Annotated in this window: 48 protein-coding genes and 3 pseudogenes (1 of these 51 running past the window's edge); 21 read left to right on the forward strand and 30 right to left on the reverse strand. The window is 58.7% G+C overall.

The window, feature by feature from the left end; translation table 11 throughout:
- Positions 1-43: 43 nt before the first annotated feature.
- The 4 genes from ABID26_RS30815 to ABID26_RS30830 are packed head-to-tail and all read right to left on the reverse strand — an operon-like array spanning position 44 to position 4,267.
- Entirely contained in the window at positions 44-454 is a 411-nt protein-coding gene (locus tag ABID26_RS30815; RefSeq protein WP_354417379.1) for a cupin domain-containing protein, read from the reverse strand.
- Positions 451-1,803: a SidA/IucD/PvdA family monooxygenase gene (locus tag ABID26_RS30820; protein ID WP_354417381.1), complete on the reverse strand. Its 1,353-nt coding sequence runs from the start codon at positions 1,801-1,803 to the stop codon at positions 451-453. The genes ABID26_RS30815 and ABID26_RS30820 overlap by 4 nt, the downstream gene beginning before the upstream one ends.
- Positions 1,694-2,971, reverse strand: a complete 1,278-nt coding sequence (locus ABID26_RS30825; RefSeq protein WP_354417383.1) for a saccharopine dehydrogenase C-terminal domain-containing protein — start codon at positions 2,969-2,971, stop codon at positions 1,694-1,696. The genes ABID26_RS30820 and ABID26_RS30825 overlap by 110 nt, the downstream gene beginning before the upstream one ends.
- A gap of 6 nt (positions 2,972-2,977) precedes the next feature.
- On the reverse strand, positions 2,978-4,267 hold the full coding sequence (locus ABID26_RS30830; RefSeq protein ID WP_354417385.1) for an MFS transporter: 1,290 nt from the start codon (positions 4,265-4,267) through the stop codon (positions 2,978-2,980).
- Positions 4,268-5,010: 743 nt separating this feature from the next.
- Between ABID26_RS30830 and ABID26_RS30835 the strand changes: the two genes are divergently transcribed.
- Positions 5,011-5,187, forward strand: a complete 177-nt coding sequence (locus ABID26_RS30835) for a hypothetical protein (RefSeq protein WP_354417387.1) — start codon at positions 5,011-5,013, stop codon at positions 5,185-5,187.
- Positions 5,188-5,291: 104 nt separating this feature from the next.
- Here ABID26_RS30835 and ABID26_RS30840 read toward each other — a convergent pair whose 3' ends face one another.
- The 5 genes from ABID26_RS30840 to ABID26_RS30860 form a co-directional block, all read right to left on the reverse strand.
- The gene (locus ABID26_RS30840; RefSeq protein WP_354417388.1) at positions 5,292-6,041 is read right to left on the reverse strand and encodes a carbonic anhydrase; all 750 of its coding nucleotides are present in this window, start codon (positions 6,039-6,041) and stop codon (positions 5,292-5,294) included.
- A gap of 180 nt (positions 6,042-6,221) precedes the next feature.
- Positions 6,222-8,159 carry an acyltransferase family protein gene (locus tag ABID26_RS30845; RefSeq protein ID WP_354417390.1) on the reverse strand — a complete coding sequence of 646 codons (1,938 nt, stop codon included), beginning with the start codon at positions 8,157-8,159 and terminating at the stop codon, positions 6,222-6,224.
- A gap of 643 nt (positions 8,160-8,802) precedes the next feature.
- Positions 8,803-9,834 (reverse strand): LacI family DNA-binding transcriptional regulator, encoded by a 1,032-nt coding sequence (locus ABID26_RS30850; RefSeq protein WP_354417392.1) that lies wholly within the window; start codon positions 9,832-9,834, stop codon positions 8,803-8,805.
- A gap of 404 nt (positions 9,835-10,238) precedes the next feature.
- On the reverse strand, positions 10,239-11,612 hold the full coding sequence (locus tag ABID26_RS30855) for a sigma-54-dependent transcriptional regulator (protein ID WP_354417394.1): 1,374 nt from the start codon (positions 11,610-11,612) through the stop codon (positions 10,239-10,241).
- Positions 11,609-13,447, reverse strand: a complete 1,839-nt coding sequence (locus ABID26_RS30860) for a sensor histidine kinase (protein WP_354417396.1) — start codon at positions 13,445-13,447, stop codon at positions 11,609-11,611. Before ABID26_RS30860 ends, ABID26_RS30855 begins: the two co-directional genes overlap by 4 nt.
- Before the next feature lie 271 nt (positions 13,448-13,718).
- Between ABID26_RS30860 and ABID26_RS30865 the strand changes: the two genes are divergently transcribed.
- From ABID26_RS30865 to ABID26_RS30875, 3 genes are all read left to right on the forward strand, one after another.
- A complete protein-coding gene (locus ABID26_RS30865; RefSeq protein ID WP_354417398.1) occupies positions 13,719-15,149 on the forward strand; it encodes a dicarboxylate/amino acid:cation symporter in 1,431 nt (476 codons plus the stop codon).
- A 559-nt stretch (positions 15,150-15,708) separates the two neighbouring features.
- Positions 15,709-16,803, forward strand: a complete 1,095-nt coding sequence (gene hisC / locus ABID26_RS30870) for a histidinol-phosphate transaminase (protein WP_354417400.1) — start codon at positions 15,709-15,711, stop codon at positions 16,801-16,803.
- A 139-nt stretch (positions 16,804-16,942) separates the two neighbouring features.
- The gene (locus tag ABID26_RS30875; RefSeq protein ID WP_354417402.1) at positions 16,943-17,968 is read left to right on the forward strand and encodes an LLM class flavin-dependent oxidoreductase; all 1,026 of its coding nucleotides are present in this window, start codon (positions 16,943-16,945) and stop codon (positions 17,966-17,968) included.
- A 232-nt stretch (positions 17,969-18,200) separates the two neighbouring features.
- Here the strand turns inward: ABID26_RS30875 and ABID26_RS30880 are convergent, their stop codons facing one another.
- Positions 18,201-18,503 carry a DUF982 domain-containing protein gene (locus tag ABID26_RS30880; RefSeq protein ID WP_354417404.1) on the reverse strand — a complete coding sequence of 101 codons (303 nt, stop codon included), beginning with the start codon at positions 18,501-18,503 and terminating at the stop codon, positions 18,201-18,203.
- A 316-nt stretch (positions 18,504-18,819) separates the two neighbouring features.
- The gene (locus ABID26_RS30885) at positions 18,820-19,506 is read right to left on the reverse strand and encodes a transposase (protein ID WP_354417406.1); all 687 of its coding nucleotides are present in this window, start codon (positions 19,504-19,506) and stop codon (positions 18,820-18,822) included.
- Positions 19,507-20,041: 535 nt separating this feature from the next.
- Between ABID26_RS30885 and ABID26_RS30890 the strand changes: the two genes are divergently transcribed.
- Positions 20,042-21,670, forward strand: coding sequence for an MFS transporter (locus ABID26_RS30890; RefSeq protein WP_354417408.1), 1,629 nt, complete (start codon positions 20,042-20,044; stop codon positions 21,668-21,670).
- A gap of 367 nt (positions 21,671-22,037) precedes the next feature.
- On the opposite strand, the gene ABID26_RS30895 is transcribed toward ABID26_RS30890, so the two are convergent.
- The 7 genes from ABID26_RS30895 to nifB form a co-directional block, all read right to left on the reverse strand.
- Positions 22,038-23,996, reverse strand: coding sequence for an ABC transporter ATP-binding protein (locus tag ABID26_RS30895; RefSeq protein WP_354417410.1), 1,959 nt, complete (start codon positions 23,994-23,996; stop codon positions 22,038-22,040).
- Positions 23,996-25,849: an ABC transporter ATP-binding protein gene (locus tag ABID26_RS30900; protein WP_354417539.1), complete on the reverse strand. Its 1,854-nt coding sequence runs from the start codon at positions 25,847-25,849 to the stop codon at positions 23,996-23,998. Before ABID26_RS30900 ends, ABID26_RS30895 begins: the two co-directional genes overlap by 1 nt.
- Positions 25,850-25,959: 110 nt before the next feature.
- Complete coding sequence (locus tag ABID26_RS30905) at positions 25,960-26,844, reverse strand: SIR2 family protein (RefSeq protein WP_354417412.1); 885 nt, start codon at positions 26,842-26,844, stop codon at positions 25,960-25,962.
- 42 nt (positions 26,845-26,886) lie between these two features.
- On the reverse strand, positions 26,887-27,099 hold the full coding sequence (gene nifT / locus ABID26_RS30910) for a putative nitrogen fixation protein NifT (protein WP_040971429.1): 213 nt from the start codon (positions 27,097-27,099) through the stop codon (positions 26,887-26,889).
- 15 nt (positions 27,100-27,114) lie between these two features.
- A complete protein-coding gene (locus tag ABID26_RS30915; RefSeq protein WP_354417413.1) occupies positions 27,115-27,420 on the reverse strand; it encodes a nitrogen fixation protein NifZ in 306 nt (101 codons plus the stop codon).
- Positions 27,421-27,517: 97 nt separating this feature from the next.
- Positions 27,518-27,712: a 4Fe-4S binding protein gene (locus tag ABID26_RS30920; RefSeq protein WP_040985349.1), complete on the reverse strand. Its 195-nt coding sequence runs from the start codon at positions 27,710-27,712 to the stop codon at positions 27,518-27,520.
- A 33-nt stretch (positions 27,713-27,745) separates the two neighbouring features.
- The gene (gene nifB, locus ABID26_RS30925; RefSeq protein ID WP_354417541.1) at positions 27,746-29,170 is read right to left on the reverse strand and encodes a nitrogenase cofactor biosynthesis protein NifB; all 1,425 of its coding nucleotides are present in this window, start codon (positions 29,168-29,170) and stop codon (positions 27,746-27,748) included.
- Here nifB and ABID26_RS30930 point away from each other — a divergent pair.
- Complete coding sequence (locus ABID26_RS30930; protein WP_354417554.1) at positions 29,073-29,375, forward strand: hypothetical protein; 303 nt, start codon at positions 29,073-29,075, stop codon at positions 29,373-29,375. The two genes, nifB and ABID26_RS30930, sit on opposite strands and share 98 nt — an antisense overlap.
- A gap of 422 nt (positions 29,376-29,797) precedes the next feature.
- Here the strand turns inward: ABID26_RS30930 and ABID26_RS30935 are convergent, their stop codons facing one another.
- A complete protein-coding gene (locus ABID26_RS30935) occupies positions 29,798-30,811 on the reverse strand; it encodes a Fic family protein (RefSeq protein WP_354417416.1) in 1,014 nt (337 codons plus the stop codon).
- A gap of 137 nt (positions 30,812-30,948) precedes the next feature.
- Here ABID26_RS30935 and ABID26_RS30940 point away from each other — a divergent pair.
- Positions 30,949-31,239, forward strand: a pseudogene (locus ABID26_RS30940) (zinc-binding dehydrogenase); the annotation flags it as partial.
- A 1-nt stretch (position 31,240) separates the two neighbouring features.
- Here the strand turns inward: ABID26_RS30940 and ABID26_RS30945 are convergent.
- The 10 genes and pseudogenes from ABID26_RS30945 to ABID26_RS30990 form a co-directional block, all read right to left on the reverse strand.
- Positions 31,241-31,750, reverse strand: a pseudogene (locus ABID26_RS30945) (alcohol dehydrogenase catalytic domain-containing protein); the annotation flags it as partial.
- 183 nt (positions 31,751-31,933) lie between these two features.
- Positions 31,934-33,625: a nif-specific transcriptional activator NifA gene (nifA, locus tag ABID26_RS30950; protein WP_435528625.1), complete on the reverse strand. Its 1,692-nt coding sequence runs from the start codon at positions 33,623-33,625 to the stop codon at positions 31,934-31,936.
- 228 nt (positions 33,626-33,853) lie between these two features.
- A complete protein-coding gene (locus ABID26_RS30955; RefSeq protein ID WP_354417419.1) occupies positions 33,854-34,147 on the reverse strand; it encodes a ferredoxin family protein in 294 nt (97 codons plus the stop codon).
- 10 nt (positions 34,148-34,157) lie between these two features.
- Positions 34,158-35,465, reverse strand: coding sequence for an FAD-dependent oxidoreductase (locus ABID26_RS30960; RefSeq protein WP_354417421.1), 1,308 nt, complete (start codon positions 35,463-35,465; stop codon positions 34,158-34,160).
- Positions 35,466-35,475: 10 nt separating this feature from the next.
- Positions 35,476-36,585 carry an electron transfer flavoprotein subunit alpha/FixB family protein gene (locus tag ABID26_RS30965; protein WP_354417424.1) on the reverse strand — a complete coding sequence of 370 codons (1,110 nt, stop codon included), beginning with the start codon at positions 36,583-36,585 and terminating at the stop codon, positions 35,476-35,478.
- Between the two features lie 15 nt (positions 36,586-36,600).
- Entirely contained in the window at positions 36,601-37,452 is an 852-nt protein-coding gene (locus ABID26_RS30970; RefSeq protein ID WP_354417426.1) for an electron transfer flavoprotein subunit beta/FixA family protein, read from the reverse strand.
- Between the two features lie 178 nt (positions 37,453-37,630).
- Complete coding sequence (gene nifW, locus ABID26_RS30975) at positions 37,631-38,011, reverse strand: nitrogenase stabilizing/protective protein NifW (protein WP_354417428.1); 381 nt, start codon at positions 38,009-38,011, stop codon at positions 37,631-37,633.
- Positions 38,008-39,216: a homocitrate synthase gene (gene nifV, locus ABID26_RS30980; RefSeq protein ID WP_354417430.1), complete on the reverse strand. Its 1,209-nt coding sequence runs from the start codon at positions 39,214-39,216 to the stop codon at positions 38,008-38,010. The genes nifW and nifV overlap by 4 nt, the downstream gene beginning before the upstream one ends.
- Positions 39,213-40,430 (reverse strand): cysteine desulfurase NifS, encoded by a 1,218-nt coding sequence (nifS, locus tag ABID26_RS30985; protein WP_354417432.1) that lies wholly within the window; start codon positions 40,428-40,430, stop codon positions 39,213-39,215. Before nifS ends, nifV begins: the two co-directional genes overlap by 4 nt.
- 16 nt (positions 40,431-40,446) lie before the next feature.
- Positions 40,447-40,767 (reverse strand): HesB/IscA family protein, encoded by a 321-nt coding sequence (locus tag ABID26_RS30990; protein ID WP_041003345.1) that lies wholly within the window; start codon positions 40,765-40,767, stop codon positions 40,447-40,449.
- 603 nt (positions 40,768-41,370) lie between these two features.
- Between ABID26_RS30990 and ABID26_RS30995 the strand changes: the two genes are divergently transcribed.
- Together ABID26_RS30995 and ABID26_RS31000 are read left to right on the forward strand one after the other, a co-directional pair.
- Positions 41,371-42,432, forward strand: coding sequence for a hemin-degrading factor (locus tag ABID26_RS30995; protein ID WP_354417434.1), 1,062 nt, complete (start codon positions 41,371-41,373; stop codon positions 42,430-42,432).
- Positions 42,433-43,344: 912 nt separating this feature from the next.
- A complete protein-coding gene (locus ABID26_RS31000) occupies positions 43,345-44,142 on the forward strand; it encodes a calcium-binding protein (protein WP_354417436.1) in 798 nt (265 codons plus the stop codon).
- A 220-nt stretch (positions 44,143-44,362) separates the two neighbouring features.
- On the opposite strand, the pseudogene ABID26_RS37105 reads toward ABID26_RS31000, so the two are convergent.
- Positions 44,363-45,015, reverse strand: a pseudogene (locus tag ABID26_RS37105) (transposase); the annotation flags it as partial.
- A gap of 579 nt (positions 45,016-45,594) precedes the next feature.
- Here ABID26_RS37105 and ABID26_RS31010 point away from each other — a divergent pair.
- The 12 genes from ABID26_RS31010 to ABID26_RS31065 all read left to right on the forward strand — a co-directional run.
- Entirely contained in the window at positions 45,595-46,812 is a 1,218-nt protein-coding gene (locus tag ABID26_RS31010) for a cytochrome P450 (protein ID WP_354417440.1), read from the forward strand.
- Between the two features lie 47 nt (positions 46,813-46,859).
- Positions 46,860-47,069, forward strand: a complete 210-nt coding sequence (locus ABID26_RS31015) for a ferredoxin (protein WP_354417442.1) — start codon at positions 46,860-46,862, stop codon at positions 47,067-47,069.
- Between the two features lie 212 nt (positions 47,070-47,281).
- Positions 47,282-47,923, forward strand: coding sequence for a nuclear transport factor 2 family protein (locus ABID26_RS31020; protein ID WP_354417444.1), 642 nt, complete (start codon positions 47,282-47,284; stop codon positions 47,921-47,923).
- A 311-nt stretch (positions 47,924-48,234) separates the two neighbouring features.
- The gene (locus ABID26_RS31025; protein WP_354417446.1) at positions 48,235-49,833 is read left to right on the forward strand and encodes an SDR family oxidoreductase; all 1,599 of its coding nucleotides are present in this window, start codon (positions 48,235-48,237) and stop codon (positions 49,831-49,833) included.
- Positions 49,834-50,111: 278 nt separating this feature from the next.
- Positions 50,112-51,164, forward strand: coding sequence for an LLM class flavin-dependent oxidoreductase (locus tag ABID26_RS31030; RefSeq protein WP_354417448.1), 1,053 nt, complete (start codon positions 50,112-50,114; stop codon positions 51,162-51,164).
- A 27-nt stretch (positions 51,165-51,191) separates the two neighbouring features.
- A complete protein-coding gene (locus tag ABID26_RS31035) occupies positions 51,192-51,806 on the forward strand; it encodes a nitrogen fixation protein NifQ (protein ID WP_354417450.1) in 615 nt (204 codons plus the stop codon).
- A 907-nt stretch (positions 51,807-52,713) separates the two neighbouring features.
- Complete coding sequence (locus tag ABID26_RS31040) at positions 52,714-53,304, forward strand: hypothetical protein (RefSeq protein ID WP_354417452.1); 591 nt, start codon at positions 52,714-52,716, stop codon at positions 53,302-53,304.
- 2 nt (positions 53,305-53,306) lie between these two features.
- The gene (locus ABID26_RS31045) at positions 53,307-53,945 is read left to right on the forward strand and encodes an RES family NAD+ phosphorylase (protein ID WP_354417542.1); all 639 of its coding nucleotides are present in this window, start codon (positions 53,307-53,309) and stop codon (positions 53,943-53,945) included.
- Between the two features lie 530 nt (positions 53,946-54,475).
- Entirely contained in the window at positions 54,476-55,039 is a 564-nt protein-coding gene (locus ABID26_RS31050; protein ID WP_354417454.1) for a cold-shock protein, read from the forward strand.
- 467 nt (positions 55,040-55,506) lie between these two features.
- Positions 55,507-55,962: a Ros/MucR family transcriptional regulator gene (locus ABID26_RS31055; RefSeq protein WP_354417455.1), complete on the forward strand. Its 456-nt coding sequence runs from the start codon at positions 55,507-55,509 to the stop codon at positions 55,960-55,962.
- 1,088 nt (positions 55,963-57,050) lie between these two features.
- On the forward strand, positions 57,051-57,263 hold the full coding sequence (locus tag ABID26_RS31060) for a nitrogen fixation protein NifQ (RefSeq protein WP_354417457.1): 213 nt from the start codon (positions 57,051-57,053) through the stop codon (positions 57,261-57,263).
- Positions 57,264-57,553: 290 nt separating this feature from the next.
- Positions 57,554-57,671, forward strand: partial view of a cytochrome-c peroxidase gene (locus ABID26_RS31065; RefSeq protein ID WP_354417459.1) — the start only. It continues 965 nt past the right edge of the window; the window shows 118 of its 1,083 coding nt (coding positions 1-118); its start codon is at positions 57,554-57,556; its stop codon lies beyond the right edge, outside the window.

Consider the following 57,671-nt stretch of genomic DNA (forward strand, 5'->3'; position numbering starts at 1 on the left):
ATCGCGTCCCCCCATCGAAAGCTTGACCCAAGCACGGCGGTGCTCAGGTGCTCACGGCCGGATACGCACTCCTGCGGTCTTCACCGGATGGGTACCTGGAAATCGCCTCTTCGAACGCTGCGCGGCTGTGCCACCACACCGTCTGCATGACTGCACCGCTGTCCAAAGCCTCAATTCTATGCCTGCGCAGCGGGTCGATCCTAATGCTCTCTCCGCCAAGCAGCAGGAAGGCCTTTTCATCCAGGTGAATTCGAACGCCGCCAGAGATCACTGTCCAAAATTCGACTTCCCCGTGGTTGTGACGGCAAGTGGTTGCGCCCGAACTGAACTTCAACAGACGTACCGAAACGTTACCCCCTTGTGGGAAGGGATCATGCCTGACGATGCCGCCATCAATCGAGATAGGGACCGCACGTGCTTCATTTTTGAGATCTATTATTTGCGGATAGATCATTTCGTTCCACTCTCGATTTTCGGGGGGCATTCAGCTGGCAACATATCTGGGCGGTCCGCAGGGGGTTGAAAGCACGCGCCGTTCTGCAGCGCCTTCGCCACGACCGCCGCGCGCTCGGCCAGGCCGCCGAGCGTGTGCTCCGTTGGGCCCCGAAGGCCAAAAGAGTGGTTGATGAGGAAAACGCGAGGTCGCGGACCGGAGCGGCACAATGCCGTCTGACCGAGATCCACTTCAAAGGACTCGTCGATAACGAGGGCGGCGTCTTCGATGAGCGGTTGCAGCGGTTGGAGGAAGGATAAATGGCGACGGTTTGAAAAGCCCGTCGCGCAAACCAGAAGGTCGATTTCAAGCGTTGTCAGGTCTTGCCTGCTTCCGATTCCGCGAAGGTGAAGACGAAAGCTATCCTCAACACGCTCCGCCGCCGTGATTTCCGTATACGGGAACAATCTGAGCCTATCGCGTCCACACACTTGGTCTTCGAAGCGAAGATCGTAGATGCTTTTGAGGACGTCCTTGGTGACGGTGGAGAAGTTCGTGTTCCTCGTGTCGGTAAGAAACCTATTGCGATCTTCGGGTGGCAGCTTCGCGAGCTTTAGCGAGTGTGGATAGGTGTAGAAGTCATTTACAAACGGGTTGTCATCGGTCTGTTCAAAGAGGTGGCGCCGGCCAACGACGATAACTTCCGATACTTCCCGATGCTGAAGCAGGAATCTGACTATCTCGCCGGCGCTTTGCCCGGACCCGACGACTGCAACGCGAGCGTTCGCGTTGATCATTCCCTCGTTCGCATGGGACAGGAAGAAGTTTGAATGCACCACGCGGCCGGGATCGACGGCCAGTTCTTCGGGAAGGTATGGTTCATGCCCAAGGCTCACGACCACGTCGTCAGCTTCGGTTTCCGAAACGTCCCCGCTCGACACATCCCGGACCGTGACGACAAGGGTTGGGGTTCCCGATGGCTTCTCGCGAAACCTGACTTCCACCGCCTCCTTGCCGAAACAAATCTTATCCGCAAAAAACCCGCTTACCCAGACCAGATAGTCGGAGAACAGCTTCCTTGAAGGATATAGTTCGTTCGTATGAATAAAGTGATAGAGAAGATCCCTGTCGTGCAAGAACGAGAAAAAAGTGAATGGGCTTGCCGGATTCCTCAGGAACGCCAGGTCCTTGAACAAGGAGACTTGGAGCCTTGAATCCTCGAAAGCAATGCCTGGGTGCCATTCTGCACTGTCGCGGCGCTCAAGGACTTCCAGCGAATCCAGAACTGAGGAACCCCATTCTTTCAGGCACGTCAGCAGTGCAAGGTTTGCTGGTCCGCTGCCCACGAGCAGTGTTTTCCGCCTTTGCATGACCGGCTCCAAAAATCGTGTTTGTTTCCAACAGCCCAGTTGCGCGCTCGGCTAAGACAGCCATCCGGCTTCCCCTCATTTTCCCGAGGGCCATCGAGGCGACTTCGGCGAGGGTGGCTTCACCGGGGTGTACGGCACCCCGCAACTGTTTGCGCGTGACGCATTCCACGGCTGCGGCCACTGGTACCGCGGTCGCGATAGCCATGCTTGAGAAGCCTCGTTCCTGAAGTGCGGAGCGAAGGATGCACGTCCAGCGGCCAGGTTTGCGATGGCGATCCTCAATGGCCACATCAAGGATGACCTGGTCGCCATGTTCCTTTGGGCTCCGGCGAGTTAAAAGCGCTTCCGTGACGTGCTTGACCCGCAGGCGGGCGCTCCCGATCTCAACCTCCTCGTCGGACAGCAGCCCGAGGCGATGCAACATCCGAACGCCATCCGCAAAGCCCGGCCATCGCACAGTCAATTGTCTGATGGTCGGAATGCTGAGATGAGTGCTTGCGGCAGTCGACGGAACCATCGCGTCATCGTATGCCTCAAGAAGTCCGACCCCCTCCACGAACAGCGAAGACACGCTTTCGAATCGATTTCGTGTTACGGTTCGCCCATTGACTCGAGCCAACGCGGGCCTCTGCTCTATGGGCAGCCGACGTCCAAAGGCGAGAGCATAGTTCAGTGGAGGTTCCGGAATTTTGGGAATCCCTCCGCAATGAGTTACGATGCTCTCTAAGCCGCCTAGTTCAGCTGCTGCCAGTGAGATTAACGATTCAACCAATCCTGGTTCGAGACCCGCTCCCAAGACTACCGGCGGACCGTTAGGCGGCATCCGGGCGATGTCAGGATCCTCGGGGTCCGGCCTGCCGACGCAAATAATAGGGGTGTGTAGACCTGCCTCGTGCATTTGGTGCGCGAGTTTGCCGACCAGATTTCGGCAGTCATTCCAAGACGTCGCCATGATCAGCGATCGTGCTTGAATTGAGAGAGCGCATGGACCTAATGACACGTCGAAGCGGACGTTTTTGAGGTCGCCCAGAAGGCCTTGCGCCGCAGCAAGCACAGAATGGCTCCTGTCAATCAGGACAACCAACGTGTCCGGCTGGCCCGCAAGTTGCAGGGCCACCGCCCGACCGACTGGCCCGGCTCCGATGACGACGTGGGACCTCCCGCACATCGTGCTTTAGCCTTTGTTGCTGGCCACGGTCGAGTCCGGCTTGCGCCGGGTCGTGCGATAGCCAAGAAGAGCAATAGCCGTTTGCAGCAGAGCCAAGCCGGCAATTAACAACGTCAGTGTATTGTACCCCAAGTGAACTGAGACGATGCCGGCAGCGAAAGGGAAGAAATACAAGCCAAGGAAATAGGAAAGACTGAAGATGATCTGTACCAAGGTTCGGGACTGCGGCGCAGTCACGCGGACAGCTTCTGCCTGCATCAGGGGATACGATAGCCCGTAGGTTATGCCGGTCGCCAGCGATCCCACCGCGTAAATAACAGGATGGCCCGGAGAGTAGTGGAAACCGAGAAGCGAAATAACCATCCCGCCCAGGAGTAGCGGCAAGATCCGGTCGGCCGCACCGCGGCTCACGCGCGGACCAATTGCAAACCTGGAGCCGACTACTGCTATCGCCCAAGAGCCAAAAAATATTTCATACCGAAGACCGGAATTATTCGCAAATGGAGCTTGGAAGTTTATCAACGTGGTGTAAATGCTTGCCGACAGCAGTACGAGTACAAAAAACATTGCGGAATTGCTGAAGAGGAGAGTGAAAAGCTCGCGTGCAAGCGAGGCGTGGTTGGGAATATCGGCGTCGCGGATGTTCGCCGCACGCTGCGCTGCCCACGATGACAATGCGGAAGCTGCCGTTGCCGCAAGCATTGCCAGAATGAACATGTCCAGCGTGGCCAAGCCGGTGAACCGGGTAAGCAGGCTGCTTAGGAGAGGTCCGCAGGTTACCCCTAAGGTTGAGAATGCAGAGTAGGCCATGAAGCTCGATGGCCGGTCCGCATCGCTTGAGAGGGCGGCAATGCAAATCGAGCCCACGGTGAAGTGCAGCGCCCACCCACCCGATTGCAGCATGTAGCTCAGGAAGTAGGGGAGGGTCGCGCGCACCCCCGAAAACTCGTTTACGAGGATGGTCGCGCACCCGGCTGCATAGAGAAGCCCGCCGATAGGTGCAAGCCTTCGCACGCTAAACTGCCGGGTGAGCGAAGGACTGATCAAGACTATTAAGATGGCGGTCGCCATGCCTGCTGCCGAGATCGAGCCAAAAAAGATCTCGTCTCGCCCAATCGACAACAGGTAAACTGGAAGTAGCGCAAAGATGCCCATCGCGAAGGAAATCAGGCATCTTTCTGCGATGAAAATACGCCTATACCATATAATACGGGTGCTGTCGTTTGAAATAGTGGCGGCGTTCATTTCTGTTTCCATGAAATTGTTTGCTGCCTTCGCGCGGAGCGTTGTATTCAAGGCTATTCGGCCGTTCCGTGCACACAAGTTGCCTCGCTAAGAGCAACGCGTGCGCAACCCAAGAGTATCGCTCTACGCCAGCCCTCCATCTTGGCTGCCCGTGACATGAACCACGACAGTCAGCTGCTGCCCGCCCTGATAACGGAGACGCTCAAGATTCATGCCAGTTTGATCGATTGAGCCGAAGAAGGAGTTTTGTGTTTTATTTTCAGCCGATTAGCCTGAAGAAGAGCTAGAGATCGGCTAAAGAGGCCCTTATCGTGAACTCGACAAACCCGACAGAAGATGTCGGGCGGCGCCGTTTGAGACGGTTATGCCTGGCTTCGGTGAGTCACAACTATCCTACAGGAGTTGAGAGACGGGGAGGGGCTCAGGCTGGCCGCCGCGAGGTGCGCTACGACACGATGCCGATGCTGCCGCGCGGAACGCGCCTGAGACCACGCATTATGCCGGTGGGGCGCAATAGCGATCGAACTTCCGAGGCTAAAAGCGGTCGGACGATACGCGCGCCTCGACGGCCGATCCAGAAGGGCGGGCCTCCACCGAAAAGCCAACGGCGCTGAGACTGGGCGCTGCCGCATTTGAGATGGGTGGTGGAGATCTGTAGCAGTTGGTCGATCCCGACCCGGTTTTATTAGCCGGGGCTCCTATCGCGGAGTGGGGTGCCCTTAACTAATAGAGCCTCGCCCTGTCTATCGGCAGGAGATCATGCCGAGCCGGAAGTCTGCGGTCCGGAAATTTTTATGGACGAAATGCGCTCGGTGCCGATGACAAATCGCTGGCGCATTAACGAAGCCGGCCTGCATTGCCGTTATCTCGGCCGCAATGATCCGGCCGCTTTCGTCTTCATCGGATGGGCAACAAAGGCGGTCACCTTTCGCGTTCTGCGGCCGCCTCCTCTGCCGGCGAACGCGCAATGATCCGGCCGCTTTCGTCTTCATCGGATGGGCAACAAAGGCGGTCACCTTTCGCGTTCTGCGGCCGCCTCCCCTGCCGGCGAACGTTTCTGCCGCATTCTAACGCCTCAGTTGATGTCTAGGATGAAGCGCCGATTAGGTGAACGGATAGGCCGTGCGTTGTGGGGATAGAGGGAGACAAATCGAGCAATATCCGCAGCGTCGACCTCCACCGGTTCTTTTGCCAACATCCATTGAACGTTCTCGGTGCAGGGCGGTGTCGTCAATGATCCCTCATAGGTCCAGTAGCTGAGCGAGGCCGGGAGAAGCCCTTTGGGATCGATATCGGCGGCCATTGACGCGCCTGGCCACGCAGGGAAGACTGCTGCCAGGCTTGCAAAGCTGGCATTTGTCGCGCCTGGTCTCAAAAAGACTCCCAGGACGCCAAAGCTGTCGCTCTTTGTGTCCTTGTGGACAAAATGCGCTTCCATCGGGAAACTCTTGCCAGCTATGCGATGCTCGCTTGGCGCATGAAAATGGAATTGGATCAATTCGAAAGTACGATCCCCGCGGGTCAGCGTGCTGCCTCCCGGCGTATTGATTTGAATGGTATGCCCGTTATTCACCAACTTGCAGCGGCCCTTGTGCCAATCTACTGAGATACGCGGCATGTCGGCCTTGACGGCGTCGGTAATATCAACAGGTGACTGCTGCGTACCCGCCGAACAGACGAAATTCTTCCTTTCCAGATCGGCCCAGTGCTCGGGCCCCACCTGACCAGTGTATCCCCAATGGGCCTCATCCGCACGCGCGGCCGCGGCACAGATGAGGCAAGCGCCGTGTGCAACGAACCCTTTGATCAGGTGACGACGGTGCATATTGCTTTCCCTTCCTTACGCGAATTGATGCTGTTCCAATTGAAAAAAGGGCCGTAGCGAGGACAGGCGCACGATCCAGCGAGTTGATCGGGTCCCGACATTGGGCCAGCTAACCAAGCTTCACCCTCCAGCTTTCGAACCACGGGACGAATCTGGCTGCTTCAAACCATCTCATCAGCTCTAACGAGCAGCCGCAACCAGCCTCTCGGCAAGTCTTGTCCGGCGAGCGATTATCTCTGATCCTTCATAGGAAAGGTGACCGCTGTCCCGGTAAAGGAATTTGCCATCGATCTCCGTCTTGCATGCTGTACCGTCGCACAGAAAGTCGTGATAAGAAATGACCTCTACACCAGCCTTCAAGGACACTTTATTCAAGAGCTCGAGAGTGCTGGACTGACTTTGGCGATATTGTGCGACGGATATTTTACAGTCACTGTAACGCCCGACAATAACAATTCCACGTGCCTTCCTCTCAAGACAATCACCGATGTCGATGTTCCCAACCGGTGGAGGAGCAAGGACGACCACTCGCTTGCCCAAGGCTCGAACGGCTTCGACGAGAGCCTTGATACCATCAACGGCCTCATCAATAGAAAGATTGACCTCGGTGAAAGTACCTTTGGTCCTCTTAAGCAGCATGAATTGATCCGGCGCCGCGACGCCAAACGGGCTTGAAATGACAACGGTCTTTATTTCTGGTCGCGTTTTCAAGATACGCAAAACGCTGTCATTGAAGCGAATACAGCTCTCGCCGAAGGCGCGGGAATAGGGCGACGCTGTCGGCAGCTTCGAGAAACCAGCTATTCCGACAGCAGGAAGGCACGCGCTCATCGTGAGCTGAGCCAGTCCCGTTTCTCCGATTGTTTTGGCCAAGCCCGGAACCACCGCCATGGCAAACGAATCACCCCAGACCAGCAACTCGGGCTTGTCGGTCGTTTGGCAGTTCCGAGGGATTTCCTGAGGAGGCGATCCGGGCCTGAAATCACACGCTGGTCCCAAACCCTCGTTGATCCGTCGGATATGGGCAAAGTCGATGTTGCTATGGGTCGCCCCAATGGCGAGCGAGGGCGTCAAGCCGAGCAGTACCGATACAGCTAGGAGACCCGAAGACAGCGGCACACGGGACGTCGCATACCCGCGCCGGAACGGCTCCTCCACGAAACGGTGAAGAACCCAGCTCGCGACAAATGAGAAGGCAACTGCCGCATAGATCGCAAGGGCGGGTGTATCTGCAAGCCAAGCGGCCCGTACAAAGACGAGCACCGGCCAATGGATCAGATAGAGCGAATACGAGACGTCTCCCATCCTCGCCATGCCTCGAACCGCCACATTATCTCTACTGGGCGCAAGCAGGAGGACCAGCGTTGCGAGACAAACCACAGCCGCATCCACGACCGGATGAGCGGAGCCAGTGGGGACAACGGCAATAAAGAGAAGCAGTGTGAGCGCCTGGAGGCGCAGCTTCGAAAGCTTGGCAGCCACGTTGGGGCTGATGGGAAGCAAGGCACCGAATGAACCCAGGGCCATTTCCCAAAATCGGGTCGGCAAAAGAAAAAATGCGGCGGATGGATCGCGGGAGGTTAAATAAAGACATAGCGAGAAGCTGGCAACGAGGAGCACGCCTACTCCTGTCAGCCACCATCTCCTCGGAGCCAAGGCCAAGAAGGCAGGGAGCAGCAAATAAAACTGCTCCTCGATAGCGAGCGACCAGAAATGCAGGAGGGGCTTCGTTTCGGCGGCGCCACCGAAGTAATCGGACTGAAACCAGAGAACGATATTGCCGGTGAATGTGAGGGCCCCGAGAACCTGGTTTTGGAACCCTTTCAGCTCCACCTCCGACAGGAAGAAAGGCGCAGCGATCGTCGTGAGCGCGATGACGACATAGGCAGCCGGCAACAGGCGTTTGGCACGCCGGTAGTAGAACTCACAAAAACTGAACCGTGATTGCTCAACATGCGTCCTGACGAGGCCCGTGATCAGGAACCCCGAAATGACGAAAAAAATGTCAACGCCGAGATAACCTGCGGCACCCGGCCCAAGACGGGCGTGATAAAGAACAACCAGAAGAATGGCCAAGCCTCGCAAGGCCTGGATATCGGTTCGCAAATATCGCGGCATGGACTACCTGATATAGAGGTGACTTTGCTGAAGTGAGAGCGCCACGGCAGTGACTAAGACGACCGTGGTTTTATCCTATCGGTTGAGTTCCTCGCGTCACCGAGTTCCCAAGTCTGGACGTCACTTCCATGCTTACGAGCGCCATTTGCATACGTGTGCTCGACGTGCTTTGAAACCAGTCAGATCCAGATTTGCCCCATTTCAGAAAATTCTAAAAATCAATTGTTTCGATGGAACTCATCCACACCGTGGATCGTGGGGTGGCTGCATAACGATTGAAGGGCAACTTTTTCTCTCACCATTACAGAAGTGATTGCCTTGGCTGTTGCACATTCAATCGTCTATTGTTGTATGCATTCGACCACCCACCCGCCGAACCGCGGATTGAGGATCGTCTTTCTGATTTCCAGACAATCATATGGTCGTGGGGCGTCTTTGTGGGTCAGCTCCTCACATCAGCCTGATGATGGCGTCTGGTAGCGCAGTTATGCGGCTCTCCAGTTTCATCTCGCAGAGGCCATGTTCGAGATCCGTCGAGAAGAACACGGGAACAGAGTCTGATGAACGTTTTCCGGTGATAAGATATGGTGGAATTTGTTATGCTCTGTCGTGAGCGAACCGCTCAAAGAGAGCGAATCTCGCCTCAAATGTTTTCCGGCAGATAAATCTCAAACGGCAAAAACGTCTGCCATGGCGTCTCTGCGGTGCCTGTCTCGATTGCCCTGGTCATCAGCGTCATCAACTCCTGGCAAAGCAGGCGCAGGGGCGTGGCAACCGCCATCGTAATGATGTCGTCCGCGAGTGCTGCCCGCGACTCTGGCGTGATCTCGTTGACGATCGCGAGGAGATCCCGACCATCACCCTCTTCCCGGAGCGCAGCGATGGCGCCCTCCGTGCCGCCGCCGGCGACATACAAGCCGACAAGTTCGGATTCGCGTTGTATGACATCGCGAGTGGCCTCGTAGGTGGTTTGCCGCGTATCGAGGTTCACGCGCGTGTCCAGCACCTCGAACATCGGCGCTTTCTCACGAAAGTATGAGCGAAAGCCGGTTTCTCGCAATTCGGGACCCTGAAAACGATGGCTGACGACCAAGACCGCCACCTTGCCCGGCCTTTTTGCAACCTTGGAAAACATCCAGGCAGCCGTACGTCCAACCTTGCGGTTGTTGAGGCCCAGATAGCCCTCGCGCACGCCGGCGGCAAAATCGGAAAGCAGCGAAAAAACCGGGGTTCCGTTCGATTTGAGTTCTTCGACAGCTGCCGTGACTGTTGGATGATCCGGTGCCATCATCGCGACCGCGTGGCAGCGTTCACCCATGTCCTCGAGCAGCTCGACCAGATCGCCAGGCCTATGCGATGGCGCGAATTCAACGACTGGAACGCCCCGGAAGGACTGTGCCGCGCTGACAGCAGCTTTGATCTCTCGCGCGAAATCCTGATAGAAATGCTCGGCCGGCATTCTGAGAATAAAGCCTAATCGGTACTCCGGCAAAATCCGCTGCGCGCGCTGCTGCATCAGACCAGCTGCGTTGTAGCCGATGGCGCGAGCCGCCTCGCAGACCCGTCGTGCGGTCTGTTCCCTCACAAGTCGACGGCCGTTCAAAACCCGATCGACGGTCGCTACGCTAACCCCGGCTTCGCGGGCGAGATCTACAATTGTGGGGCGTTTGGTCATGATTCGAGTCTAAACAGGAAGTCATGGGGAACATAGAGCACGGCTCACGGAATTTGACAGAATGTGTCAGTCTGTCTGCGTTGATGCCGGCGATGTCGCAGTAGATCCCTTCTTCGCCGGGTTCGGCGATTATGATGCGTGCTCGTTGGCAGTTCGACGCAACTGCTGATCACGCATCGACCGAAAGAACAGATATGCGGCACGAGGTCTTTCCGGTCTCGGAGCCAAAAAGGATTGATCCCAAACTGCCCGATCATCAGGCGCCCCCCTCTCACGAGACGATCCGCACACCGCCAGAGCGCGGCCCTGACGTATCCGCACCGGTGAAGTGTATTGTTGGGCGCAAGCAGCTTCACTTTCCCGGCGCCCATATGCCCATAGCAGCCTTTCGGCGACGGGCGAGTTCAAGAAGATTTCGAACAATCGCGGCTGCTTCGATACACGCCCGGAATTATTCCATAGCGTTTCAGCTTGTCGTAGAAGGTTTTGCGGGGCACCTGCAGAAACCCGGTCGTCCTCCTCACGTCGCCATCGCATTCCCGCAATGCGTTGCGGATAACGGTCGCCTCATAAAGACTAACCTTTTCGGAAAGAGAGAGATTTAATTCAGCGCCTATTTTTCCAGGGAGCGAATTCGGCGCCCCTTCAAGTCCCAATGCAACCCGATCCGCGAAATGCGCAAGTTCGCGGACATTGCCGGGCCAATCATGGCCCATGAGATGATTACGCACGGCCGCGGTTATCTCCCACACTGGCTTGCCGAAGCGTTTGCACGCTCGTTCCAGGAAATGCGCAAAGAGGATCGGGATGTCCTCGCGCCGCTCGCGAAGAGGCGGAATATTGACCGTCACGACGTTCAGACGAAAATATAGATCTTCCCTGAAGTCACCGCGGGCGGCCGGATCGCTCAGATCGACCTTTGTCGCAGCTACGACACGAACATTGATGCTGCGGATTTCGTTGGTTCCGAGTGGCGTGACCTGGCGGGTCTCGAGTACCCTTAGGAGTTTTATCTGGAGTGCAGGCGGCATCGACTCAATTTCGTCGAGGAATAGCGTGCCGCCATTCGCGTATTCGAGGCGACCGATCCTGCGCCTGTGCGCACCGGTAAACGCGCCTGCTTCGTGGCCGAAAAGTTCGCTTTCGATGACACTTTCGGGCAGCGCCCCGCAGTTCAAGGCCACGAACGGCTTGGTACTTCGTCTGCTCCAGCGGTGAAGCAGATCCGCGACCACCTCCTTACCCGTGCCGGTTTCACCCTCCACAAGGACGTCCACATCCGTATCGGCGATCTGTCGAATCGTTTCTCGCAGCCATGTCATACTCGGCGCGTTCCCTAGGAGAGGCATATCGCCCGCGGATCGGACGACCGCATCCCTGAGGCGCCTGTTTTCCAGGACCAGGTGCCGGTTTTCGGAAGCGCGATTCAGCGTCACCAAAAGCCGTTCGGTGTCATATGGCTTGGAGATGAAATCGTAAGCGCCGTCCTTGATGGCCGCAACGGCGAGTTCGACGTCGCCATGCCCAGTGATAAGGACAAAAGGAATGTCCGGATCGATTGCTTTCACCCGGTCAAAGAGCTGAAGCCCGTTCATTCTGGGCATGCGGATGTCGCTGACGACGGGACCATTGAAGTTCTCGTCGATTCTGGCGAGTGCGGCCTCGGCGGAATTGACGACGATAGGGCTAAAGCCGGCAAGTTCCAGCATCTGCCCTGCAGCGGGCAGCAGATCATCGTCATCGTCAACGAAGATGACAGGCCCTTTTTCGCCACTCATTCGGCACGCCTCAATTCGATGGTGAAGGAAGTCCCCCTCTCGTCGCTGGCATCGAGTCGCAACGAGCCGCCGAGCTCGCGGGCGATTTCCTCTGAAATAAGCAGGCCAAGGCCGAGCCCCTTTTCCTTGCTTGTGGTAAATGGAATGAAGAGGCTCTTGCGAATTTCAGGGGCGAGGCCGGCACCGTTGTCTCGAACCGAAATGGTGACTGTTTCCTTGTTCTGGGCAAGTGCTATCTCGATCCGCGGCTCCGGCAGGCCCTTCAGGGCATCGAGCGAATTCTGCAAGAGATTGACCAGGATTTGCTCGAGCCGAACGCAACTTGCCATCACCGTCGGAGACGGATCTGTCCGTTGCCGTTCGATCGTCACGCCAGATTCGCGGATGCGGCCCGAAAGGAGCGAAAGCGCCCCGTCGATCGCCTCCTCCGCCGATATTGGCTCCACGGAACCCGTTGCGCGGCGTGAGAACGACCGCAGCGTTTCGGTGATCGCCCCGATACGTCCCGTAATAGCGATGATCGATTTCAAATTCCTGGCGGTTTCTTTCGGCCTGTCGCCTTGGAGAAGACGTGAAGCATTTTCGGCATAGGTGCGAATTGCTGTGACCGGCTGGTTAATCTCGTGAGCAACTCCGGCTGCGATCTGTCCAAGAATTGAGAGGCGATTCGCCTGAGAGAGTTCTTCACATAACCGGCGCACCCTTGCCTCGGCATTCTCGCGCTCGGCTATCTGAGCTGCGAGCGCTTCGTTCGAGCGGCGGAGCTCTGCCGTACGCAAGTTGACGCGATGTTCCAGTTCCGCGTTCATGTGCGCAAGCGCGTCCTGCCGTTGTCGGATCGCCCGGCGCCGTCGAACAATAACGGAAACCGCAAATGCCACGAGCACGAGGGCAAGCAGTGCTATCGCGCGGGCTGTCATCATCGCCGCGGAAATCTCTGCATCGGCAGGAATGAGCAGTGACAGCCGCCAACCTGGGACCACTTTGCCGAGATCCTGCGAAACCGTGACAAAGCCGGCTGCCTTGTCTGCGGTACTTGCGGTGACCAGGCTGCCGCCGCGGTGCGAAAGCGGAACGGGCTCAAACGCCGCGCCAGGCAGCTGCAGATGATCGCGGGCGATTTTTGCCTCTTTTTTGGAAAGCGGGGAGAGAGCGCCAAAACGCCATTGAGGCACGCTGGTCGAAAGGACGACGCCGCGCTCGTCGCTCGTGAAGACCACGAAACCGCTCTCGCGCCAGCTCGACTCCACACGGTCGAGCTCGACCTTCACCACGACGACACCGAGTGGCCCCTCCGGTCCATCGATCCGGCTCGACAAGAAGAGGCCGGGGCGCTTGCTAACGGTACCAAGTGCGTATTGCGTGGCCATGCCGCTCGCCATCGCTTCAACGAAGTAGTGACGGAAACGGTAATCGCGGCCGACAAAACTGGTGGGCTCGCCAGCATTGCTCGCAGCAACCGTCGTTCCCTCACTGTTGATGACGTAGATGACTGAAGAGGCGGCGTCGCGCGCGATGGCTCGAAGCTTTTCATCCAGCGCAGCTTCCCCACCGGTGCCCGGACTGCGAAGCATCTCCTGGATCGCACCATCACGAGCCAAGACGCGCGGAATCAATCGCTGCTTCTCGACATCTCCTTTCAAAGTGTCGGCTGCAAGTGGGCGCGCGGCAAGAGCACGATCGCGTAGGTCTGACTCAGCTTTGTTGCCGGCAATACGGCCGGCTGCAAAAACAAAAAAACCGAGCCCGGGACCAAGAAGGGCAAACAAAACCGCAAGCCAGAGAAATCTGCCGGCGCCCAATCTGCCAGGGAAGTTGAACGGGGCCTTATGCAAGCCACCCTCGCTGATGCCGTCGTTTACTACCGCGTTCTCCAGACTCGACCTTAGTGCCGGATTTCGCCAAAGGGAACCACCGAGTGCGGAAATTCACACACGTGCGTGGCGCAACCTCCCTGAAAACATCCGAAATTGCGCGATCCGCTCGGCCCATCCGTTTGGCATATGCCTTGCGAGGAACAGCGCAGCAGCGTTCGACCGGAGCGCAGCGGTCGGGAATAACCCGGGGAGAGAGGCAGTGCCGAGATCCGGTCTGGGAGAGAGATTTATGTTGACCCCAAAAGGCCCCAACGCAAATGTCGCGCCTCGCAAGCCTTTCTACGCACGGCTTTATGTGCAGGTGATTGCCGCCATCGCCCTGGGCGTCGCGCTCGGTCATTTCAACCCCGAAATCGGCGAAAACATGAAGCCGCTTGGTGACGCCTTCATCAAGCTCGTCAAGATGATCATCGCACCGGTGATCTTTTTGACCGTCGCGACCGGCATCGCGGGCATGCACAGCCTTCAAAAGGTCGGCCGGGTAGCCAGCAAGGCGATGGTCTATTTCCTCACCTTCTCGACGCTGGCACTGATCGTCGGCCTCATCGTGTCCAACGTCGTTCAACCAGGCGCCGGCCTCAACATTGATCCGGCCTCGCTCGATATCCAAGCCGTCAATCCCTATGCCGCAAAGGCCCACGAGCAGTCCGTGACGGGCTTTCTGATGAACATCATTCCGACCACGATTGTGGCCGCCTTTGCAGACGGCGACATCCTTCAGGTCCTTTTCTTCTCGGTCCTGTTTGGCATTGCGCTTGCGATGGTTGGAGAGATGGGCAAGCCGATCACTTCCTTGCTCCAGGCGCTCACCGTGCCGATCTTTGCACTCGTTGGCATCCTGATGAAGGCTGCCCCGATCGGCGCGTTCGGCGCCATGGCCTTCACAATCGGCAGGTACGGCATCGGCTCCGTCGTCAATCTCGCAATGCTGGTCGGGACGTTCTACCTCACGGCCTTTCTCTTCGTGTTTATCGTTCTCGGCGCGGTCTGCCGTTTCAATGGCTTCTCGATCGTTTCTCTCATCCGGTACATCAAGGAAGAGTTGCTATTGGTTCTTGGAACGTCCTCCTCGGAGGCCGCGCTGCCCACTCTCATGGAGAAGATGGAGAAGGCTGGCGCCAAGCGTTCAGTCGTGGGCCTGGTCATTCCGACGGGATATTCCTTCAATCTGGACGGCACCAACATCTATATGACGCTCGCGGCCCTCTTTATCGCCCAGGCGACGAATACGGATCTCTCGATCGGCGATCAGATCCTATTGCTACTCGTTGCTATGCTTTCCTCTAAGGGGGCGGCGGGGGTCACCGGCGCCGGATTCGTCACACTGGCCGCTACTCTTTCTGCGGTGCCATCCGTTCCGGTGGCTGGCATGGCATTGATCCTCGGTATCGACCGTTTCATGTCCGAGTGCCGGGCCCTTACGAACATCATCGGCAATGCCGTAGCAACGCTCGTGGTCGCCCGTTGGGAAGGCGAATTGGATCAGGCACGGTTGGAAGCCGCGTTTGCAGGGCATCATCTTGCCGAGACATTGGCCGGCCAGCCACCCGTCCCGCAGCCGCCAAGTGAGGCCGCCTCGTTGCGACTCGTCCCTTCGCCGGATCGCTCACCACCACAGCACGGGCGAGCCGCAGACACCAAGCGAGGACTCGCGGATTGATGAAAACAAACGCGCCGACAGCAGCCCAATCGCGCTTGAGCAAACAACGTTCATCAATATGCGCCGGGTTTTTGCCTGGAGCGCTGTTCACCGGCACCGTGTCGGCCATAGAGATTGAAACGAGTCGACCCCGAGAAATCCAGTACGAGGATCGGAAGGTCCTGGCAGACTATTGACGCCAGCGGTAGAAATACTGTGGCGCCTCATTAGCCGTGGCGAAAAGCAATCTGGCCCAGATCAACGCCTGTTCGCACCAGCCTCCAATATATCGATGAACAAACGGCGAGGCATGCATAAGCGAAGCATAGCCTTAGAAATAGACGGTATCATATTGCCCCCTTTAAAACCATCACGCGGCGGCAGATGAAGCCCGATGATCCAATGTTGTTAGCAATAGAAACAATAACTTTTCTTAGAATAGAGCCAATCTGAGTTTGAAAAAACCTCAGATAAAGGATGATATTCTAACTTATACATCAGATGTAGCGAAATTGGCGGGGAGCTAAACATGAGCAAGTTGAGGGTGGATGATTAAACCCTCATGTCAACTGGAGAGGATATGTCAGGAACAAAACTAAAAAGCGTGCTTTCGTCGTTTTCGCAGGTGCCAAGGGAACTAAAGCCTTTGCCTTCCGATCGCCATTCGCTGGACGATAGCTGCGTCCGGTTGAATACGAACGAGAATCCATTTCCGATGCCGGAAGTCGTAATGCAAAGTGCAATTGCCGCCCTTGAGCAGCAGTATCTATATCCAGAACACGACAACATCGGCTTGAGAGAAGCGGCGGCTGATGCCTACGGCCTCACCAAGGATCAAGTGATTGCCGGAAACGGATCCTCCGAACTGCTGGGACTCATCTACAGAGCCTTCCTCGCCCCTGGCGACAGGGTGGCGATGCTATCGCCAGGCTTTTCGTTCAACCGCAAACTCGCCATGTTGCAGGGGGCTCAATTTCTTGAAATCGAATGCGGTCAATCTGGTGTCCTGCCGGTAGAAGAATTGCTCTCTGGTCCCGCAGAAGGCGCCAAGTTCATTCTTCTAGCTAATCCGAACAATCCAACTGGAACATTCGTTTCGGTGGCCGAGATCGAACGCCTCGCGGCGCAGTCGGATCGCCTGATTGTTCTGGATGAGGCCTATGTCGACTTCGCCCCGGATAATGGCCTGCGCCTTATCGATCATTATCCCAATATTCTGGTCCTACGGACATTTTCAAAAAGCTACGCCGCCGCCGGTATCCGTATCGGCTTTGGATTTGGTCATCCCGAAATCATTGGAAGGTTGCGCAACATCCAAAATGTTTTCAACATGAACGTGATCGGCCAAGCGGTTGGCGTCAGCATCCTTGCCCATCGCGACGCCTATGAAGAGAACCACAGACACATCAAGCAGGAACGGGAGCGCGTGTCCTTCGCGCTCTCGCAACTGGGATTTTCCGTAACGCCTTCGCATGCAAATTTCTTGCTAGCCCGCGTTCCGGCAGGACAAGACGGTAGGTGGTGGCAAAAAGCGATGAAGCGGCGTAAAGTACTGGTCGCCGCGTTTTCAGAGTCATTTTTGAAAAAACATATAAGAGTAAGCATAGGCACAAGAGAACAAATGGACATACTGTTGTCTGAGGCTTCTGAAATACTAGGAAAGCCGAAGAAGTAACTAGAATCCAGCCGCCTGTAAAAATCATTTTTATATCCCGCGGAAAGCGGTTGCTTCGCAGAAATATATCGTTGCTCTGATCGCTTCGAGCCCCGTTCGAAGCAAGGGCCTTCTGCGTCAAAACTCCGGAGACAATAGAGTGAACAACGTCTTGCCTTCGAAGCCGACCTTCGGAATCTTCGATCACTTGGATGAGGACGGTCGCGACATCGGCCTACAATACGCCGATCGCCTCAAGCTGGCGGAGGCCTGCGATCACCTCGGCTTTTATGCATATCATCTCGCAGAGCACCACTGCACCCCCCATGGGAGAGGTGCGTCGCCAAATCTCTTCTTATCGAGCGTCGCACAGCGCACCCGCCAACTGCGTATGGGTCCGCTGGTGATGCTCCTTACCCTTTACCATCCGCTTCGGGCGTTCGAAGAGATCTGTATGCTCGACCAGTTGAGCGGTGGTAGGGTGGAGCTCGGCATAGGGCGAGGCTCACTCGCAGCCGAATTGGGTTATTTTGGGATTGGCGCGGACGCAGTGCCAGGCCGTTATTTGGAAGCCAGCGAAATCGTAATCGCCGCCATGAAAGGCGGGAAGTTATCTTATCGAGGCCGCCACTTTGAGCTGAATAGCGTTCCCTTGACGCTGAGACCCCGTCAGCGCCCGCGTCCTCCGACATGGGTCGCCACCAATCGAGCCGAGTCGGCAGGTTGGGCCGCCGCGAATGGCGCAAATCTCGCGTGCGTGGGACATAGCTCCTCCGTCCGCAAAGTTACCGACGCCTTCCGCGCTAAGCGGGAGGAAACCACTGCCAAAGGTAATCCGCCGTTGCTAGGATTGCTGCGCATGATCGTGATTGGGCGTTCTGACACGCATGCCTATTCGATCGCGGCACCCGCTTATGAAACATGGCTCAAGAGCTTCAAGTTTCTTTACGACCTCAATGGCATTCCGACTCCACCAAACCTGCCGCTGACCTTCGAAGCGGCGATTGAAAGTGAACTGTGCATAGCGGGAACGGCAGCTTTTGTGCGGGACGCTCTTCTTGGTCAGTTGGAAGTTGCTGGGGCCAACTATCTTCTTTGCCAGCTCGCGTTTGGGGATTTGCCATTGGAAGCGTCTCTATACACTGCAGTGACGATTCATTCTGAAATCATGACCCGATTTGACTGACCATGAACCCGTGGCGTAGGGCGGCTCGAAGGAGTCGCCCGCGGCATCTACCAGCAACTAGCCCGCTGCCCGACCATAGCCTTGCGGCGCGTGGCCGACGTGGGATTCCATCGCTATGCCTGCCTAGGTCGGACGCCGTTTCCGGACGATGATTAGAACTGGTTTTCGGGGACGCGATACTGCACGGGACCACATTGCCCCACGTTACAGCCCCCTCGCTCAACGTCGCTGTTCACACAGACCGTTTGCCACCGCCCGTCTTGCAGGCGCCAATCCACTGCATCGCCGAGGTTGGATCTTCCAATATGGCGGCCCGTTTCGCAAAGCCGTAAAAGGCAGCGCGGGCTGCGCTTAAGGGCTTGTTCCCATCATAAGCGTCACAACATGCTTTAAGGGCAGTCTCGTGGATCAGGTCCCTGCGATCTTCGGGCCATTCATCGAGAAAATCGATGGCGTCCTCGAGGTTCGCAATCTCTTGCACGACATAGGCGGCACGCTTCACGAAAATAGGACTGCCGAAGGCCAGCGCCTTCATTTCGTTTCCTCCCGATCTTTGAACAGCCGACTTGCGAGGCGAGCCTCATCGAACCCGCCGACCATTGCAGAATGTGTTGTCAGCCTGATGACGCTTCAAGAGGAAAAGGCGGCAATTCATCCTCGGGAGGAACTGGATCGATCACCAATCTACTGCCGCAAAAATTGGCCACGTCGACAATGTCGTTTCGTTCTGGCGGCCGCCGATGAACGGTGAACCCAGTCGCCCAAACCGGTCGTTCACCGCAACGAAGCGAAAGACAGCACGACATCGCCTGGCAGCGCGCCGATATGGAAGCCGCAAGCTCAGGGCTGGATTAATCCAGCCCAAGCCTTTTCTTCAGTTCCGCATTTTCCTTGCGCAGACGATCCGCAAGCAGGCTCTTCAGCCGCTTGTTTTCTTCCTCGAGCGCGACGAGATCCTTCAGCTCGTCGCTGTCCGCTGCAGGCTTCGCCGCTTTCTTCCAAAGATAATATGTCTGTTCCGAGATGCCGGCATGCTTCACCGCGCTCTTGAGAGTGGTGCCGCCGCCGATCGACGTCTCGATCTGAGCGAGCTTCAGGGCGCGCTCCCTTACGGAGTAGACCTTGCGGCCTGTCCGTGCCGATGGCGGTGCTTCAGTGGTCGCGGATGTCGGCTTGGCGCCGTTCTTGCGGCCAGGCGCGCTCGGCTCAGCCTTTGGCTTTCTCGACCGCGGTGTTCTCGCCCTCGATTTTGACGTCTCCGCTTCGGCTGCCTGTTCGGTAGGAATTACTGCTGTTTCGGTTTCCAGGCGATTTGCCATGAAATTCTCCATTTGCGGTTTGTGCAAAGGTTCAGCATCAATGGCCACTACCGTAGAGTCAATAAGCTGACGATTTGACGGTTGAATCTTCTGGAGTTCCTCTGAAGTTTCGCCCATCGCCGCGGCGATGTCGAAATCGCCCCAGATGGAACGGGCGGTTTTTTGGTAACGGCGCTTCTGTTTGACTTCCACGGTGAATGGTCGCGTTTGCCGCCTCATAGTTCCTTCCTGATGAGAAACGAATAATGGAATGAAGTCGCCGCTCGTAACTCCTGGCGCTTCCTGGTTCGCGCGGAGCTTTATCGTAAAAGTCCCTCGACGAGCAAGTGACACCGGTCACGCCAGTGTTCGCAAGCGGGCCGAGCGCAGGCGTTCGCGCGAGGAGAAATGCCTGCAACGCTGCGGAGTGGTGCATTCGGGTCGGAAACCCTTGAGCGTCCGAAAGGTGCAGTATCGGATCAAATGTCGCATCTTGCCGTCGGGCGATCCGTTTCCCAGCCATTCAGCGCTGCCCTCTCCGGTGCCTCGGGAACACTTCTTGAAATTGAAAACTGCTGCATCTCGTGTTCAGCGTGCATGAAGAACTCGCCAGCAGATGATAACGCCGGACCTCGCCAGCGGTTTAGCGTCTGCCCACAACTATCTGCCTGGGTTAGCAGGCGCGCTCGCTGTGGCAGCTTGGCTTGAGCCGCGAGGCCGTGGTTGAGTGAGGTGAAGAGATCCAGCCTCGCGGCCGATTCCGAAGCTTTCCACAATGGTGAAGACAACATCTCCACTCGTACCGTTTCAGCACAAGACATTCCGTTCTCTGTGGTCGGCGGCTCTTGTTTCGAATCTTGGGACGCTAGTTGAAGGTGTGGCGGCTGCGTGGCTGATGACGAGTATTGCCAGCTCCCATGGAATGGTGGCGCTCGTACAGGCATCGACCACCTTGCCCTACATGATCTTCTCGCTCGCATCCGGAGCGCTCGCGGATAACTTTGACCGTCGCCGGATCATGCTAATGGCGCAACTGCTGATGGTTTGCCTATCAGCGTCCCTGGCGCTCTTGACCTACGCCGGGGAAATCACACCCTGGACCCTTCTGGGTCTCACATTCCTGATTGGCTGTGGTTGGGCATTGCACGATCCGTCGTGGCAAGCCTCGATGGGAGACATCCTGCCTCGCGAAGACCTCCCAAGCGCAGTTGCGCTCAACGGCATGAGCTACAACCTCATGCGCAGCATCGGACCGGCGATTGGCGGCATAATCGTGGCGACCGCCGGGGCAGCGTTCGCGTTTCTCTTCAATGTGTTTTGCTATGTCGCCTTGATCGCCGCCCTGTTACGCTGGAAAACTGTACCGGCGCGACGAGCGCTGCCGCGGGAGGCTTTCGGAAGCGCGATGGCGGCAGGATTCCGCTATGTGCTTATGTCGCCAAACCTTCTCAAACTGATGTGCCGGAGCTTCATTTTCGGCCTCACCGCGGTCGTCATTCTGGCTCTCCTGCCGTTGGTTGTTCGCGAACAGGTTAAGGGCACTGCGGTCACCTACGGAGTGATGCTTGGCTTTTTCGGTCTGGGAGCGATCTGTGGCGCGCTCCTCATCGGACGCGCCCGCGAAATTCTCTCCAACGAATGGGTCGTTCGCGGTGCGTTCTTTACACTGGCGATCAGCTGCTTGCTTCTGTCGTGGAGCGAGCACGTTTGGCTGAGCTGCCTCCTCGTCATGCCAGCCGGTGCGGCATGGATCCAGTCATTCTCGCTGTTTAACGTCACCGTTCAGCTTTCGGCGCCTCGGTGGGTGGTGGGACGAGCCCTCTCTCTCTATCAGACGGCCGCATATGGCGGCATGGCAGCGGGAAGCTGGCTCTGGGGCCAGTTAGCGGATCTGCAAGGCGTTTCGGGAGCCTTGGTCGTCGCAAGCCTGGTTCTTGTATTTGGCGGACTGCTCGGCGTTATTTTGCGTCTTCCGGATCTTGAAACGCTCAAACTTGATCCGACCAACACCTTCTGCGAACCAACCCTGCAGCTTGACCTTCGACCACGAAGCGGTCCGATCATGATAATGGTCGATTATCGTATTCACCAGAAAGACGTTCCAGAATTTCTCAACGTGATGGCATCATGGCGAAAAGCCCGACTGCGAGATGGCGCCAGGCAATGGGCGCTGCTGCGTGACCTGGAAAAGCCCGAACTGTGGACCGAATGTTATCATGTGCCAACTTGGGTCGAGTATGTTCGCCACAACAACAGGCAGACCCAAGATGACGCCGAAATCGTTGCGCGCCTTGAAGCCCTGCACTGTGGCGACTGCCCGCCCAGAATTCACCACAAGATCGAACGGCAAACCGTGAGCGTACATGACGATATGCCGCTCCGGCCTCATTTCGACAGGACTTGAGCGAAACCGCAAACCAATAACTTGGCTCAAGATAAGGCGGCGCCGGAAGCCCCGTTTGCTCAAAACGATGGAGCAGATCTTGGGCCAGCTATGCGCCAAGCGCGTAGCGTTTCTCGTCTTCGTCCATGAGGCTAACGCCCGGTCAGATTTCGGCGATCTATGCTACACCAATGAATAAGCGATCCTCGTCGGGCTTCAGCAAGTCTATGACGCGTGCTTTTCTGAGACGCCGCGAGGCTTGGACAAGAAGTCACGGACCCGTCGCGAACCTTTTTCGTGAAAATCAAATGCCCGTCATGGGTGGTGGCGATCTCGACATCGCACAGGCGCTCGATCTGCTTGTGCAAGGCCGGCAATGCGTCGGGTATCACCGTTCGGCAAAGCGCTTGCACCAATGTGCTGGCTCCTCAGAACTTCGCGCCTCAGATCTGTAGCCCGCTGCTTCGGAGGTGTCGAGTTGCTCATCGGGCGTGTCGTCGAACGAGGCGTGGTTGAGCCTGTAGAGTTTGGAATAGAGACCGCCCATTTCGATCAACTGATCGTGCTTTCCGGATTCGGCGACTTTGCCATTCTGAAGAACGATAAGACGGTCGGCGCCTCGGACTGTGGCAAGGCGATGGGCGATGACGAGGCCAGTGCGGCCTTCGAGGAGCCTGACCATAGCCTTCTGAATCAGCATTTCCGTATAGCTATCGATATTGGCGGTTGCTTCGTCGAGTACCAGAATCTTGGTGTTTGCGACAAGCGCACGGGCAAAGCTGATAAGCTGGCGCTGGCCCAGCGAGAGATTGCCGCCGCCTTCACGTAGATCGGCATCGTATCCACCAGGAAGGCGCACAATGAAGCTGTGCGCGCCGACCGCCATAGCGGCCTCGATAACCTCTTCCCGCGTGGCTTCAGCCTTGTGGTAGCGGATGTTCTCGAAAATCGTGCCGGTAAAAAGGAACGGCTCCTGGAGCACCATGGCGATCTGACGGCCAAGTGATTTCTGGGTGAGATCGCGCACATCATACCCGCCGACCAGCACCTGGCCCTCCTGGACATCATAAAAGCGGTGGACGAGGGCCATTGCACTGGATTTACCTGAACCGGTCGGCCCCACCAGGGCGACGGTTTCGCCGGGATTGACCCGAAACGACACGTTCTTCAATACCGGATGCTTGGGATCATATCCGAAAGTAACGTTCCTGAACTCGATCGAGCCGTCCATCTCGGGCGAAAGCACCGTAGCATTCGGTTTGTCCTGGACCTCAATCTTGACATCAAGAACGTCGGTCAGTCGCTTTCCCGACGCCATCGCCCTTTGCATGATCGAATATTGCAAGGTGAGGGAGCGGATCGGATCGAAGAAGCGCTGGATGTAGAAGAGGAACGCGACCATCACACCCACATCGATGCGATCACTCATGACCATTGAGCCGCCGACGACGATGACGACAGCCATGGCAACGCCCGTTAGGCTATCGACGATCGGCACCATTATCTGGGCGTATTTGGCGGCGGTCAGATGTATCTTGAGATTGGCACGGGCTTTGTCGTCATAAAGCATCAAATTGACCTGCTGCCGGTCCATGGACTGCACTGCCCTTACGCCATGAATGGCTTCGGCTAGCGCGCCATTGGAAACCGAATTGGCCCCATTGGCAGCCATGAAGGCGCCGCGGGCGCGCGGCAGCCAGAAGATGCGCACGATGAGGAGAACAGGCACCAGTGAGAACGTAAGGATCCCCAAGCGAACATCGAGCCACAGCATGACGAAGACGATGCCAAAGACAAGAATGATGTCGCCCAGGCAAAACACCGAGGTTTCGAGGAATTCCTGCATGGAATTGACGTCACCCTGCAGACGCGACATCAGCCGTCCCACCTCTGTCTTGTCCATAAAGGAAAGCGCCACGTCCTGCAGATGGCCGAACGTGGCCCGCCGAATATCGAACAGAACTTTCTCCGCCATTTTGTAGACCATGATCTCTTGCGTGCAGCTGGCGCCGAAATTGACCGAAATGGTGAAAAGGAAGGCGCAGGCGGCTCCGAGCAGGGCCGAACGATCGCCACTTCCCGGCTGCATGCCATGGTCGATAGCAAAGCGGATGATCAGCGGGACGAGAAGCTGCGTGCCGGTGAGGATCAACATCGCGGCAACCGAGACTATCAAGTTGGTGCGGTAGGGCCGCACGAACCCCCAAATGCGTCGGACAATATTCTTGTCAAACGCCTGCCCGAACATCTCCTCTTCGATGCGATGCGAACCGACGACCGCATGGGGCGGACGCCGGTCTTCGTGGGCATCGTCGCGCTGCGTCTCGACTTCGCTACCCTGGAGCATCAGCTCACCCCCTCTTGGTTGGGCAGCATGTCATCAAAAGCGCGCGCTTGGAGATCGTAGAGGGCCTTGTAGCGTCCGCCCTTCGCCAGAAGGTCCTCATGAGTGCCACGCTCGACAATCTCGCCGTTCTCGATAAACAGAATTACGTCGGCATCCATGAGCGAACTCAGCCGGTGGCCGATGATGATGGTCACGCGGTCCTTGGCAAAGTACCGCATCGCGGAGCGAATGCGCTGTTCTGTGGCGGCATCGATCGCGGCAGTCGAGTCGTCGAATATGATGACCGACGGGCGCAGCATCATCGTGCGAGCTATCGCCAGGCGCTGACGCTGGCCGCCCGACAGGGATATGCCGCGTTCACGCACCACCGTTTTGTAACCGGCCGGCAACCGGAGAATGTAGTCATGAAGCTGAGCCGACTCGCTCGCGCGCTCGATCCGCTGCGCGTTGGCCCAGGGATCGCCATAGGCGATGTTGTTTTCGATCGTCGTGGTGAAGATGAATGCATCCTGCTGCACGACCGCGACGGCTCTGCGAAGCGTCGCCAGGGTGACCTCGCGGATATCCTGACCGTCAAGCGTGATGACGCCGCTGGCGACGTCGTAAAAACGAGGGATCAGATGAGCAATCGTCGACTTGCCCGAGCCGGGCGGGCCGACAATTGCAATGGTTTCGCTCTTGCGGGCTTCAAAACTAATATTCTTCAGAATTGGGCGGTTCTCGGCGTCCGGATAGGCGAATGAAACATCCTCGAACCGCAAGGTGCCCTCGCTGATTTCGAGCGGTTTGGCGTCTGCTGCGTCCTTGAGCGCGATATCCAGGTCGAGTAACCCGAACAGGCGCGAGCCGCATGTCGAGGCTCGGGCAAAGCCATCGACAATCAAACCTATCTGGCGAACCGGCATCTGGAGGATGGTCATAAAGGTAAGGAACGTGGCAAGTTTTCCGACGCTGATTTCGCCTGCGATGACTTTGTTCCCGCCGACCCACAGAACCAACCCCATGGCGAAAGAGAACGAGAAATTCATTGCGGAAATATTGCGCACGTAAATCTCGGCCCGTTTGTGCATGAGGCCAAGCGCACTCTTCGATGCGCGGTCGAACTTCAGCATCTCGTAGGCCTGCGCTGAAAACGCGCGGACAACCCGGACGCCGGTGAGATTTTCTTCCATTACACGGCTGAGGTCGCAAAGCCGCTCCTGCAGGTCAAGCCAGGTGGCGCGCAGCTTGATCTGTGTGATTGATGAGCGCCATCCGACGAAGGGCACAAAGCACAGCGCGAGGAGACCAAGAACCAGGTTGATGGAGATCAGCATGTGGGCGCCGACCCCGATCAACATGACGAGGAGCACGGCGCGAACCAGAGCGGCAGAGAAGTACACACGCACGCCTTCCAGATCGAGCATGCCGATCGTGATCAGATCGGCTGAATGCGCCTGGTCGTGAAAAGAAAAGCTGAGCCGCTGGATCTTCTCATAAAAAGCGACCCGCAGTTCATACGCGACGTGATGTCCGACCGCTTCGGCAAAATAGTTTTGAGCCAGCGTGAAGAGGCCGCGCAGCACGCAAATGGCAAGCAGCAGCAGCGCCGAGGTCCGCAGCCCCTCTTGCGCTGCCGCTCCGCTGACACCCCCGCCGATGGCTGTCTGGGTCTGGTCTATGGCCTGGCCGAGGAGCTCGGGGATGAGCAATTGGAGCGATGCCGCAACGAGTGTCGAACCAATAGCCACGGTGACCTGCCAGGGGTGCCGCAAATTCATCCGGGTAATGCGGGCGATCGTGCTCAAGCACTGGACCGGACCGGCCGCTTCTCCATTCGCGAGCGAATTCCCGGGCTTCGTCACGCCGCGGATAGCCTTACTGTTCGGGGGTGCATTCCAGTGATATTGGGCGGTTTGGGGGGCCTTGGGGCGCCCGACTCCCCCGTCAAATGCCCAGGACATGCAAAGCTGGTTATCATCTGCTAAACGTCTGTTCCAACCAGTTGAGCCGCGGCTTCGCCTACCGGCATGTCTATGACCGTGATTGCGTTTGCTGCAAGGAAGCGGCGTTCGTTCTTGGTCAGCGTTGCCGAATCGATAGCCGCGAAGTGCGGGCCGCTTGAGCGCTTGATGACTTGTCTGGCGTAGGTGCGCAGCATCTGGTCGTCGAACCGGCAGCCGAAGAAGAAGAAGCCGCGCTTGGTGCGCCGTTCCTTCACGGCTCGAGGGATCGGAGTCTGGATATCGATTTCGGTTAGCGCTTCGACGTAATCCGAATCTGCGATAAGGAAGTTTGCCGCCGGCTTGATGCTGCCGTGCGGGGTATAGAGGACTGTCGTTGCCGCCGAGTCTGGTTGGAGTTCCGTTCCAGACAAATCGTACGTTTTCGTCCAAACGTCGCCAATTGCGTGCGCCCGCGTGACCCCTTGAATTTCGACGACATCAGTGCGGCCGGTGTCTATGAGGGCCGCGCGCATGGCGCCGTCGTACCAGCTATCGACGATCAGCGAGAGGGGAAGTGTCGCGAGCCAGGCATGGAAAACGGTCGGCGCCACCGGGCCTGCGAATATCTCAGCCATCCAGGCCTGGAGCGTCCGCCGATGCCGGCGCTGCTCGATGAATTGGGCGACCGACCACATATTGGTGCGAATCTTCGAAGGAGCGGGCGCCCGCGCGTTGAATGCTGCGGCAACGGCTTGCGGCGTATGCGGTACCGGTGGTTCCTCGTACCTAAGCCGAAGCAGGTCGGGACCCAGATACGGGATGATCTCATCGGCGCAGAGAGCCTTTTTCAGCAGTTCAAGCTGCTTGGCGGCATGACTGTCCCGGTTGATCATGAGATGGCCCAAGGCCAGGATCCTATTCATGCTCGTTTCCCGTTGACGCTCTCAGGTTGCCGACCTGCGGCATCAATCCTCGTCGGAGATCTTTCTTGCCTCGACGGTGATCGGCAAAGGTGTATCTCGCGGAAGGTCGGGCAGAACGAGCCGCCAGCCGTTCCTGAGCGTTATTGACCCTCCCCATAGCTCTTCATTCTCGACGCCGATGATCGGCTCTTCGAGATCCTTCTTGGGCACATACGCCGATAGGCCGGCGTCGGTCTTGCGGATCATAACCTTCATCGGCCTGTTCCCTTTCTAGTGACCACAAGTGATTTCGGCACAAGGATCCCCGGATTTGTCGAGGCTGATCAATTCGTGGGCGCGCATGCCAACGACGGTGCCGCGATCGAACCATTCGACCGCATAGATGTAGAACTGCTGGAGAAAGGTGCCGATGTCGCGCACATAGCCTTCATCGCCCTTCCGCACGAGGTTTGCGCCTATCTCCCTACCGGGATAGGTGCCGTCATTCTTTATGTGGCGTGTGGCACGGACCCGCTCGCCCGGCATAAATCGTGGAGGCTTGCGGATCTCGACCTCCTGTTCGCGTCCGAGGCCCATCCCCTTCCTTCCTTTCTTGCGGCTCCAGTTCGTTAACAAAGGAGATCATGGCGTGCTCCGGAAGCGACCCCGACCGTGCCGCTAACCCGAGTGGAGGTTAGGCGGGAATGCAGGTCCCCGACACCGGGCATACCGAGGCGCATTGCTGGGTATCGAAGGCCTCCTTGCATTCGGTGCACTGCTCCGGATCGATCACGTAGGTCTCGCCCTTGAATTTGATCGCACTCGATGGACATTCGAACTCGCAGGCACCGCATTGCGTGCATTGCGAGGCGATGATCTTGAAGGCCATTTCTCAACTCCTGATTCGGTTGGGACGAGACGCTCAAGCCGTCGCCGCCAGTGGTTCGCTCCCAAACTCGGCGGCGTAAACCGCGCTGATAGCGGTCTCGATGTAGTCGTAGCCATAAACATCCATTGCCCGGATTCCAGCTTCCGCGAGCTGATCCTTGGGGCAATCTCCGATCTTGGCGCACAGCACGATATCGATGTCTTTGAGCGCAGCTATCACGCCTTCGAGGGTGGCGTCCGCGCCTCGGCCGCCCAGGCAATACTGCTCGACCTTGCGATGCCCGATGAAGCTGATCCCCCTCTGAGAGGCCTCATAAACCTGGAATTCCTTCGAATGGCCGAAATGTTCGTTGATCCGGCCGCCGCCCTTGGTCGCCACAGCGATGTGGAGCGATTTGCCCGAACCCGTTGCCTTGACCGTCGCGACCGCTTGGTTTTTGGCTGCCACGTGATCGCCGCGCTCGCGCGCGACCACCTCCCGGTAGGCCTTGCGTTTGCTGGCGTCGTAGGTGATGTCGTCCGAAATCTGGTCGATGGTGAACTCCTGGCCACGATCCTCGCCAAGTAGGCCGACAGCGTCGGCCCGGCACTGCCGGCAATGGCGCATCAGCTTGACGCCACCTTCAAGGCGATCCTGAAGCGTCTTCAGTTCCAACGCCGTTGGGCCGCGCTGCCCGGTCAGCCCGAAATGCGTACCGTGCGCCGGGTCGGAAATCAGTGGCATGACATTGTGCAGGAACGCGCCGCGCTCCTTTACCCATTTATTGACCTCGATCAGGTGTTCGCCGTTGACGCCGGGGATCATCACCGAATTGATCTTGGTGAGGATGCCGCGCGCGGTCAGCATCTCCAGGCCCAACATCTGCCGCTCGTGCAGGATCCTGGCAGCGTCGATGCCGGTGTGGCGGCGATGGTCGTAAAAGATCCAAGGATAGATCTTTGCGCCGATTTCGGGGTCGACCATGTTGATGGTGATTGTCACATGATCGACATTCATGTCAGCAAGCTCGGCAACATGATCCGGCAACGCGAGACCGTTGGTGGAGATGCACAGCTTGATGTCGCGGATTTCCCTGGCGACGCGTTCGAAAGTTGCCTTTGTCTTCTTCCAGTCGTAACAGGCGTCGCCCGGCCCGGCGATCCCGAGCACCGAGAACTGGGGCACTTCGTTGGCGACCGCGATCACCTTGCGTCGCGCCTGGTCTGGAGTCAGCTTTTCCGAGACGACCCCGGGTCGGCTTTCATTGGCACAGTCATATTTGCGATTGCAGTAGTTGCACTGGATGTTGCAGGCTGGCGCGACCGCCACATGCATGCGCGCGAAATAATGGTGCGCCTCTTCGGAATAGCATGGATGTTCCTTGATCTTCTCCCAGACAGCGGAGTCCATCTCGTCCGGTTTTGCGGACGAGCCGCAGGATGAAGATGCGCAGCCGGCGGATTTCGCGATCGTCAGCAACTGGTCGAAGGATTTAGTGCTGACCAAACTCTCAAGCGAAATCGTCGGTAAAGACATGAACGGCTCCGTTCCTGGGTGGACGTTGCAGTTCGAAGCGCAAAAGTTGTGCCAGCTCAAAAAAAGCGGGTTTCAGTTCAATATGTCGGCTTTCATGCGCGATTCCGCCTGTTCGTTACGTCACATTTTTGTCTGGCTTGCGACTTGAACAGGTCGGCTCGCTCGGCATAGAGGCCTTAGGCCGGCCGCTGCAGGGGCGATTTGCAAGCTCGTCGAAGGCATGCCCGATCTCGAAGAGATCATGGAGGCTGCTGGCCCCCGGCGCAAGCTGCGCGCCGAATTTGCTCGCCCGCAAAAAAGTGCTCACGATCCCCAGGAATGACGGGACCTGCCGGCGCTTGATGACGGTTCTCTGGACCCCGCGGTGGCGCTCGCCTATGCCCGCGACGATCGACATTCCACGGCGATTGAGAAGCTCCAAGGCGGTGGGGAGGAAATTTGAGTAATCTGCTCATTCGGATTGATGACGGAGACGGCGGACTCATCGGAAGGCGTCAATTTATGCATCTTTCATGCAAAATTGCTTTGGCTGAAAAATATATCGTTATATCAAGTGTTTGCACTTGCGATTTATGCAGGAGGCCTACGGTCCAACGTGTGCGGGCCTCCGACGGGTTTCACCCTGTGATATTTCTCGACAAGGTCAGGCGCGACACCGTATGCGACGCAGTTCAACTCATTGATAGAGACGATGATGTCCACGAAGGACTGAACTATGACATCCAGGTCTTCTCCCTCGAGGTCCCTGAATGCGTCTCTCGCGAAATCGCTTGGCATCAAATCGGGACTGTCGACTGCCCGGCTGAGATACTCCGCGACGGCGTCGTCAAGGCGCCGTCGCATCCTGATCTCCACTGAGCGCGGCACTTTCTTGGTGGTCGTTGCCACAAGGTAGGACGGCGCTGCGATTGCATAGCCTTCGGCTATCGCTTTACCGAGGTAGCTCGTATCGGCCAGTTCGTACCATGTCGTCATGCCGATCCCGTAAGCGGCTCTACCCACTCCGATGAAGGAGATGGGAGGCAGTCCTGCTTTCAGTAGCGGGATGTTGCTGAGCAGTCGCCCGGTCCTCTTGTTGCCATCGATGAAGGGCTGCAGGTAAGCGATGCCTGCAAGCAAAGCGAAGGAGGCCTCGAACGGATCTTTCGCTGTGGACGCCTTCCAGCAGAGCTCCGAAAGCCCCATTGATAACTCGGTGTGGTCGGACGACGGAACGTATGAACTGGTCGTGATGTTAACCGGGTCGCGTCGAACCGCGCCGAGATTGTTCTGCCTGACCAGAGTGCGCATGAGCATCGCGTGCAGTCTCATCACCGTCTCCGGAGCGATCTCCACTGTCGCAATGTTGTCGATGACCCAGCCAATCGCCTGCTTGTGGTTCAAGATCATTTGGACTTCGATTTCAGACTTTCCGCCCGCGACCTCCGCGTATTTGATGAGCGCCTCGGTCTCAGGCAGGGAATAAGTATTTCCTTCAAGCGCCGAAGAAGCCCAGGACATCTCGATCAAAAATCTTTCGGCAATTTCACGCGTGTAGGTGGAGGGGTCGAGCTCTAGGCTTCCCTTTCCGACGGACTCGGACATAAGCGCGTGCGAAGCAGGATCAAGCCAGGGTGCAACGTTAGGGTCGTAGGATCTGAAGCGGTCTGGATCGTATTTCACCTGCTGTCGAAGGGGGCCTGGAATCGCAAACCACTTCGCTTCCGCCGTTAGGCTGAACGATGCTGGTCACCGGCGCAGGACCGATCGGCATCATGGGCGCGCTGGTAGCGCAGTGTGTCGGCGCCAGGAAAGTCGTCATCACCGACATCAATCCGGTTCGCCTGGATCTGGCGCGCAAGCTCGGCGTCCAGCATGTCGTCGACGCCTCGAAGGAGAAGCTGCGCGACGTCATGCCTTCGATCGGCATGAGCGAAGGGTTCGACGTCGGGCTGGAGATGTCGGGCGCGGCGCCTGCCTTCCGTGACATGATCGACACCATGAACAATGGCGGCAAGATCGCCATCCTCGGCCGTCCTCGCCGACCAGGTCGAAGGACAATGCGGTGTGGACGGCATTGCCCAATGGATCGAAGATGGCGGCGATCTCGTCGGGCACGTCGTCGGGGATCGGCACGACATTGTGCTGCGGTATCACCATGTACTCCCCGAAGGCACCGGGCCGGTTGACGCCGACGCCGAGCGTGTTGCGGCAAAGATGCCCTCGTCCTGCGCGGCAGTGGCGGCAATGGCCGCAGACGATATGGCCTTCGCCCGAGACGCGCTGGCCGACCTTGTACTCGGTGACCGCGGCGCCGTAATCGGCAATGGTGCCGACGAACTCATGGCCGGTCACCATCGGCACCGGCACGGTCTTCTGCGCCCACTGATCCCAATTGTAGATATGGACGTCAGTACCGCAGATCGCGGTCTTCCTGACCTTGATCAGCACGTCGTTGGGGCCGATCTCCGGCACCGGCACCTCTTCCATCCAGATGCCCGGCTCGGCCTTGGCCTTCACCAGCGCCTTCATCATGTTGGACATTCTTTTGTTCCTTGGATCCGCCGACATCTGGGTGCGGATGCGCGCCTGGCCCCGGGCAGCACCGGGAAAGAGAAACCGATGACGTAGATCCCGCGCTTCAACATGCGTCGCGTCGAGTGGCGTCTCAAAGGCACCACTCGAACACGGCGCGAGGAGGCCTGACCGTTCGACGTCGCAGGCTTCTTAGAACTTCTTCACCTCGATACCATGCCGACGCAGGGCATAGCCGACTTGCCGCGGCGTGAGGCCGAGGATACGCCCAGCCTTGGCCTGAACCCAGCCGGCCTTCTGCATCGCGTCGATCAGCCTGTCGTAATCGGTCACACGCATGCCTGTTGCACCCCAGGCAGGATCGCTCGGACCGCGGCCGTTGACGGGCACCGCTGCGCCCCCGGAGGCGCCGATGCGCCTGGCTCCCAGCGGCAATTCAACCGGCATCCTGTTGCGGCCGAACTCATCGCTGGCACAGCCGTCGTTTGCACGGTCGGCTCCTTTCCAGAGGAGGGAAGACAGGCACTGGCTATTCTGGCAGGCAAAATCTGAAGTGGCGATCGTACTTGAACGCGCAAGAGTGGCCGTCCTTCGCACGCAGTTTTCCAGCTCACGGACGTTGCCAGGGAAGTAGCATTGCGAGATCAGGTCAAGCGCCGGCGGCGCGAAGGCGAGCTCGCAATGGTTCTCGCTATTGAATCGATCGAGGAAGGCCTTCGCAAGGCGTGGAATATCGCCAGGTCGCTCTCTGAGCGGTGGCAGCATGATTGGCACCACATTGATGCGGTAGTAAAGATCGGCCCTGAACTCTCCGTTCACGACGGCCTTCTCGAGGTCCTTGTTGGTGGCGCATATGAGCCGGACGTCGACCGTTAGCGTCCTGGTGCCGCCGACGCGCTCCAACTCGCCTTCCTGCAAGACGCGCAACAGCTTTGCCTGGAAGGCAGGCGAAATCTCGCCGATTTCGTCAAGCAACAGGGTTCCGCCATTCGCTAATTCGAACCGGCCGGCGCGCTGCGCGACAGCCCCCGTGAAGGCGCCCTTTTCATGCCCGAACAACTCCGATTCCAGAACGCTTTCAGGCAGTGCGGCGCAGTTCAATTTGACGAAAGCCTTCTTGCTGCGAGGCGAAAGCTTATGGATGGCCTGCGCAAAAAATTCCTTGCCGGTGCCGCTTTCACCCCGCAACAGCACGGTAGAATTGGTCCTTGCCACGACCGCGACGGTTTCGAGCACCTGCTTGAGTGCGGGACTTTCCCCGATGATCCCGTCGATTTTGACATGCGAATGCCGGGCAGGGCGGGTCTCTTTCTCGTCGACCGATTTCTCCGGTCTCCGTTGCTCCTCGACAAGCCGCTGACGATCTGTGCTCAGGAAGCGATGGAGGCGGATGGTCCGGCCGACAAGGTTGGCGACCATCGTCAGGAAGCGTACGTCTTCGTCGCAACGCACGCTGGCGGCGCCGTCCCGGACACGGTCGATCGACAGTGTACCGAGGATTTCATTCTCAGCCTCTATTGGCACTCCGATAAAGGTAACCGCCATGGTGGCGCGGCTCGAAGCCGTTTGAAGATCAGCCTGAAATAGTTCGGACTTGCTGACATCGTGTACGACGAGCGGCGTCCCCGTAGCGACGATCCGGTCTACCACGGCCTGCGGTATGACGCGGCGCCAGTCTGATTGACCTTCGTGGTTGTTGCCGGCGGTTGCGGCAATCTCCAGCTCTCCTTCCGCGTCCAGGACGACCATTGCTCCATGACGCATTTGCACAAACGAGGAGAGTACGTTGACGACATTGGCAAGCGTGATCTCCAGCCGCGTGGGAGCGGTCAAGATCTCGGATATCTCGTAGATACCCCTGATCGGGATGTTCGGCTCGTGCATGGCTTTGATAGGTGGCCGTGCGTCGCGAAGCCCTACCTCGTGCTCCCGATCCCGCATTACTTGACCCATGGAAACACCTCAGGGGTTGTAAGGTGCCCCTCCCAAAGCGCCTTTCTTTCGATTCGCGATATCCCAGTATTCACGAGCCCCTGTTCAATTGCAAATTGTCATGTTGCTATCGCGACAATTCCAGGTATCGGCTCTGGCAACGGCGCGCGCGTGCATGGGTCATCCGAACTTGAAGAGGACACCGAAGCCGCCCCGCGGATAATTCCACTCGATCTCACCACTGGCCTCGCACAGTATCCGACAGGTGCCGCACTCCATGCAGCCGTCGGCGGTGATCTCCACTTGGCCCTCGTCGGTCAATTCATAGCATTGGGCCGGGCAGACGCGGGTCAACGCGAGCAGGTTGGCGCTGGGCTTCTGGTGTCGTCGCACTTTGATGTGCGGACGCCCTGAATCGACCAAGTAGCGATTCCGATAGAGCTTCTCCTCGATGCGTGACGCTGCGATTGTCATCTCGTCTCTCCTAGCGCCAGGCGCATGTCAGGCGGACCACGTCGCTCAGCAGCCCCCAGCGCGAACGCGCCTTGATGAAGGCAGTAGTGGTCGCCTTTTCCTTGTCGATTTTCGGGGTGCCGTCGACCCGCATGAAGTTCTGGGCCGCCTGCGACATCAGCTGCGGGTAGGTGGTGAAGAAATTTCGTGAATTGGTGTGGAGCAGGGTCGGCATGTCCTTGTATTTCTTCAGGTCTTTGATTACGAAAGACTTGTTTAACATGGTCTTGTAGAGAGCAAGGTTCTGTTTGGTCATGGGACGCTTGCGGCTTTTGACCTGCACGATTGCCTCAGCCGCGATGCGGCCGGAGGTCATGGCGAGGTTCGAACCCTCGCGGTGGACGGCGTTATTCAATTGCGCGGCATCGCCGACCACCACCCAACCGTCGCCAAAAAGCTGCGGAATCGCCTTGTAGCCACCTTCGGGAATGAGATGCGCGGCATATTCTTTCACCTCTGAGCCGGCGATTAGAGGTCGGATCGAAGGATGATTTTTTAACGTATCGAGTAGGACGTATGGGCTCTCCATCCTCGCAGCGAAATCGGAAACAAGGCAGCCGATGCCCAGCGAGATAGACTCCTTGTTGGTGTAAAGGAAGCCGAGACCGGCCATGCTGCGGGAGATCGTACCTACGGCCTCGATCACGCAGCCTTCACCGGCCTTGAGGCCGAACCGCTGCTCGATGACCTCTTCAGGCAGGAAATGCATTTCCTTGACGGCGAGCGCCACGGATTTCGGCCTCGGCATCTCGCGAAGCCCGGCGCGCGTGCCAAGCAGTCCGGAGACACCTTCTGCGAGAACGACAACGTCCGCGAAAATCTCTCCGCCGGTCCGGTCGGTGCGGACGCCGACCACCTTGTCCTTGGCATCGCGCACGAGTTCCGTCACGGTGGTCTCGCACAGAACCGTCGCACCGGCCTCGCGCACCTTACGCGAAAACCATTTGTCGAATTGGGCGCGGATGATCGTATAGCGGTTGGGCTTGGCCTCATTGAAGTCGTCCGACCGATAGTGAATCCCGGTGTGGGATGTGTCGTCCATCACCCAAAGCCGCTGTTCGACCAAATGCCGCTCGAGAGGCGCATCATCCCGGAAATCCGGGATGATCTTCTCCAGCATGTTCGCGTACATGATTGCACCCTGAACATTCTTGGAGCCCGGATATTCACCTCGCTCCAACTGCAACACGTTCAGGCCATGGCTTGCCATAGTGTAAGCAGCAGCGTTTCCGGACATACCGGCCCCAACAACAATGGCGTCGAATTTTTCGTTGATCATGTCCAACTCCCTAGTTCGCAAGCTTATCGCGACTGTGGGGCGACAGCCGCCGTGTGAAGGCCTCCGTCAGTGCGGGAAGGAAGCGGATCGCGTCGGTGATGATCCCGAGGTGGGCGAAATCGAAAATCGGCGCGTTCGGGTCGGTGTTGATAGCCACGATGAGATCCGCCCCTTCGACACCAACCCGGTGCTGGATGGCGCCGGAAATTCCAGCCGCTATGTAAAGCTTCGGCCGGATGGTCTTGCCTGTTTGGCCGATCTGCCGATCAGCCGACAGCCAGCCCTTTTGCACCAACGGGCGCGAACAGCCATGCTCGGCGCCGATTGCTCGCGCGAGATCCTTCACAAGCTGCAGGTTCTCCGCCGCGCCTAGACCGAGGCCTCCTGCAACCACAACATCGGCATAGGCAAGATTGGCCTTTCCAGACTGGCTATCCGGCAGGAAACCGAGGATTTTGGTGACGATGTCATCCTCGGCTACCGATAGCTGGTGCCGGATGACACGGCCGACCGGCCTGTCCATCCGCCGCGGCATGGGCATGACCCTCGGTCGCACTGTCGCCATCTGCGGCCGGTAATTGAGCGTGTAGATCGTGCATAGTAAGGAACCGCCGAAAGTTGGACGGGTCGCAGCGAGCGAACCGTCCATATCGACGTCGAGTTCGGTGCAGTCGGCCGTGAGCCCTGTCTTCAAGGTTGTTGCGACCGAACCAGCAAGATCCCTGCCGAGGGTGGTCGCCCCGAGAAGCAGGATCTCGGGTTTATGGGCATCGACCAGATCCGTCATCGCCTTGGTGAAAGGCTCGTTGCGATAGTCGGCAAGCAGCGGCGCCTCGACGTTGTAGACAAGATCGGCGCCATAAGCGAAGGCCTCGGCTACCGCAGACTGGGTGGTTTCTCCTGGCGGTCCGAGCACGATCCCCGCGAGCGCGACGCCAAGCTTGTCAGCGAGCTTGCGGCCTTCACCGAGCAGTTCGAACGATACCGGGTGGACCTGGCCGCGCTCGAGCTCGATAAAGACCCAGACGTGGCGATAGTTTTTGAAATGGTCGGGCAGCTCCTTCTTTGTGCCGGCACGGCCGGAGGCAGGGCGAGGGGCTTCTCGATTCGCGCTCGACATCGTCTCTCCTTGCCGTCATTCGCCGCCGTTGAAGGCGAGTTCCTGTTCCAGCGCTGGCCCGCGGGTTAAGATTGCGGCGATAAGTTCGTCAGCGAGATCACGCAAATTCCTCTCGGGGGCGTCGATTAGTGCCGCCTTTTCCGCCCGCGCTGTAGGGGCGAAAACGCGCTTGACGACCGTCGGCGAGCCGCGCAGGCCGCATCTGGTGAGGTCATCAATGCCGGCGTCGGCCGCACTCCATCTCAGGACTTGGCTGCGCGCGGCGTACAGCGCGTCCTCGAGCGATCCCCGACGGATCTCGTTTGTGCCTTCCAGCATCGTGATGAGACAAGGCAGTCTGCTCTCGAGCATCTGCGTGCCGCCTTCACAGCGGCGCTCGACCTTGATCTCGCGGGCATCGAGGTCAACGGAGGGGATCTTCGCGACGTAGGTGAGTTGCATGAGATCGAGGCGCTTGGCGATGCCGGGTCCGACCTGGGCGGTGTCTCCATCGATCGTCTGCTTGCCGGTGAAGACGATGTCTGGAGTCCCGAACGTCTCGCCAACCTTCGCGATTGCCTGGGAAAGAGCGTACGAAGTCGCCAGCGTGTCGGAGCCGGCAAAGTAGCGGTCGGTCAACAGCACTGCCCGGTCGGCGCCGTAACCGAGGGCCTTGCGCAAGGCGTCCTCTGCCATGGGCGGACCCATAGTGAGCACGGTGACCTCGCCGCCATAGTTGTCGCGCAGTCTGAGCGCTTCTTCGAGGGCGAACAGGTCGTAAGGATTGATGATGGTAGGCACACCCTGGCGCATGATCGTGTTCGTGACGGGATGGACCCGTATCTGCGCCGAGTCCGGCACTTGCTTGATGCAGACTACGATGTGCATTGGCGGTCTCTTTGGGCTTTAACCGGGTGCGGGTCTGATCTGGTTGGCAGCACTATTCGTGCCAAGTCGTTTTGCGTCCTTCTATTGCTGGAGGCTCGGTTGGTTCCTTCCAGGGGCGTGTTCACGACAACCGGATGTGTCGGGTTCTCGACATTGTCGCGTCGCAACCATGTCGCTCTCATTCTTTCGGGAACCGCTTCAGTACGGACTCGAACGGGACGAAGGTGCGTCCCGGCCTGGCAGGCTTGTTTGGATCGCGGTCTTTGAGCACCTTGAAGACCCGGTGCGTGAGCGGGGAGGAAGTCGCGAAGTCCTCATAGGCGCGTTGTAGTGTGGCGCGCACCCGCGCCGCGACCACCTGGTCGGGCAGATCGGATAGATCTTCTTCGGCCAGGTATTGGCCCACGCGCTTCATGATATGAAGCCGGGAGACATTCAGCACCTTTGGATCATAAGAGACTCCAAGGAGCGCGAAGAACTCCTCTGCGGCCGACAGGCCCTTCAGTCGCGCGAGGATGTCGGTAACATCGAGGGGGCGGCCGTCAGCTGAACAATTCATCGCAATCTCGCTGGTCGAACAACTGTGGCATCGCTGAGTTCGTCGCCCAGCCGGCCTGGACCGGCTACCTCCGCGAGGCGTGCCTCGCTGCACATTCCATCGTAGAGCTCGACCAGTTGAGTTGCTGTCACGATCGATTTGGTCTCGGCCGCCTTGCGGCGGACGCGAGCCACGATTGCGGCTGCCAAATCCGGGTCGAGCTCGCGACCGCTTTCGCTCAGCACGCGGGCAATCGCGGTGGCGCCGGAATGCTTACCGATGACGATACGCCGGCAGCGGCCCACGAGTGCCGGGTCGAGCCCCTGATAGGCGCGCGCGTCATTCAGCAGCCCTGCGACATGGGTGCCGGACTCGTGGGTGAAAACATCGGCGCCGACGACCGGCTTAATAGTCGCCGTCTGCCGGCGGGCGGCGCAAGCCACCTGGGCGGCGAGGTCGGGCAATGCGGTCAGCTCGATGCCGGTATCCGCGCCGTCGATGACGGCCATCGCGGCCGCCACTTCTTCCAGCGCGGCGTTACCCGCACGCTCGCCGAGCCCGAGAACGGTGACGGACGCATGGCGCGCGCCTGCCCGGATCGCGGCCAGCGTGTTGGCGGCCGCAAGGCCGAGATCGTTGTGGCCATGAAATTCGAGGTCGATTTCAGACCTTGCCATGAGCTGGGCGACGAGTTCGAAAGTCGAGAACGGGTCGAGAATGCCGACCGTGTCGGCAAGCCTGACGCGGCTTGCGCCGGCGCGCGCAGCCGTTTCGATGACGCGGGCAAGATAATCCCCATCAGCCCGCGAGGCATCCTCGCAGCCCACAGCGACGAAGAAGCCACTAGCGGCTGCGCGCCTCACCATTTCCTCGATGAGCTGGAGCGCTCCCTTCTGATCGAGGCCGAGCTTGGCGGCAAGTTGGATGTCGGATGCAGGCAGCGACAGATTGACGGCGCTGACGCCGCTTTCGATCGCTGCGTCGAGATCCCGCGCCTTCATCCGGCACCAGGCCATCAGCCGAACCGGGAGACGCCGCGCGACCGCGGCGCGAATTGTTTCTATCTCGTCGGCGCCCATGATCGGCGTGCCGATCTCGATCTCTGGTACGCCGGCGGCCACAAGAGACTCGGCGAACTCCAGCTTTTCCGCCGTCGTAAAGGCGACACCGGGCGCCTGCTCGCCGTCGCGCAAGGTCGTGTCGTTGAGGAAGACATCACGGCTCATGAATGGCATCCTGTTCTGCTGCCGGTCAGGTACAGACAGGATCGAACGTCTTCGGGACTTCGCCCACGCGACCCAGAACCGGGAGAGTCACGCAGCTTCTCCACGATTGCCGGCATGACCTCAAGCACCCGCTCGACGTCTTCTTCGCCGTTGTCGCGTGCAAACGAGAAGCGGACTGCCCCGTGTGGCATCTGCATCGCGCTCAGGACATGGCTGGGTTCCATTGAGCCGGAGGTGCAGGCGGAGCCGGAGGAACAGGCGATCCCCACGCGGCTCAGCAGATGTGGGATTCCATCGCTTGCGGCATGTTCAAAGGAGATGTTTGCGGTGTTTGATAACCGCTCCATCGGATCGCCAGTGACACAGCTGTTTGGGATGCGCTGGAGGATCCCATCCTCCAGGCGGTCGCGCAGCGACTTTACCCGTGTGGTCGCGTCGTCCATGAATTTCAAAGCGAGTTCGGCTGCCATGCCGAGCCCGACTATGCCGGGAGTGTTCTCCGTGCCGGCACGCCGGCCGTGCTGTTGGTTTCCGCCCTTGATCAGCGAGCGGAAGTGCACGCCACGCCTTATCCAGAGTGCGCCGATCCCTTTGGGGCCATGAAGCTTGTGGCCGGAGAGCGACAGCATGTCGATAGCGGTCGATTTCAGGTCCATCGGAAGCTTGCCAACCGCCTGCACTGCATCGGTATGGAAAAGGGCGCCAATTTCCTTGGCCAACTCGGCGAGCTTGGCCACGGGAAAGATCGTACCGGTCTCGTTGTTCGCCCACATGACCGAGACGATTGCCACACGGGGCGAGAGGACCGCCTTGTAGGCGTCGAGGTCAAGCCGGCCACGACGATCCACGGGGATTCTGTGGACCTTGACGCGGCGAGTCTGCTCAAGATGCGCGCACAGCGTCAATACGGCGGGATGCTCGACCGCGGACGTCACGATCTCGGTTCGGTCGGGCGGGACCTCGAGCGCCGAAAGGATCGCTGCATTGTCGCTTTCTGTTCCACCCGAGGTGAAGGTGATCTCATCGTCGAACTGCGCGCCGATCAGCGCCTGCAACTGCCGCCGCGCCTTTTTTATCGCCGCGCCGACTGAGGCGCCAAAAGCGTGCGTCGACGAAGGGTTGCCGAATTGATCCGTGAAGTACGGCAACATCGCTTGCACAACGTCAGGATCGACCCGTGTCGTTGCGTTGTTGTCGAGGTAGACAGGTCTCATACGAACAGTCCTTCAGTTAACTGAAGGACTTGCCACAGCCGCACTTGTCCCGCGCGTTGGGGTTGTCGAAGACAAAGCCGGAAGAGTCGAGCCCGGTGACGAAGTCGACGGTCATGCCGGCGACATGGGGTTGGGAGTCTGCATCCACAAACAGCTTGATCCCATCTGTCTCCGTGATCACATCGCCCTGGCGCGAGACGCTCTCCAGGCCCATTATGTATTTGAACCCGGCGCAGCCGCCGGTCTGGACCATAATGCGAAAACCCTCCGCTTGCTCGCTGGCGCGGGAAAGAGCGGTCTTGACTGCGGCAACAGCATTGTCGGTGAGCGTGATCATGGCAAGATTTCTCCTCAATCCGTGACGTCTTTGCGGATCACGCTGCAGGGACCGTGCCAAAGAGGAAAAAGCCGTTTTAACACGGCGCGATCCTTCTAGAGGCGCTATCAATCCTGTTGGCCATTGCTGAAAAGACGTCGGGCAACCGACACGCATTGTCGGGTTTGTCGAATACGTGACACCAAAGTGTCCGGCCTCGGTTCGACTGAACTCTCACATAAATCATTGATGAGCGTGCGGAACATCTTTTTGCGCTTGTTCAGGCGAATTGGCACGACTTTTGAAACGTATTGGCGATGCGGCAAACACCGCCGAGACAAAAATCATGCTGCGAGTGCCCTCGCGATCGATCGAATGGAGCAAGCCACATGTCAGGGCTGGGGCAACATGTCAGAGTTGGTCAGAACCGCTCTGCGCGGGTGGAATCGGCTCCTCGCCGCTCAGACGACACGCCCGGTTTCGATGGCGATCACGCACTCTCGCCAGCGGCACCCTGCTCCTGGACGAGCAGGAGGTCGGCATCGAGCAGCCACGCTGCGCTCAGTCGACCGACCACCCGGCAGGGCAACTGATCCTCAACAAGCAGATGAAGGTCGTTAACACATGGACCAGCGCGAGAGACCATCGCCGCACGAAATCCGGCGGGCGCAGCAAGACAATCCAAAGATCCGTGAGCACGATCTCGCCGCCCGACTGGGCATTTCGGAAGCGGAACTGGTCGCCGCGCATTGCGGCCTGGGCGCGATTCGTGTCGAGCCGCGCGTCAATGATCTGCTGACCGGCCTCGAAGCCGTCGGCGAGGTGGTAGCGCATACCCGCAATGAAAGTGCTGTGCACGAAAAGGTCGGCGTCTACGACAAGGTGGTGACCGGCAACAAGCATGCCCTGGTACTTGGCCACGACATCGACTTGCGCATCTTCCCGAAAGTGTGGGCGCATGGCTTTGCTGTCGAGAAGCGCAATGGCAAGGACGTTAGCCGTAGCCTGCAATTCTTTGATGCCGCCGGCAAGGCGATGCACAAGGTGCAACTCGGACCCGCCTCAAATCTCGATGCTTATCAGAAGCTGGTGGCTGACCTGGAATCCTCGAACCAGGAGCCGATCGTAGTATTCAAGGCGAGCGGAGCCAACGATGACGCAGAGGTTCCTGACCAAGCCGCCACGGTGGAGGATCTACGCGAGTGCTGGAGCCAGCTGACGGACGTGCATCAGTTCTTCGACATGTTGAAGAGACTGAAGCTCAGCCGCCGCGAGGCGGTGCGTATGGTCGGCGAGGTTTACGCTTGGGCGCTCGAAAAGGACGCCATCGGCGCCATGTTTCAACAGGCGGCCGAAGATGAAATGCCGATCATGTGCTTTGTAGGCAATCGTGGCTGCATCCAGATCCATTCCGGTCCAATCAAGTGGGTCAAAACAATCGGGCCGTGGATCAATGTGCTCGACGAGACCTTCCACCTGCATCTCGGGACCCATCACGTCCGCGAGATCTGGGCCGTTCGCAAGCCGACCAAGGACGGTCACGTCACTTCGCTCGAAGCCTATGACGCCGATGGCAAGATGATCGTCCAGTTCTTTGGCAAGCGCCGCGAAGGCGAGGGCGAGCGCGAGGACTGGCGGTTTCTGGCCGAGACCCTGCCACGCATTCCCGGTCCGACCGCTGCATGAGGCAAGACCCATTGCATGTTGTTTTCCGTTTTCGCTCGGCGCTCGCCCCGGAGCTCGGCATTCTGCTGGCCATCGCTTTGCCTGCGGAGCGAGTGAGCTCGTAGCTATTGCTTCCCGTACTGTCACAGATCGTTCGATCGTCGCAATCGTCTGCGCGCTTGGCGGGGAAAGACATCTCGCCGCTCGAAATTCGACGAGGTACTACCCGAATTCCGCTGAAGGTTGACCGATGTCGGCCAGGTGCGTCAGCTGTCGGCGAAGGTTGTTTTGTCGGTCAGTCCATCCAACATTGCGGCCATTGCTCCAAAACGAGGTCCATGCTTCGTTCAAGTAGCCATCCTCAAAGCACTAAGATCCTTGGTTAGGCCATTGCTTGCTTGTGATCTGATCCGCAGGCGGGGAACAACTCTTAATCTGGCGACAGCACCCGGTGGGCAGATGGAGTGATCTCTGCCGCGGATCGAATGCCCCGGCCGCTTGCCGCGCGCTGTGGAATGCCGCGCCGGATCGCTTTGCTCGGCCATTCCACCACGTCGCGTCAAAAACAAATGGCTGCAAGGACCAACGATCATTCTGCCCCTGCTTCCACCGCGGAAGGCGCCGGCTTCGATAAGGTCCTGCTCAATGACCACATTTCCTAGAAAACATCACATTGCGCCGATACCAAGGCTTAGGCCTCCACTGCGAGCGAGAGAGAGCAGGACGCCCTCGGGCCGCGCGTGTGTTCCGGCATCCACTGGCACCCGCCTCGCGTCATTGCGCGCACGACCTGGTGGCGCCATGGCGCACCCGACGATGATACATCCATCGCGTAAATATGTTGAATCGGAACAATCAATTTTGCCTATAACCTGAAGAGAGATATGAAAAGGTTCAGGTGGCGTGGGGACGCATGATTAAGGAGTGTCTCTGATGGCTATCCATGGTAGTCCGCGCGACAATGCCCTCTTCGGCACCAATGGTGACGATGTGGTCACAGATCCCGACGGCAATGACTGGATTGACGCTCTTGCCGGTCACGATTCCATTTCGGCGGGGCCCGGCAATGACCGAGTCTTCGGTGGCACAGGCAATGATCATGTCTTTGGCGAGGAGGGCAATGACTACCTCTACGGCGACAGCGGGCGAGATGGACCGCGCATCACTGCTGAGGATAATGACAAGCTCTATGGGGGTCCGGGTAACGACACCCTCTTTGTTGGTGACGGCAGGGATTTTCTGACCGGGGGCACAGGCAACGACACGTTCGTGTTCCAATTCCACAACCCGATCCCTGGATATGACCCGCGTTTCGGGCCGGACCCGGATAATACCTCGATCTTGGATTTCAACCCGGCGGACGACACTTTGGCCTTCGATGCGGTCGGCCTCGGTAGCGACGGTTTTGGCGCGAACTTCGTCAACCACGCCAGCTCACGGCCTGGCCATCCAGTTGACACCTTCTACAGCGGCGACGCCGCGGGCGCGAACGGCGAGCATGTCGTCGTGCTCACCAACTCGTTCAGCAACGGCTCCCAGGCTGCGGATGCGATCTCCAATGAGCATACCGGCGACATTGTCGTTTACTATAATCCGTTAATCCATTCAGCGAACCTGGCATATGTCACCTCCGATAACCATGCCGACGATTTTGCTCATCTCGGTAATGTCCACAGCGTCGCGGATCTGGCCGGGCTTGGGTTGAGCGCGTGGGACTTTACCTTCGTCTGATCCGCGGGAACCGCTTTGGATCGGATAGGACGAGATGCGCTACCGCGTAGATAAACCGCCCCTTTTAGAGGTTCGCACGGATCGCGTCTGTGGTGTAGATGACGGCGCGGCTGTCGCGCTTCTTCTTGCAAAGGCCGGAAGATCAGCGTGCCACTGCCTGCAGACTGATGTGCGGAAAGGGCTGAAGAGAAGGTTTATTATCTTGGCCTTTGCGCGGCCCATCGTTCTGCTCAAGCAGCGGCGCCGACGAGAGTGCATGATGGCCTCATTGGGGAAGATGCCGACGACCTCGGTGCTCCATTCGATCTCGCCGTTGAGCCGCTCGACCGGTATCTAGCGGGAGCTCGGCGCGGTGCTCTTTGACGAAGCTCATGGAGGCGAGCACGTCATTCAGTCTCGTTCCATGATGATGGCGAGCTTGAGGATCTTTGGCCGGATCTGGTCGGCAGCGGACGGTCTCCTGGGCAAGACCGGTGGCGATGAAGGCCGAGACCATGCGACGGCCGCTCTTGCCGATGCGCTAGTAAGTTCCTCGTGAAATGCCTGCCGCCCGCCAGCGCTACCAAGTAGCTGGAGCACCTCGAGACCGCCGGCGGACGCTCCCATGGACGTCGAGGACGACAAGCTTGACGTCTCTGAAGCCGCGGCGCGTCAGTTTGCGCAGGAGCTCGGTCCAGGTCGGCTTGGCCACGGGGATGCCGACCTCATGCCAAGCACCTCGCGGTAATCGTCGGTGTCGACGCCGAAGGCGATAATCACCGCAACCGAGACGATGCGGCCGCCGCGGCGCACCTTCAGACAGATCGCGTACATCCACACCTTGCGAGGGAGAAACCCGAATGGCTGCGATACTCGGCGACGAGCGAATGCTTTGGCGCATCGGCACACAACGAGTCTCAACATTATGCCAAGTCGGCAGAAGAGCCTCAGAAGGAGTGTCCTGCATACTGTTAGTTTGGTCTGAACCAAGGTTTAGCAGGAGCCAAGCCGAACAGTCCCCGTGTCGCGGACGCGACAACGCTGACCCCAGGTGTCGGTTGTCGGACGTTTTGCTGGGAGGATGTGGTCATCCAACGAGCGGCGGTCCCGGTGGTGGCTGAGCATAGACCGGTACAGCACCATCGATACGGCCGCTCCGGCACGCAACTTGCTTAGAGGATTTCGGGGCGCCAGCAGCAGTGCGTCACGGAGCTCAGCGACGATTGACCAGTCTCTCAACTTCAAGGGGGATAACCAGTGGGTTACGCTTTAGAACCGCAGCACCAAGCAGGAGCCTTTGCTGCTTGAATGCGCAACCGATCTCTTGCGCTGGTGCGCAGTTTGGCTGCATCGCGCAACACAATGACGACACGCTAGAGCTGGGACTTACCGGGTGCTGGCCAATCGACCTTGAGATCGGGCTGCAATCTCAATCTAGCGCATGAACGCCCAGCGTTCAGGAGAAGAGGCCAAATGGCGACAAATCCGGTTCCAGATCATGTCCCGCCCGAAATGGTGAGGGACTTCAGCCTGTTCACTTCGCCGGGCATGTCACCGACTCCCAACGGGGATCCCCACGCGGCAGTCGCTTGCGTCCATTCCGGCCCGCCTATCTTTTATTCACCCCTCAACACGCGCGACGGCAGGGGCACCTGGGTGATCACCCGCGCCAGCGACCAGCGCCGGGTGCTGCAGGACAGCGAAACTTTTTCCAGCCATCGCAGCATCTTTGCCTCAGCGTTGGGCGAAAGCTGGCCGATGATCCCGCTTGAACTCGATCCCCCGGCCCATGGCGCCTTTCGCTCACTGCTCAATCCGCTGTTTTCGCCAAAGCGGGTGGCGGCATTGGAGCCGGCTGTCCGTGAACGGGCAATCAGGCTGATCGACGGGATCGCCGCATCGGGCACAAGCTGCGACGTCATGAAGGATTTCGCATTTCCGTTCACGGTAAACATCTTCCTTCATCTCCTAGGGCTACCGGATAACCGAATTGACACATTTATCGGATGGGTGAGAGATCTTCTGCACGGAGACGATGTGAAACGGCCGGCCGCGGCCCGGACCATCGTTTCGTTCATCGACGAACTTGCAGCCGCGCGCCACAATGACCTCGTTGATGATTTCATGACTTTCATCGTGCAGGCACAGGTCGAGGGTCGCCGCCTGACCAAACAGGAAGTGCGCGGCGTCGGCGTGCTTGTTTTTGTTGCCGGGCTCGACACTGTTGCAGCAGCGATAGGCTTTGACCTGGCCCATCTCGCACGCAACCTCAAGGATCAGGAATTGCTGCGCGGCGAACCAGGCCGGATCGTGCCCGCGGCCGAAGAATTGCTGCGCGCCTATCCGACCGTTCAGTTGATCCGCGTGGCAACGAAAGATATCGACTTCGAAGGCGCGCCGATCCGCAAGGGAGATTATGTTTCCTGCGCCACGATGATCGCCAATCGCGACCCAGCGGAATTCAAATGCCCCAACACGGTCGATCTGGCGCGAGAGGATAACCGCCATGCCACCTTTGGCTATGGTCCCCATCGTTGCCTTGGCTCACATCTTGCCCGACGCGAGATCGTTATTGGGTTGGAGGAGTGGCTGGCGCGCATCCCGACCTTCCGGATCAAGAAGGGCACGGCACCCATCACCTCTGGCGGCCATGTGTTCGGGATCGAAAATCTGATTCTAGACTGGTCCTGACCAAGCCCCGCCCCGAGCCGAGGTGCAAAGACAATGGAGGCAGCGCCATGCGCATCATCGTCCAAAATACCAAATGCCAGGGCCACGCGCGATGCGCGTCGCACGCGCCACACATCTTCAAGCTCGATGACACCGGCTACATCCTGCCCGGTAACATCGAAGTTGCGGAAGGGGAGGAAGTGACTGCATCGCGAGGCGCGCGGTCCTGTCCCGAACGTGCACTTAAACTCGACCGTGAACCCTGCAGCACGAGTTGAACCGGAAGTCATTCCGCCGAGAGTGCGGCGGGCATGAAAGGGATGGACCAAGTGGCGCATACGGCAACGGAGGCACGCGCCTTCTGTTCCACCACCGTCCGCGTCCAACTGCGCAGGGGCACCTGCGGCATCGAGATGCCCCCCAGGATGCGCAAACGCCAAGGTGCGGTTCGCAAAACAATCTTCCGATCACAGAATTTGTGGCAGGGCCGATGGAACAGACGAAAATTGCCCAACTAATCGACCGTGACGCAATCCGCGACTGCCTCTATCGGTACTGCCGCGGGATCGACCGCGCTGATGAAGCGGCGCTACGCAGCGCATACTGGCCCGATGCGCATGACAATCACGGGGCCTATTGCGGCCCTGCAGAGGGGTTCATCGAGTTTGCACTCGGCGTCTTCAAGGCCGGACCCCGCAACATCCACCAGATCACCAACATACTGATCGAATTCATCAGTTCGTCAGAGGCTGCGGTGGAGAGCTATTTCACCGCGCTACAACGCGCACCAGATCAAGACGGAGACGTACGCCAGACGCTCCTGTGCGGCCGTTACTGCGATCTGTTTCACAAGAGGGAAGGGGAGTGGCGGATTGCCGAACGGACAGTCGTCTACGATTGGATAGAGGAGCAGATCCCACCAGCGATCGTTGAGGCAGAACGGTTCGGCCCGCGCCGGCCGATCGGAGCACCGCATCCGGACGATCCGGTCTACAGGTTCGGGAAGCGTCGCATTCCTTCTCGCCATGACTCTTCGGAGGCGTCGAACGATACAGCCGCATCCGCCGAGGAGACTGAAGGCCCTGACAACTTTGCGATGCTACAGCGATCCCGGCGAAAGACTGTCCCGTGAAGGGGCGCCAAATCGCATTGCCTTTCTGCCCGCGACGCCGTGAGCGATCGGCTCTCTCCCACGAGCCCGCCGACGACACGGTGTCCACAAATTTGCGGGACCTGGCAGCGCCGACGATCAAGCTAAGCTCCTGTCCTTGGTCGGTCCCTCAGCAGCCTCGGCTACCAAATCGGCAGTTGGACAGCTGCCGCATCGCTGCGTCGTCTTTCCGGGTCCGCAACTGGCCATCGCCAGGACTCGCTGCGAGCATCTTTGCCGCTCAAAATTGATTGGCTGAAATCGCTCAAGGGAGCGCGGGAGAAGTCCTCAACATGCAGACAGGACGCATTGTCATTATTACGGGCGCCGCAGGTGGGATCGGCCGTGCCCTGGTCGAAATTTTTGCCAAGGATGGAGACACTGTCGTTGCGGTAGACCTTCCTGGCAGTGGCGTCGTTGAACTGGCCCGTGGTCTCGGCCACCCGCATCTCGGCCTCGAGTGCGACGTCTCGCGGGAGGAGGATGTGCTCGCGCTTTACGGTCGAGTCGAAGCACAGTTCGCCCAGATCAGCGTCCTCATCAACAACGCCGCTATGGGACCCACCATGGCTGCGAGCGTCGACACTGGTGTCGACGCCTTCCGCCTCGCCCTGGCAGTAAACTTGATTGGACCGTTCGTCATGGCCCGCGAAGCGGCGAGGCGCATGAGGCGGGGCGGTGCCATCGTCAACGTCGCTTCGATGGCGGGCGTCGTAGGCAATCCCAAGCGCAACGCCTACGCGGCCTCAAAAGCGGGCCTGATCTCGTTGACGAAGTCCCTAGCATGCGAGTGGGCTTCTCGCGGCATTCGCGTGACGGCGGTAGCGCCCGGCTACGTGCGCACGCCGATGGTGGCAGAACTGGAACGCGCGGGCAAAGTGGACCTGGCGGCCGTGCGCCGCCGCGTGCCGCTGGGGCGTTTGGCGCGCCCGGACGAGATCGCCCTCGCCGTGCGTTTTCTGACCAGCTCGCAGGCGCGCTACATCACCGGTTCAGTGCTGGCGGTCGACGGAGGCTGGATGTCATTCAACCAGCCGGGGGATGCGCACCCGCCGGTGGATGGGATACCCCAAGCCGAACTCTGCTGTCCGGCCGAACGCACCGACGCGCGTATCGTGCTCGTCACCGGCGGCGCGAACGGCATAGGCGCGGCCGTGGTTCGCCGCTTTGCAGCAAACGGCGATACCGTTGTGATTGCTGATAGAGATGGCGCTGCAGCAGCAGAACTCGCTGCGTGGCTCCGCGGCAAGAACCCGGCCAAATGCGTGGATGTGGCCGTCGAGAGCGAGGTGGTAGCGCTATTCGAGGAGCTGCGGGCGCGCTTCGGGCGCATCGATGTGCTCGTCAACGGTGCTGCTGCCGCCGACACTTTGTCGTTGGGAATCGAACAAATACCGGAACACATCCAACACGTGTTGGATGTCAATCTTACCGGGGCCTTCACCTGCGCTCGCGAAGCGATCAAGACGATGCGCGCTGGCGGCGTGATCCTCAACATCGGATCGATCAACAGCTTTCTGCCGTTCGCGCCGCGCCATGCCTACGGTGCCTCCCAGGCGGGGCTGGACATTCTGACCCGATGCCTGGCGGCCGAACTCGGGCCGGTCGGCATACGGGCCGCCACCGTCGCTCCTGGCTTCATTTGCACGCCTGGCGTTGCTCAGTTGGCGAAGGTCGGCCGCATCGATGTGAAAACGATCGCACGACGCATCCCGATGGGCAGGCTGGGACAGCCGAAAGACGTCGCTGACGCAGCGTTCTTCCTGGCTTCGTCTGCCGCCTCATACGTCAACGGCTCCATCCTGTACGTGGACGGCGGCTGGACCTCTTTCGGTGATGCGGGAAACGCCAGCGAACTCGATAACGAGTATTTTGCGGAGGCCGCGTGTTGATCGTCGACTATTCGCCACGCGACAGGCCGCGGCTCATCGAAGCCGAGTTCGACCAAGGCTTCATCCGCTTGGGCGCCGCGCTCGCACCGAGACGAAACGTCGGTTCTCATCGCTGTCGAAGCAGTTCCAACCGCGCTCGGTGTGCCTGCAACCGCCGAAAGGCTTGCCGCATGACCACGCCGCCGCCAAGGGCAAGATCGAGGCCGCGGCCAAGCCTTGGGTGGGTACTTAGCGCAACTCCCGACCGTGCCCACTCCCTCCACAGACAAGGAAACACCATGGAATTCGCAACCTTCATCCTGGCCGCCCAGCGTGGGTATCATCAGTCTTGCGAGAGCGTGATCCGCAACTCCATCGAACAGGTGGTCGTTTCGGAACAGGCCGGCTTCGATACGGCGTGGTTCGCGGAGCACCACTTCAACAATTATAGCCTTGTTCCCTCGCCCTTGATGATGGTGGCGCACTGCGCCGGCGTGACGAGTATCATTCGCCTTGGCACTGCCGTGTGCGTGCTGCCGCTCTATCAACCGCAGCGCCTGCTTTCCGAGATCGGCTTCGCCGACATTGTTGCCAACGGCCGCCTCGAGCTTGGCGTTGGCGTGGGCTACCAGCAGTTCGAGTTCGAGCGCTTCGGCGTCAATATCGATGAGGCGCCAGCGGTCTTTTCGGAATACTTGGACATCCTTCAAAAGGGCCTCAACCAGAACATCTTCGAGCACGACGGCCAGTATGAGAACATTCCACCGACGGCGATTTCGCTGCGCACCGTCCAGAAGCCGACCCCGCCGATCTGGATCGCGGGTGGGACCGCGCGCATAGCCCGGGCCTATCGTGAGGGACACAATTTTTTTGTGACGGCATTCCACAACGGCTTGGAGGCTTTAAGCACGCTGCGCGAAGCCATCGAGAAGGCGGCGGCTGCCGAAGGCAAGAATGTCACGGACGCCAAGATATCTTTGCTACGTTGCTGCTATGCCAGCGACGACGAGGCAGAGATCGACAGCTATTTCGACAACGCGCGCTTCCAGCGCCGGCTGTCTGAAGCACTGCATCAGCGTCGCCAGCAGAGCCTGGATGGCTATCTGCTAAAAGAAACGCCAACGCAGCAAGATATGTCATTCGCGACGATGCGCCGGAACCTGCCGATCGGCAGCGTGAATCGCGTGATCGATCGCCTACTGGAAGAGATCGACATCTTAAAACCCAACCAGATCGCAATTCAGACCCAGTTGGGGGATTTCGACCAAAAGACGATGCTGCGCCAGATCGAGCTCTGGGGAGACAAGATCATCCCGGCAGTCAACAAGTCGCTCGCTCATCAGGGCGGTTGATGGGACAAAACCAGGAGAATGGCACCCATGCTCGCCCACCACTGTGGCCGCCTCTGCGCTCGCCAATCGCCGCGGACCAAGCTGGAGTTTGATCAGCATGTGCTTACCTGCGTGCTTTCTTGTGCGCTCGAGGAAGTCGAGGCCGGCGAGGCGACGGCGACAGAGGCAACCGGTCTTTCGCGCGCCGAGCTGCGCGACGTCCTGGCCCGCAGCTTCCCCACTGGCCACTTCAAGGCCTCGGCCCTGGAAGAGATGGGCGAGCCCGAGCCGGACCCGGAGGAAGAACTTTTGCGCGAGCTGCTCCTGGACCATGCCCTGCCGGGCGACCCGGCGAGCGCCCGGTTTGCCAAGATCATCGCCCGGCGTGCCATGCGCAACGACCATCTCTGGCAGGATCTTGGCCTTTTCAATCGCACCGAGCTCAGCCGCCTGCTTACCACGCATTTTCCGACGCTGGCGGCCGGCAACACCCAAAACATGAAATGGAAGAAGTACTTTTACCGCAAGCTCTGTGAGGCCGAAGGGTTTTCGCTATGCACCGCGCCCAGTTGCCGGGAATGCAATGATTTCGCAAGCTGCTTCGGTCCGGAGGAAGGCGAAAATCGCCTCGCACGAATCAAAAATGAAATCCCATTGGATTAAGAGCCGCTTGCGTCAGTGGTATGAGGCGGCCAACCTTGATCGCCATCGAGCCGTAGGCGCTTTTCCCGACGACGTTACACGGGAGGAGGGGATGTTCATCGTCTGATCGAGGTGCTTGCGGGTCAACTCGGCTCGGGTCTGGACCTTCTTATTTCGGAAGCAGGACAAGAATGTTGAGAGAACGAACAAAACGGATCGCCAGGACAGAGGCGTCTCATGCAAAAAACCATGCGGCTCTCGCTGGTATCAGTCATCGGACGATGCGGCGCTCGAGCGCGGCGAAACGATCCGAGCCATGATGATTACTTGTAAACCGGTCGCTCGGTCGCTACGGCGCTTTTGAAGGCGCGCTCCCTCGCTCCCTAGCGTCTCAGCCTTGTTCGACATACGGCGGGCGTGGAGCAAAGGCGGTTGGGAGCTTTGAGGAGCGGCAAAGATGAATTTTTGATCTTCGCTTCAGCCAACACGCAGTAGTCCTGCCAACTGCCTTTTTCCGTCGTTCCTCTAAGGCCATCTCAGTTGAGGGGGCTCCTGTCTATGCATTTAGTCTCGGCTCCGGGGTCGCCTCGGTAATCTCTCTCACGCATTTGACAAGGGACGCTCGCGGCAAACTCTTGCATTTGGACGTCGCGTGACATACGTGATATGGGTATGCTCATACGCAATCTCACGTGATGTCATGTCCGACGCTCTCTTCTCATCTTTCCTCATGGTTGACCGGCCGCCTGCGCCGATCGCCGGACGGCGCGCGTCGGGCGGCGCTAGGGCGCAGGAGCGCCCTAGCCGCTCCGTCCCCGACGATCGCGAGCTTCTTGTCGGGGCGATCCGTCGCGCGCTTCAAGAGACAGCGCCGGCCCTGGTAGCGCCAGCAACTGCGACCTCGACAGGATTCGTGGATCTCGCTGCCGTGGCCGCTGACATCGCCCTGGGGCATTCCGTCGTCCTTCAACTCAAGCCCGACCTAGACGAAGGACGCCGAAGCGCGGTGCGCTCCTTCCTTGAAATAGTTGTCCGCGTGAGTGCCACGCTTGACGAAACACGCCTCGAGTCGGCGATCGGCAAGCTCGCGGAGGTCCTCCTGCCCGATGAGCTCGCCGACGCGCGCGGAGCACTGGCCTCGGACAACCTCGAGCTCCGTGATCGATTCGTCTCGGAGGTCCCCCAGCTCACGAGCGCCGAGATCGGAGCACAGGCGGGGCTGAAGACCAAGAACCCCTATGCGACCGCAGCGCGCTGGAAAAAGGCCGGCAACATCTTCTCGGTTCAGCACCGCGGCAAGGAGTATTTCCCGGCTTTCCAGTTTCGCGAGGGACGGCCGCACCCGACGATCAAGAAGGCGCTCGGGGCACTTCCTTCCCGGCTGTCTGCGTGGCAACGTGCCTTCTGGTTCATGTCGACGAATGGCTGGCTGGCCGACAAGGCACCCGCCGATATGCTCGACGATCCGCAGTCCATCATCGCAGCCGCTGAACGAGAGGGCGAAGAGGTGGCTGGGTGAGCGTGTCAAGCGTACGCCCGCCGCCCTTTCCCTTTCCGAGCATCAACACCCAAAAGGTCACGAAAGGTAGCGTCCTCCATCGAACGCACGGCTCCAGTTTCCGGCCGGCGCAGTTCAACCCATGCATGGGCCAGCCGACGCGGTTCGCTCCTTTTCAAGACTCCGCAGGCACATGCGTCCCGACGCTTTACGCGGCGACATCGCGGGAGGCAGCGGCTTTCGAGTCGATTTTTCACGACATCGAAACCACTGCCGTCTTCAAGACAGTCCGCCTCGACGTCGTCGAATCGCGCAGCGTAAGCCGCATTGCGCCGAAGCGCGATCTGCTCGTGGCCGGCCTATTCGCGCCGGATCTCAAAGCGTGGGGCATAAGCCGCGCCGATCTCATCGAGACGCCGAAATCGACCTACGGTCAGACTGTTCTTTGGGCTCAAGCGATTCACCGCGCTAGAGCGGACGTTGACGGCCTGCTTTGGACATCTCGACAGTGCGACCCGGACCGATGCGTAATACTGTTCGAGGATCGTGTGAGCGAAGGAGATTTCGAGGTTCACGACAGCATCGAGGTCGGCGCCGACGCGGACCTGTTGCTCGAGATCCGAGCTTTCGGCCTGCGCGCCGGCATTACCATCATTTCGTGAGCATGCGTTAATGTTGAAAACACATGCTCCGCGGCCGGTCGACCCTCCTCACGAGAGACCTAAGTTTTCTCGATACCCGAAGCCCATAGACGAGTAGGGGGCGCGGGCATCCCGAAAAATGCCTGCGCTCGATCAGGGCTAGATCAGACCTCCAACAGGGGTTGACCGGGTGACGGAGGACTGTAGCAATGATGCGGTCGGGCGAAGAGCGGCACTCCCAATAACCGAGCGGAACGCGTCTCAACCATGGCGGATCGGTCCCGGAATAGAAGCGCCGTGGCGACGCATTCGCGACGACTTGCAAAGAAGGATATCCAGTGGTTAGAAAGCGAGGCTCAAAGCGAGTGAGAGCCCTCTGCAGAGCCTGGTTGATTGAACCGCGCCCTGCTGCCCGGCTGACAATTCTAGCTTGTCGCTGATCAAAGACGGATGGCGCTTTTGAAGAGCTGACACGTGCGACCGAAGACTCAAGCGACCGCCCATCTTGCCAACCTTTGGTGCCCAGCACCATTTCCTTCCCCTGAGATGACATGAGCAAATATAAGGATTACCGCAAGCCCCGTCGGCGTCGAGATGACGACGGCCCGTTTCCTTTTCCAGAAGAGGAAGCCGTCCCAAGCTTCTTTCATCAAACGTCACCTGCGACGGCAAAGCCGGTAGACGCAGAGGTCAAGTGGTTCAATGCAAGCAAAGGTTTTGGCTTCGTCAGGATCTCGGACGGAAGGGACGCCTACCTGCATATGCGGGCATTGGAAGCGGTTGGAAGGAGCAGTGTCCCAGAGGGAGCGCGGCTCAAGGTCACCTTGGACGAGACGCCAAAAGGCCATCAGGTCGCGCAAGTCCTGGAGATCGCACAGGAGACGGCCAACACTTCGAAATCCGCGCCGGAAAGCGCCGGCACCGTCAAATGGTATAACGCCGAGAAAGGCTTTGGCTTCATTGCCCCTGAAGCCGGCGGGAAGGACGTATTCGTTCACGCGTCAACTTTGGCCCGCTGTGGAGTCAGCGAGCTCGTGGAGGGACAAAAGGTTTTTATCGAGTGCGCGCAGGGCAAGAAAGGTCTGGAGGTCCAAAGCATTCGTGTAGCTGCTTGACGACGGCCCAGCCCTTTTGTTGAACGCGCAATGGTGAGCCATTCACTGCGCATAAGCACATCAGAATGGCGCGTTTCGCGGTGCTCGATCCTCATCTTTAACGAGGGCCGATATGGTTCACATCGTGCTCACCGTCCTTGGTACGGTCGTCCAAATTGAGGCTGCGGTTAATCACGGAACGCGGGCGCGACGGAATCGAGCAACGTAACAGCACCCATAAGGTGGCAAACAGCGGCTTGACAGAGATTATCATGGTACTGCTTGCCGCCGGCCTGGGCCCAACAGGAATTGCCAAACTGATCGGCTGCTGTCTAATGCCGGTTTATCGGATCATTCAAGCCTCTAATGAATCTTCTACTGCGATAGCTAGAAGTGGTTGACTAACGTCGATATAAGCAGATCATGCTGGCCTTCCTCGACAAAGCCGGTAAAAGAGCACCATGTTGTCACGCAATAGGAGTAATTGAATGCCCGAAGACACCGCAGATAGCCGAGGCCTGTTGATTGAACTTACGGCAGATATTGTATCTGCCTATGTCAGCAAAAACGCGGTTCCCCCCGCGTCACTGCCAGAGCTTATCGCAAGCGTGAACTCGTCATTGTCGAATGTTGGGCAAGCGGTCGAGCCAGAGAAGCCAGCCCAAGCGCCTGCGGTTAATCCGAAGCGGTCAGTGTTTCCCGACTACATCATCTGCCTGGAGGACGGCAAGAAATTCAAATCGCTTAAGCGGCATCTCAACGTCCACTACGGCCTGACGCCCAACGAATATCGCGAGAAATGGGGATTGAAGCCCGACTACCCCATGGTGGCGCCGAACTATGCGGCCCAACGATCGGCGCTGGCGAAGTCGAGCGGTCTCGGCCACAAGGCTCTCAGCAATTCCGAAAGGAAGTCGGCGAGGGCGGCACGCAAATCTAGGTAGTGGGCCCAATGCCTCCCCCAGGTCGATGCGCCATAGGGTGGAATTGACCGGCCAAATCTGTAAGGCCTTCAAATCCGACATAGCCCTGCGCACAGCCGAAGCTAACTCGGAGGCGACAAGGACGCCGGCAATCCTTTCGTAGCAAGTCCTGCTACGGCTAAAGTGATCGCCGGCTGGTCCTGTGCAATCGCGGCCGATCGCGTCACAGCGGCTGCCTGGCTGCTTGAGCTGCGCGGCCAGATAGCTACGCTCGAGTGAGACGCGAACTCTATCGCAGGGGTTCCTTGAAGGGCCTGCGCGGCCTCGAAGACCGCTTCGATTTAGCAGGCGAAGTCCAGATAAAATTGCGGGGGGAAGGCTTTGAAGACGAAGTCGAGGCGGTATTGCGGCAGCGACCCCTGTCCTCCGCCGCCTCGACGATAACCGTGTATACAGATAACTCCGCAGCCCCAGTCGACAGACTTAAAGCTCGACGTGGCTGATGAATGAACACCCGCGCCCGCCGTGATTAGGAGCGCCGGTGGCCGCACTAACTCCCGACTTTTCCGCTGTCGATTTTGTCGGATTAGCGACAACTTTAGCTCGACCGAGACAGGCTCTTCGAGCGTAACCGCTGCAAGTTTCCAGAAAAATCTCGGTTGGCCTGAAATGGCATGATCCTTGTTGTTTTCCATTCGATGTGATCGCCGCGGGCAAGAATCGCGACCGCTCGCAAAACCCAAATGGAGGAAAAGGATGATACGACCGGAAAGAGATTCAATCTTTGGTCAGCCTCAGATCCGCCTTGAGGGGCGCGAGGGCTTCACCGGGAAAGTCCCGGTGTGCTTTTCATCTCGTTCGATGTTCGCGATCAAGCGACGCAGGCCCATGACCCAGCTTCGATCAGCATGCGCTTTCTTGTATCATCCTGCGACCGCTCGACGAAATCGACGCAGGCACGGCAACGGCAACCGGATTAACGGGTCTTTCGCGCGCCGCGCTGAGAGAATCCTGCCCCACAGTTTCCCCGCCATCAACATCTCTGCTTTTGCCTTGGCAAGGGCGACTGACCCGCAGCCGGACATGGAGTACTGCTGCTCGATCTGCTCTTGGCGCATGCCCGGCCGGTCGATCCCGTCAGCACTTCATTCGCCAAAATCATCGCGCATCGCGCCATGCACACAGACTGTCTCTGGCAAGACCTCGGCCTTTTCGATCGTGACGAGCTCAGCCGCTTGCTCGCAACCCATTTTCCGGCGCTCGCCTCGAACACCGAAAACATGCGATGGAAGAAGTATATTTATCGGAGGGTCTGCAGGTAGAGGGCTTTTTTCGTGTGCAACGCCACTGTCAAGACTGTAGCGACTTCGATGCTTACTTCGGTCCGGAAGAGAGTGATATCCACTCCGCGCGTGCAGTGAACGGCTGGGATGCGAACTGATAGCAGTCTCGTTAGAGCCAGGCCGCGCTTGCTAAATCGCTCGACGTCTTGGGCATTCATGCAATTCAGGAATGACTTTCAACTCTAGTTGCGAAGACGCGGTCCGGGGGCTGCGGTAGTTCGTTTGAATCCCTAGAAACTTGACCAAAGCAATGGTGGGTACTTACGTCGATGGGCTTCGTGAAGACATTTATTGTCTCCTTCTTCCGCTTGGCGGCGGGATTGGCGTTTCTATGTGCTGCACTCACAGGCTGCCTGCTTGCCTCCACAGCCATGGGGCAGGACAACC

Origin of the sequence: Mesorhizobium shonense, assembly GCF_040545255.1 — a bacterium.
GTDB classification, from domain to species: domain Bacteria; phylum Pseudomonadota; class Alphaproteobacteria; order Rhizobiales; family Rhizobiaceae; genus Mesorhizobium; species Mesorhizobium shonense.

Coding starts and splice junctions, on each gene's coding strand:
- ABID26_RS30815 (WP_354417379.1), bottom strand. CDS start 454: ATGATCTATCCGCAAATAATAGATCTCAAAAATGAAGCACGTGCGGTC.
- ABID26_RS30820 (WP_354417381.1), bottom strand. CDS start 1,803: ATGCAAAGGCGGAAAACACTGCTCGTGGGCAGCGGACCAGCAAACCTT.
- ABID26_RS30825 (WP_354417383.1), bottom strand. CDS start 2,971: ATGTGCGGGAGGTCCCACGTCGTCATCGGAGCCGGGCCAGTCGGTCGG.
- ABID26_RS30835 (WP_354417387.1), top strand. CDS start 5,011: ATGGACGAAATGCGCTCGGTGCCGATGACAAATCGCTGGCGCATTAAC.
- ABID26_RS30840 (WP_354417388.1), bottom strand. CDS start 6,041: ATGCACCGTCGTCACCTGATCAAAGGGTTCGTTGCACACGGCGCTTGC.
- ABID26_RS30845 (WP_354417390.1), bottom strand. CDS start 8,159: ATGCCGCGATATTTGCGAACCGATATCCAGGCCTTGCGAGGCTTGGCC.
- ABID26_RS30850 (WP_354417392.1), bottom strand. CDS start 9,834: ATGACCAAACGCCCCACAATTGTAGATCTCGCCCGCGAAGCCGGGGTT.
- ABID26_RS30855 (WP_354417394.1), bottom strand. CDS start 11,612: ATGAGTGGCGAAAAAGGGCCTGTCATCTTCGTTGACGATGACGATGAT.
- ABID26_RS30865 (WP_354417398.1), top strand. CDS start 13,719: ATGTTGACCCCAAAAGGCCCCAACGCAAATGTCGCGCCTCGCAAGCCT.
- hisC (WP_354417400.1), top strand. CDS start 15,709: ATGTCAGGAACAAAACTAAAAAGCGTGCTTTCGTCGTTTTCGCAGGTG.
- ABID26_RS30880 (WP_354417404.1), bottom strand. CDS start 18,503: ATGAAGGCGCTGGCCTTCGGCAGTCCTATTTTCGTGAAGCGTGCCGCC.
- ABID26_RS30885 (WP_354417406.1), bottom strand. CDS start 19,506: ATGAGGCGGCAAACGCGACCATTCACCGTGGAAGTCAAACAGAAGCGC.
- ABID26_RS30890 (WP_354417408.1), top strand. CDS start 20,042: ATGGTGAAGACAACATCTCCACTCGTACCGTTTCAGCACAAGACATTC.
- ABID26_RS30895 (WP_354417410.1), bottom strand. CDS start 23,996: ATGCTCCAGGGTAGCGAAGTCGAGACGCAGCGCGACGATGCCCACGAA.
- ABID26_RS30905 (WP_354417412.1), bottom strand. CDS start 26,844: ATGAATAGGATCCTGGCCTTGGGCCATCTCATGATCAACCGGGACAGT.
- nifT (WP_040971429.1), bottom strand. CDS start 27,099: ATGAAGGTTATGATCCGCAAGACCGACGCCGGCCTATCGGCGTATGTG.
- ABID26_RS30915 (WP_354417413.1), bottom strand. CDS start 27,420: ATGGGCCTCGGACGCGAACAGGAGGTCGAGATCCGCAAGCCTCCACGA.
- ABID26_RS30920 (WP_040985349.1), bottom strand. CDS start 27,712: ATGGCCTTCAAGATCATCGCCTCGCAATGCACGCAATGCGGTGCCTGC.
- ABID26_RS30935 (WP_354417416.1), bottom strand. CDS start 30,811: ATGTCCGAGTCCGTCGGAAAGGGAAGCCTAGAGCTCGACCCCTCCACC.
- nifA (WP_435528625.1), bottom strand. CDS start 33,625: ATGCACGAGCCGAACATCCCGATCAGGGGTATCTACGAGATATCCGAG.
- ABID26_RS30955 (WP_354417419.1), bottom strand. CDS start 34,147: ATGACAATCGCAGCGTCACGCATCGAGGAGAAGCTCTATCGGAATCGC.
- ABID26_RS30960 (WP_354417421.1), bottom strand. CDS start 35,465: ATGATCAACGAAAAATTCGACGCCATTGTTGTTGGGGCCGGTATGTCC.
- ABID26_RS30965 (WP_354417424.1), bottom strand. CDS start 36,585: ATGTCGAGCGCGAATCGAGAAGCCCCTCGCCCTGCCTCCGGCCGTGCC.
- ABID26_RS30970 (WP_354417426.1), bottom strand. CDS start 37,452: ATGCACATCGTAGTCTGCATCAAGCAAGTGCCGGACTCGGCGCAGATA.
- nifW (WP_354417428.1), bottom strand. CDS start 38,011: ATGAATTGTTCAGCTGACGGCCGCCCCCTCGATGTTACCGACATCCTC.
- nifV (WP_354417430.1), bottom strand. CDS start 39,216: ATGAGCCGTGATGTCTTCCTCAACGACACGACCTTGCGCGACGGCGAG.
- nifS (WP_354417432.1), bottom strand. CDS start 40,430: ATGAGACCTGTCTACCTCGACAACAACGCAACGACACGGGTCGATCCT.
- ABID26_RS30990 (WP_041003345.1), bottom strand. CDS start 40,767: ATGATCACGCTCACCGACAATGCTGTTGCCGCAGTCAAGACCGCTCTT.
- ABID26_RS30995 (WP_354417434.1), top strand. CDS start 41,371: ATGGACCAGCGCGAGAGACCATCGCCGCACGAAATCCGGCGGGCGCAG.
- ABID26_RS31000 (WP_354417436.1), top strand. CDS start 43,345: ATGGCTATCCATGGTAGTCCGCGCGACAATGCCCTCTTCGGCACCAAT.
- ABID26_RS31010 (WP_354417440.1), top strand. CDS start 45,595: ATGGCGACAAATCCGGTTCCAGATCATGTCCCGCCCGAAATGGTGAGG.
- ABID26_RS31015 (WP_354417442.1), top strand. CDS start 46,860: ATGCGCATCATCGTCCAAAATACCAAATGCCAGGGCCACGCGCGATGC.
- ABID26_RS31020 (WP_354417444.1), top strand. CDS start 47,282: ATGGAACAGACGAAAATTGCCCAACTAATCGACCGTGACGCAATCCGC.
- ABID26_RS31025 (WP_354417446.1), top strand. CDS start 48,235: ATGCAGACAGGACGCATTGTCATTATTACGGGCGCCGCAGGTGGGATC.
- ABID26_RS31030 (WP_354417448.1), top strand. CDS start 50,112: ATGGAATTCGCAACCTTCATCCTGGCCGCCCAGCGTGGGTATCATCAG.
- ABID26_RS31035 (WP_354417450.1), top strand. CDS start 51,192: ATGCTCGCCCACCACTGTGGCCGCCTCTGCGCTCGCCAATCGCCGCGG.
- ABID26_RS31050 (WP_354417454.1), top strand. CDS start 54,476: ATGAGCAAATATAAGGATTACCGCAAGCCCCGTCGGCGTCGAGATGAC.
- ABID26_RS31055 (WP_354417455.1), top strand. CDS start 55,507: ATGCCCGAAGACACCGCAGATAGCCGAGGCCTGTTGATTGAACTTACG.